General features: G+C 33.6%; 48 protein-coding genes, 2 tRNA genes and 1 pseudogene. 26 read left to right on the forward strand and 25 right to left on the reverse strand.

Going from position 1 to position 50,795, the window contains the following annotated elements; translation table 11 throughout:
- Positions 1-228: T9SS type B sorting domain-containing protein (locus QMA06_RS15405; RefSeq protein WP_290207806.1), on the forward strand; the 228-nt coding region annotated here is incomplete at its 5' end.
- 6 nt (positions 229-234) lie between these two features.
- Positions 235-1,251: a PorP/SprF family type IX secretion system membrane protein gene (locus tag QMA06_RS15410; RefSeq protein ID WP_290207807.1), complete on the forward strand. Its 1,017-nt coding sequence runs from the start codon at positions 235-237 to the stop codon at positions 1,249-1,251.
- 61 nt (positions 1,252-1,312) lie between these two features.
- Here the strand turns inward: QMA06_RS15410 and QMA06_RS15415 are convergent, their stop codons facing one another.
- Positions 1,313-2,482, reverse strand: a complete 1,170-nt coding sequence (locus QMA06_RS15415; protein ID WP_290207808.1) for a VWA domain-containing protein — start codon at positions 2,480-2,482, stop codon at positions 1,313-1,315.
- A 215-nt stretch (positions 2,483-2,697) separates the two neighbouring features.
- Here QMA06_RS15415 and QMA06_RS15420 point away from each other — a divergent pair, with 215 nt between their 5' ends.
- Complete coding sequence (locus QMA06_RS15420) at positions 2,698-4,866, forward strand: tetratricopeptide repeat-containing sensor histidine kinase (RefSeq protein ID WP_290207809.1); 2,169 nt, start codon at positions 2,698-2,700, stop codon at positions 4,864-4,866.
- 70 nt (positions 4,867-4,936) lie between these two features.
- A complete protein-coding gene (locus QMA06_RS15425) occupies positions 4,937-5,671 on the forward strand; it encodes a LytR/AlgR family response regulator transcription factor (RefSeq protein ID WP_290207810.1) in 735 nt (244 codons plus the stop codon).
- A gap of 73 nt (positions 5,672-5,744) precedes the next feature.
- Here QMA06_RS15425 and QMA06_RS15430 read toward each other — a convergent pair whose 3' ends face one another.
- Both QMA06_RS15430 and QMA06_RS15435 read right to left on the reverse strand, forming a co-directional pair.
- A complete protein-coding gene (locus tag QMA06_RS15430) occupies positions 5,745-5,978 on the reverse strand; it encodes a hypothetical protein (RefSeq protein WP_290207811.1) in 234 nt (77 codons plus the stop codon).
- A 107-nt stretch (positions 5,979-6,085) separates the two neighbouring features.
- Positions 6,086-6,880, reverse strand: coding sequence for a DUF2797 domain-containing protein (locus QMA06_RS15435; RefSeq protein ID WP_290207812.1), 795 nt, complete (start codon positions 6,878-6,880; stop codon positions 6,086-6,088).
- A gap of 108 nt (positions 6,881-6,988) precedes the next feature.
- Between QMA06_RS15435 and QMA06_RS15440 the strand changes: the two genes are divergently transcribed.
- Positions 6,989-8,506, forward strand: coding sequence for a GH3 auxin-responsive promoter family protein (locus tag QMA06_RS15440; RefSeq protein ID WP_290207813.1), 1,518 nt, complete (start codon positions 6,989-6,991; stop codon positions 8,504-8,506).
- Positions 8,507-8,773: 267 nt separating this feature from the next.
- On the opposite strand, the gene clpX is transcribed toward QMA06_RS15440, so the two are convergent.
- The 6 genes from clpX to QMA06_RS15470 form a co-directional block, all read right to left on the reverse strand.
- Entirely contained in the window at positions 8,774-10,003 is a 1,230-nt protein-coding gene (clpX, locus tag QMA06_RS15445; protein ID WP_290207814.1) for an ATP-dependent Clp protease ATP-binding subunit ClpX, read from the reverse strand.
- A gap of 73 nt (positions 10,004-10,076) precedes the next feature.
- Positions 10,077-10,751, reverse strand: a complete 675-nt coding sequence (locus tag QMA06_RS15450; protein WP_290207815.1) for a ClpP family protease — start codon at positions 10,749-10,751, stop codon at positions 10,077-10,079.
- A 223-nt stretch (positions 10,752-10,974) separates the two neighbouring features.
- Positions 10,975-12,297 (reverse strand): trigger factor, encoded by a 1,323-nt coding sequence (tig, locus tag QMA06_RS15455; RefSeq protein ID WP_290207816.1) that lies wholly within the window; start codon positions 12,295-12,297, stop codon positions 10,975-10,977.
- Between the two features lie 80 nt (positions 12,298-12,377).
- Positions 12,378-12,725, reverse strand: a complete 348-nt coding sequence (locus QMA06_RS15460) for a phage holin family protein (protein WP_290207817.1) — start codon at positions 12,723-12,725, stop codon at positions 12,378-12,380.
- Between the two features lie 23 nt (positions 12,726-12,748).
- Positions 12,749-13,519, reverse strand: a complete 771-nt coding sequence (locus QMA06_RS15465; RefSeq protein ID WP_290207818.1) for an alpha/beta fold hydrolase — start codon at positions 13,517-13,519, stop codon at positions 12,749-12,751.
- 69 nt (positions 13,520-13,588) lie between these two features.
- Entirely contained in the window at positions 13,589-14,302 is a 714-nt protein-coding gene (locus QMA06_RS15470; RefSeq protein WP_290207819.1) for a pyridoxine 5'-phosphate synthase, read from the reverse strand.
- Positions 14,303-14,393: 91 nt separating this feature from the next.
- Here QMA06_RS15470 and QMA06_RS15475 point away from each other — a divergent pair, with 91 nt between their 5' ends.
- From QMA06_RS15475 to murI, 8 genes are all read left to right on the forward strand, one after another.
- The gene (locus QMA06_RS15475; protein WP_290207820.1) at positions 14,394-15,050 is read left to right on the forward strand and encodes a CBS domain-containing protein; all 657 of its coding nucleotides are present in this window, start codon (positions 14,394-14,396) and stop codon (positions 15,048-15,050) included.
- Positions 15,051-15,052: 2 nt separating this feature from the next.
- Positions 15,053-15,931 (forward strand): NAD kinase, encoded by an 879-nt coding sequence (locus QMA06_RS15480; RefSeq protein WP_290207821.1) that lies wholly within the window; start codon positions 15,053-15,055, stop codon positions 15,929-15,931.
- Positions 15,932-16,110: 179 nt separating this feature from the next.
- Positions 16,111-16,800 (forward strand): type IX secretion system protein PorG, encoded by a 690-nt coding sequence (porG, locus tag QMA06_RS15485; RefSeq protein ID WP_290207822.1) that lies wholly within the window; start codon positions 16,111-16,113, stop codon positions 16,798-16,800.
- Positions 16,801-17,541, forward strand: coding sequence for an isoprenyl transferase (locus QMA06_RS15490; RefSeq protein WP_290207823.1), 741 nt, complete (start codon positions 16,801-16,803; stop codon positions 17,539-17,541).
- On the forward strand, positions 17,513-20,143 hold the full coding sequence (bamA, locus tag QMA06_RS15495) for an outer membrane protein assembly factor BamA (protein ID WP_290207824.1): 2,631 nt from the start codon (positions 17,513-17,515) through the stop codon (positions 20,141-20,143). The genes QMA06_RS15490 and bamA overlap by 29 nt, the downstream gene beginning before the upstream one ends.
- Positions 20,144-20,297: 154 nt before the next feature.
- A complete protein-coding gene (locus QMA06_RS15500; RefSeq protein WP_290207825.1) occupies positions 20,298-21,410 on the forward strand; it encodes an OmpH family outer membrane protein in 1,113 nt (370 codons plus the stop codon).
- 30 nt (positions 21,411-21,440) lie between these two features.
- The gene (locus tag QMA06_RS15505) at positions 21,441-21,941 is read left to right on the forward strand and encodes an OmpH family outer membrane protein (RefSeq protein ID WP_290207826.1); all 501 of its coding nucleotides are present in this window, start codon (positions 21,441-21,443) and stop codon (positions 21,939-21,941) included.
- A gap of 133 nt (positions 21,942-22,074) precedes the next feature.
- Positions 22,075-22,854, forward strand: a complete 780-nt coding sequence (gene murI / locus QMA06_RS15510) for a glutamate racemase (RefSeq protein ID WP_290207827.1) — start codon at positions 22,075-22,077, stop codon at positions 22,852-22,854.
- Here the strand turns inward: murI and QMA06_RS15515 are convergent.
- The 5 genes from QMA06_RS15515 to QMA06_RS15535 form a co-directional block, all read right to left on the reverse strand.
- Positions 22,851-23,366 carry a gamma carbonic anhydrase family protein gene (locus QMA06_RS15515; protein WP_290207828.1) on the reverse strand — a complete coding sequence of 172 codons (516 nt, stop codon included), beginning with the start codon at positions 23,364-23,366 and terminating at the stop codon, positions 22,851-22,853. The genes murI and QMA06_RS15515 overlap by 4 nt on opposite strands.
- Positions 23,367-23,519: 153 nt before the next feature.
- Positions 23,520-23,714: a 30S ribosomal protein S21 gene (gene rpsU, locus QMA06_RS15520; protein WP_008269492.1), complete on the reverse strand. Its 195-nt coding sequence runs from the start codon at positions 23,712-23,714 to the stop codon at positions 23,520-23,522.
- A gap of 321 nt (positions 23,715-24,035) precedes the next feature.
- Positions 24,036-24,899 (reverse strand): sigma-70 family RNA polymerase sigma factor, encoded by an 864-nt coding sequence (locus QMA06_RS15525; protein WP_290207829.1) that lies wholly within the window; start codon positions 24,897-24,899, stop codon positions 24,036-24,038.
- A 116-nt stretch (positions 24,900-25,015) separates the two neighbouring features.
- Complete coding sequence (locus tag QMA06_RS15530; RefSeq protein ID WP_290207830.1) at positions 25,016-27,688, reverse strand: AsmA family protein; 2,673 nt, start codon at positions 27,686-27,688, stop codon at positions 25,016-25,018.
- Positions 27,689-28,280: 592 nt separating this feature from the next.
- Positions 28,281-28,472, reverse strand: a complete 192-nt coding sequence (locus QMA06_RS15535; RefSeq protein WP_290207831.1) for a hypothetical protein — start codon at positions 28,470-28,472, stop codon at positions 28,281-28,283.
- Positions 28,473-28,684: 212 nt separating this feature from the next.
- Between QMA06_RS15535 and folK the strand changes: the two genes are divergently transcribed.
- On the forward strand, positions 28,685-29,833 hold the full coding sequence (folK, locus tag QMA06_RS15540; RefSeq protein ID WP_290207832.1) for a 2-amino-4-hydroxy-6-hydroxymethyldihydropteridine diphosphokinase: 1,149 nt from the start codon (positions 28,685-28,687) through the stop codon (positions 29,831-29,833).
- An 89-nt stretch (positions 29,834-29,922) separates the two neighbouring features.
- Here folK and QMA06_RS15545 read toward each other — a convergent pair whose 3' ends face one another.
- Together QMA06_RS15545 and QMA06_RS15550 are read right to left on the reverse strand one after the other, a co-directional pair.
- A complete protein-coding gene (locus tag QMA06_RS15545) occupies positions 29,923-30,582 on the reverse strand; it encodes a class I SAM-dependent methyltransferase (protein ID WP_290207833.1) in 660 nt (219 codons plus the stop codon).
- 155 nt (positions 30,583-30,737) lie between these two features.
- Complete coding sequence (locus QMA06_RS15550; RefSeq protein WP_290207835.1) at positions 30,738-31,274, reverse strand: RNA methyltransferase; 537 nt, start codon at positions 31,272-31,274, stop codon at positions 30,738-30,740.
- A 354-nt stretch (positions 31,275-31,628) separates the two neighbouring features.
- Here QMA06_RS15550 and mutS point away from each other — a divergent pair, with 354 nt between their 5' ends.
- From mutS to QMA06_RS15575, 5 genes are all read left to right on the forward strand, one after another.
- Entirely contained in the window at positions 31,629-34,244 is a 2,616-nt protein-coding gene (gene mutS, locus QMA06_RS15555; RefSeq protein WP_290207836.1) for a DNA mismatch repair protein MutS, read from the forward strand.
- Between the two features lie 95 nt (positions 34,245-34,339).
- A tRNA-Gly gene (locus tag QMA06_RS15560) sits at positions 34,340-34,411 on the forward strand.
- Positions 34,412-34,452: 41 nt separating this feature from the next.
- Positions 34,453-34,536, forward strand: a tRNA-Leu gene (locus QMA06_RS15565).
- A gap of 250 nt (positions 34,537-34,786) precedes the next feature.
- On the forward strand, positions 34,787-34,990 hold the full coding sequence (locus tag QMA06_RS15570; RefSeq protein WP_290207837.1) for a hypothetical protein: 204 nt from the start codon (positions 34,787-34,789) through the stop codon (positions 34,988-34,990).
- A 171-nt stretch (positions 34,991-35,161) separates the two neighbouring features.
- On the forward strand, positions 35,162-36,160 hold the full coding sequence (locus QMA06_RS15575) for a LacI family DNA-binding transcriptional regulator (protein WP_290207838.1): 999 nt from the start codon (positions 35,162-35,164) through the stop codon (positions 36,158-36,160).
- Between the two features lie 62 nt (positions 36,161-36,222).
- On the opposite strand, the gene QMA06_RS15580 is transcribed toward QMA06_RS15575, so the two are convergent.
- Entirely contained in the window at positions 36,223-36,525 is a 303-nt protein-coding gene (locus QMA06_RS15580; RefSeq protein ID WP_290207839.1) for a hypothetical protein, read from the reverse strand.
- Positions 36,526-36,577: 52 nt separating this feature from the next.
- Complete coding sequence (locus tag QMA06_RS15585) at positions 36,578-36,829, reverse strand: hypothetical protein (protein WP_290207840.1); 252 nt, start codon at positions 36,827-36,829, stop codon at positions 36,578-36,580.
- Positions 36,830-37,095: 266 nt separating this feature from the next.
- On the opposite strand from QMA06_RS15585, the gene QMA06_RS15590 reads away from it, so the two are divergent.
- Together QMA06_RS15590 and QMA06_RS15595 are read left to right on the forward strand one after the other, a co-directional pair.
- On the forward strand, positions 37,096-38,415 hold the full coding sequence (locus QMA06_RS15590; RefSeq protein ID WP_290207841.1) for a M20/M25/M40 family metallo-hydrolase: 1,320 nt from the start codon (positions 37,096-37,098) through the stop codon (positions 38,413-38,415).
- 88 nt (positions 38,416-38,503) lie between these two features.
- Positions 38,504-39,112 (forward strand): alpha-ketoglutarate-dependent dioxygenase AlkB family protein, encoded by a 609-nt coding sequence (locus QMA06_RS15595; protein ID WP_290207842.1) that lies wholly within the window; start codon positions 38,504-38,506, stop codon positions 39,110-39,112.
- A gap of 29 nt (positions 39,113-39,141) precedes the next feature.
- On the opposite strand, the gene QMA06_RS15600 is transcribed toward QMA06_RS15595, so the two are convergent.
- Positions 39,142-40,380 (reverse strand): 3-deoxy-D-manno-octulosonic acid transferase, encoded by a 1,239-nt coding sequence (locus QMA06_RS15600; RefSeq protein ID WP_290207843.1) that lies wholly within the window; start codon positions 40,378-40,380, stop codon positions 39,142-39,144.
- 140 nt (positions 40,381-40,520) lie between these two features.
- Here QMA06_RS15600 and QMA06_RS15605 point away from each other — a divergent pair, with 140 nt between their 5' ends.
- The 4 genes from QMA06_RS15605 to QMA06_RS15620 all read left to right on the forward strand — a co-directional run bounded on the left by QMA06_RS15605 (position 40,521) and on the right by QMA06_RS15620 (position 44,431).
- A complete protein-coding gene (locus tag QMA06_RS15605; RefSeq protein ID WP_290207844.1) occupies positions 40,521-41,654 on the forward strand; it encodes a DegT/DnrJ/EryC1/StrS family aminotransferase in 1,134 nt (377 codons plus the stop codon).
- A 91-nt stretch (positions 41,655-41,745) separates the two neighbouring features.
- Entirely contained in the window at positions 41,746-42,765 is a 1,020-nt protein-coding gene (gene galE, locus QMA06_RS15610; RefSeq protein ID WP_290207845.1) for a UDP-glucose 4-epimerase GalE, read from the forward strand.
- 7 nt (positions 42,766-42,772) lie between these two features.
- Positions 42,773-44,050: a metal-dependent hydrolase family protein gene (locus tag QMA06_RS15615; RefSeq protein WP_290207846.1), complete on the forward strand. Its 1,278-nt coding sequence runs from the start codon at positions 42,773-42,775 to the stop codon at positions 44,048-44,050.
- 189 nt (positions 44,051-44,239) lie between these two features.
- On the forward strand, positions 44,240-44,431 hold the full coding sequence (locus tag QMA06_RS15620; protein WP_290207847.1) for a hypothetical protein: 192 nt from the start codon (positions 44,240-44,242) through the stop codon (positions 44,429-44,431).
- On the opposite strand, the gene lspA is transcribed toward QMA06_RS15620, so the two are convergent.
- The 5 genes and pseudogenes from lspA to QMA06_RS16515 form a co-directional block, all read right to left on the reverse strand.
- Positions 44,428-44,937 (reverse strand): signal peptidase II, encoded by a 510-nt coding sequence (gene lspA, locus QMA06_RS15625; RefSeq protein WP_290207848.1) that lies wholly within the window; start codon positions 44,935-44,937, stop codon positions 44,428-44,430. The two genes, QMA06_RS15620 and lspA, sit on opposite strands and share 4 nt — an antisense overlap.
- 12 nt (positions 44,938-44,949) lie before the next feature.
- The gene (gene fabD / locus QMA06_RS15630) at positions 44,950-45,843 is read right to left on the reverse strand and encodes an ACP S-malonyltransferase (protein ID WP_290207849.1); all 894 of its coding nucleotides are present in this window, start codon (positions 45,841-45,843) and stop codon (positions 44,950-44,952) included.
- 33 nt (positions 45,844-45,876) lie between these two features.
- Positions 45,877-46,434 (reverse strand): sugar O-acetyltransferase, encoded by a 558-nt coding sequence (locus QMA06_RS15635; RefSeq protein ID WP_290207850.1) that lies wholly within the window; start codon positions 46,432-46,434, stop codon positions 45,877-45,879.
- Positions 46,435-46,467: 33 nt separating this feature from the next.
- Positions 46,468-48,021 (reverse strand): NAD(P)/FAD-dependent oxidoreductase, encoded by a 1,554-nt coding sequence (locus tag QMA06_RS15640; protein WP_290207851.1) that lies wholly within the window; start codon positions 48,019-48,021, stop codon positions 46,468-46,470.
- A gap of 95 nt (positions 48,022-48,116) precedes the next feature.
- Positions 48,117-48,227 (reverse strand): annotated as a pseudogene (locus QMA06_RS16515) (tyrosine-protein phosphatase); the annotation flags it as partial.
- A 317-nt stretch (positions 48,228-48,544) separates the two neighbouring features.
- Between QMA06_RS16515 and QMA06_RS15645 the strand changes: the two are divergent.
- The gene (locus tag QMA06_RS15645; protein WP_290207852.1) at positions 48,545-49,813 is read left to right on the forward strand and encodes an MgtC/SapB family protein; all 1,269 of its coding nucleotides are present in this window, start codon (positions 48,545-48,547) and stop codon (positions 49,811-49,813) included.
- Between the two features lie 82 nt (positions 49,814-49,895).
- Here the strand turns inward: QMA06_RS15645 and QMA06_RS15650 are convergent.
- A partial coding sequence (locus QMA06_RS15650; RefSeq protein ID WP_290207853.1) for a T9SS type A sorting domain-containing protein occupies positions 49,896-50,795 on the reverse strand: 900 nt, incomplete at its 5' end.

Consider the following 50,795-nt stretch of genomic DNA (forward strand, 5'->3'; position numbering starts at 1 on the left):
CAAAACGAAACTTGGAACATCGAAGGTATTGGAAATGATGCAAAAATTTATATATTTGACCGTTACGGAAAATTGTTAAAGCAAATAAGTCCAGGAGGAACAGGTTGGGACGGTACTTACAATGGTAGTGCTATGCCAACTAGTGGCTATTGGTTTACAGTAGAGTACAACGAACCTTTAACAGGTGAACGTAAAGAATTTAAAGCCCATTTTACCTTGAAACGATAAAGAATTATGAAATTTAAGAAGTATTGTTTAGTAGCATTCATAGCTTTTGCCGCAAATTTTAGTTTTGCCCAAGAAGGTATTCCAATTTATTCCGATTATTTAACAGACAATTATTATTTAATCCATCCGTCGATGGCAGGAGTTGCTAATTGTGCTAAAGTTAGATTAACAGCCAGACAACAATGGTTCGGAGTCGATGATGCACCCAGTGTACAAACATTAAGTATGAACGGAAGAATAGGTGATTCACCTGTTGGGATAGGTGGTATTCTTTTTAATGATGCCAATGGTTATCACTCAACTGTTGGTGGGTATGCTACTTTTGCTTATCATTTAATGTTCTCTAGAAATGAAATTGATTTGAACATGTTGTCTTTCGGATTAAGTGCTGGATTTTTACAGTATAAATTAGACGAAACTAGTTGGTTGGTTCCTGGGCAACCAATAGATGAAGCTGTATTAGGTATAGAGCAGAGTGCTACAAACTTTAATATAGATTTTGGATTCTCATATCATTTTATTGATTTTTATGCGCACTTTACTGCTAAGAATATTTTAGATAATGAAGGGATTAATTATAACGGTGTAGATGGATTTGAATTTAAGAATCTACGAACTTATTTACTGTCTTCAGGTTATACATTTCATAAATTCGGGAGTGATTGGAGCTATGAACCGTCTATAATGTACATGTATAGAGATGCGACAAAAGAATCTTCTATAGATATAAATGCTAAAGTTTATAGAGAAATGGATTTTGGTAAAGTTTGGGGTGGTTTATCTTATAGACGTAGTTTGGATGGTGCTGAATTTCAAGATGGTTCTGGTGTTAGTAGTCAAAAATTACAATACATAACTCCGTTTCTAGGAATTGACTATAAAAATTTTGTATTTGCTTATACGTATTCTTATCAAGCCAATACCGTTAATTTTAATACCGGTGGTTTTCATCAGTTAACGCTAGGTTTCAACTTTAATTGTAGAAGAGAAAAGTATGAATGTAATTGTCCTGCAGTAAATTAACATAGTTAAGTAATTATTAAAAAGAGGCACAATTTTCATTGTGCCTCTTTTATTTTCTATGTTATTCCCATTTGTAATTTTTCTTTTCAGCTTGTGCTTTTAAAGCTTTTAGCATAGCATTTTCTAAGCTGTTTATTGAATCATTATTTTTAGTAGCAATATAATTACGGCGTTTATGATTTAAATTTGCAATTTTTTCTTGAAGTATTTTACGTGATCTTCGTTTCGATTCAATGTAAGATTTAATTTCAGATTTAGACTTTCCTTTTAATTCTCCCGGCAGTTCGCTTTCTTTCAAATTGTCATAGGAAAAACCAGATTCTTTTTCAGCATCAACCATATCCCATGAACTGTTTTTATACAATCGCGAACTTTTACTGACCGTTCTACTTACGGCATTGGCTTTATTATAACTTCTAGCATTATCGTCTTGTTCCGCCTGCATCTCCATTTTTTTTCTTCCAGCACTTCCGTAGGCAACGTAAGTTTTATTCAATTTTTCATTGAGTTCTAAAATGCTATCATCATACGGCGAAGCGATATGAACAGTAGCTTTATTATGATTTATGGCCATATAGTTACCATGTGTTAAATCTGCCCCATCTTTCCATTTTATCGAAATGCCTTGATTGTAATCGCCACAAAAAATGGTATTTACTGTTACATCGTTTTGATGGGCTAATTTAGACGCATCCTTGTAACTTACTTTACCTTGGGAATAGGGTTCATTTCCGGCGATAAAAATAAGTTTCAAATCATTGTTATGAGTACCCCAATCGAGTTGGTTAAGTGCGGTTGTAATCACTTTTCCACAGAACTCATTGCCTCCATTTGTGGTTAAGGAGAATAATGATTTTGAAATCTCATCCAAATCTTCACTAAACGCAATCACTTGCCTTAAATAGCCTTCTTCAGCATTGAGATTATCATTACCATATTCATAAATTGCTATTTGAAGGTTAGGACTTCTGTCTTCGCATTTTGCATAGGATAATTCGTTAACAATTTTCCATAATTGCGCTTTAGCCTGATCTATTAAACCATCCATACTATTGCTAGTATCTAATAATAGTGCTACTTTAATATTGGGTTCATCAATTTTAGAAGTGGTTTCAATCATAGATTCACCAATAAGCGTATCTGTAATATTTTGTTTTTTATTGTTTGCGTTGCATGCCGTTAAAGTAATTATACTCAGGGCGATGATCGATGCTTTTATTTGCGTTTTCATAGTCAACATAGTTTTATTGATTCTTTTGTAAAGCTCTATCGAATAAAGCTCAATTAAAAGTCACAATGAGTCTAGGAGCTATTTCAATGCGTAAATCAGTCTATAAAATGAGTTCAGGATGTTTTTTTATAACTGAAATAGCTTCAATTCTATAACAGCTATTTTTTGAAACCAAATAAAGTATGTAAGTTTAGTCCAAGAAATTTTAATTGTTTGTGAGAACTATCATTAAAAATAAAATATTAATTCTGTGTTGTCTAATTGGATTTGTAGCATTTGGACAAAAAAATGAGTCCTATAGAAAAACCACTGAGAACGAGTATACCATTAGAGGTTCTGTCTATGAAAAAGAATCTGGCTCACCCTACAAAAATGTAGAGATATTGGTTAATGGTGGCAAATATACCAGAACCAGTTTCGATGGAACTTTTAGTGTTAAGGCTAAGATTGGTGATGAACTAATTATTAGTCATGACGATTTTGAAACCATTTACTATACCATAAAAACAAGTGAACGTATAACAATTGAAGTTGTAGAAGAAAAGCAAAGCAGCAGAAATAAAAGGGCAGTTGGCGATTATAAGCGATTTAACGAAATGATTGATTCTGCGGATGTCTATTTAAAAAAAGATGCTGAGAAAAGTATAAGATTTATTGGTGATGCTCTCAATGTTAATGTAAATATTAGACAGAGCGCTGTAGCGCATGAGTTATTGGGAGATATCTATATGCACTGGAAGCAATTTGATTTGGCGATTTCGGCCTTTAAAATAAGTCTTCAAAATACAGAAACGGCTTCAGCAAAACTTAAGTTAGCTAGAGCATATTATAACAATGACCAATACAAAATTAGTCTTTCAGCTTATAATCAAATAGTTGAAGAAACATTATCTAATTACGAAAAGACTATTTGGTTTGAAGGAAAAGGCGATGTACATGTAAAGTTGAAGGATTTTTCTAAAGCTATAAAATCTTATGAAGAAGGTTTAAAAGAAGCCAAAAAGCATTTAATTGCACCCAAAGTCACCGACTTAAATTCTAAAATAGCTCAAGTTTTTAGTGACCAAGGGCAAATAAGTAAAGCTAAGTTGTATTTTAATAATTCACTGAATTTAGCAGAAAAAGAAAATAGAAAACGCGCTGTAGAAGAGCAGGTTAAAGTTGCAGAATTTAATAATGCAAATGCGGATTACGAAAGTGAGATTGTTTTAAGGAAACAGGCCATTGAAGGTATTAAAAATATTGAGAGAGATTCAGTAATAACTAATGAGAGTGCTATTACATCCCAAAAGCAGAATTATAAAATTGGGAATGCCCTTATATTACAGAATAAAAATGAAGATGCTATTTTATATTTAGAAAAAAGTAGGAAAGAAGCAGGCGAAAAGGAAGATCTGGTGGTAGAAAAAGATGCGACTAGAAAATTATCCGAAGCACTTATTAAAAAAGGTGATACAGAAGAAGGGTTGGCAATGATAGAGAATTATGAGAGTATAGTAGATGAATTATACGCTAAGAAAGAGCAAGAAATATCACAAGCTGCACGATTTAGTAGAAATATAGCCGAACAGCAAAACCGCATAACGTCTCTCGAAAGCGATCGCGCATTAACTAAGAGTAAGTACGATTTAACGCAAGAAAAAAATAAAAGTCAACAACTTATAATTTATTCATTGATAGGAGGTTTAGTATTACTTTTAATCACAGGTTTCTTAATGTTTAAGTATATAAAACAACAACGTTTAGCTAATAATTTGTTGGCCTTAAAATCGTTGCGAAGTCAAATGAATCCGCACTTCATTTTTAACGCCTTAAATTCTGTAAATACATTTATCGCCACTAATGACGAACGCACGGCCAATAAATATCTTTCAGATTTTTCACAATTAATGCGTGCAGTTTTAGAAAATAGCGAAGAAGATTTTATTCCGTTGAAAAAAGAAATTGAATTATTAAATTTATATATACAACTTGAACATTTTAGATTTCAAGATAAGTTTGATTATGTCATTGATGTAGACAAAACTATAGATGTTGATGAATTTCAGATTCCACCAATGTTATTACAACCTTATATTGAAAATGCGGTTTGGCATGGCTTGCGTTACAAAACTGAAAAAGGACAACTTACTATAAGTATACAGCCACAAACTAAAGATGAAATATCTATTACCATTGCAGACAATGGTATTGGGAGAACACGATCTAAAGCTTTGAAAACTGAACATCAGAAGAAGCAAAATTCAAAAGGCATGGATAACATTAAAAAACGTGTTGCTATCTTAAATGAAATGTATAAAGACAAAGTGGATGTTACTATTGAGGATTTTCAGAACTTAGAAGATGTTGGGACAAAAGTTGTAGTAACACTTAAAAAAGATTAATTAGGTTAACAGTAAGAAACTGATAGAAAATAACAATACGTTTTTTACATCGAACATTAAATTTAAACAGATGCAATTAAATTCTATTATCGTAGAAGACGAAGAAAACAGTAGACTAATTTTAAGGAATTATCTAACCAAGTATTGCCCAAATATTTCTATTTTAGGTGAAGCTGCCAATGTTGATGAAGCCTTAGTTTTAATAAGGAATAATGATTTAGATGTCATATTTTTAGATGTAGAAATGCCTTATGGTAATGCGTTCGACTTATTAGATAAAGTTGGTGACATTCACTTCGAAACCATTTTTGTAACGGCTTACAATCATTATGCTATTGAGGCTTTAAACGCACATGCGTCTTATTATTTAATGAAACCAATTTCTATTGATGAACTGATTAAGGCCGTAGATTACGTTACCGAAATAATAACCAAGGAAGACGCACTTCAAGATCAAGTTTTAGAACCAAAAACCAATACTGTAAATGGAAAAATCACCATTCCACAGCTCGATGGTTTTGAAGTTATAGATACTGCCGACATAATGTTTTGTAAAGCGGATGATAATTACACAGAAATTTTTTTGAATAACAACACAAAAAAACTCGTCAGTAAAACTCTAAAATATATTGAAGAAAGTTTAAAGGATGCTAATTTTGCGAGAGTTCATAAAAGTTATTTGGTCAATGTGAATGAAATTGTAAAATATGTAAAAGGCAAGGGTGGAAGCGTAGTACTAAGTAACGGAAAAGAAATTATGGTTTCGGCTTCTAAAAAATCGAATTTGTTATCCTATTTTAAATGAGAACTGACTTTTAAAAAGGCTACATGTAAATTACAGAAAAGTTATACATAAGGGGGTATCGGCTATTCTATTCCTAAGGCTCTATAGGATGGTCTTCGTAAAAATCCTTAAATGTCTTATCTGTTGTATATTTTTCTTTCAGAATTTTAAAAACCATAAGCACAAGGCCTATTTCCCCAATAATTGCAACAACGAATACCCAATTTAGTGAAAAATTCATTGTCACCATGATGGCAGTAGTTATCAATAAAAAAGTGGTAATAATTATATAAGGAAATATAGACGATTGAAAAACAGAAGATGTCATAATTAATGCTTTTCGTTTAAGATAATTATTTATTAGTAATCTAAAAAGACATTTAACGGAACTCTAACTCCGAAATATGATACATTTCTAAGACGCGTAAAAATGTTTTAAACCACTAATAGTTCCACAACTAAACCTTCATTTGCTCTAACATTAAATACGGTGTTATCTCCAAAAATTAAATATTGGCCTTTTATGCCAACTAATTTTCCAGAATAATATGGCGTTTTAGTCAAATTAAGGCTTTTTGGTTTTTCAGGGTAATGTTCCACCGGAAATTCTAAATGTGTTTCCGAATTGTTTTCAATAAAATAAGGCAACGCTTCATCTGGTATGTAGGACTTTAATTTTTGTCGCCAATCCAATAAGTTTTCGTCCTTAATATCATTCTTTAACATGGTGCGCCAATTCGTTTTATCGGCTACGTGATCTTTTAAGGCTACTTCAGTAATACCGGCTAAATATCGATTGGGCACTTCAACAATTTCAATTGCTTCATGAGCCCCTTGGTCAATCCAACGGGTTGGAACTTGGCTTTTTCTTGTAACCCCGACTTTTACATTACTAGAGTTGGCTAAATACACAATATGTGGTTGTAACTGCACTTTCTTTTCGTAGTCTAAATCCCGATCTTCTTTATCTAAATGTGCTGTGCTTAACTCTGGTCGCATTATCCAATCTCCCGCAAAAGGCTTGTCAAAAAAACAAGTTTTACAGAAACCTTGTCGGTAAATCGGTCGGTCCAATCTACAACTTAAACATTGATGCCCAATAAGTTTTATTTCTATGCGCTTATTTAATAATTGATTGACATGGATAAAGTCATTTTCAAATACCAAATAGTATTGTATAGGTTCTAAAAATTCAGTTTGCATTTTTGTAAGGACTCCTGTATAAACCATAAAGAAATTTAGTAAATTTAGCTTTTCAAATTTAGGAAACTAAATCTGAATAATTTGTAAAACAAATAATTGCCAAATGCCGTTTTAACGGCTAAAGATAGCTAATCTATGCCAATTCCTATTGTAAATTCTATTGCTTCTTGGTTTTTAAAAAAACGATTTCATCAGATAGAATTATTTTTAAAATATCCCAATGAAGTACAAAATGAATTACTTTTTAACTTATTAAAAATTGCGAAAAACACAGAGATTGGTAAAACCTATAATTTTAGTTCTATAAAAAGTTATCAAGAATTTAATGAGCGAATTCCCATTGTTAATTACGAAGAATTTCAACCATTAATAGAACGATCAAGACGCGGTGAACATAATATATTTTGGCCAAGTCCAATTAAATGGTTTGCCAAATCTAGTGGAACCACTAATGCTAAAAGTAAGTTTATTCCAGTTAGTTATGAATCGTTAGAAGATTGCCATTACGCAGCAAGTAAAGATTTGCTTTGCATGTATTTAAACAACAATGAAGATGCACAATTATTCACAGGTAAAAGTTTGCGATTAGGCGGAAGTAAAGAATTATACAAAGAAAATGGCACTGCATTTGGGGATTTAAGCGCTATACTTATCGATAATATGCCTTTTTGGGCCGAATTTAGTAGTACTCCAAGTAATAGGGTTTCGCTGATGAGTGATTGGGAAACTAAAATGCAAGCCGTAGTCGAAGAAACCATTCAGGAAAATGTAACGAGTTTAGCAGGCGTGCCCTCATGGATGTTGGTTTTACTTAACAACGTTTTGGATAAAACAGGAAAAGATAGCATTTTTGATATTTGGCCAAATTTAGAAGTTTACTTTCACGGTGGCGTAAGTTTTAATCCCTATGTCGATCAATACAAAGCAATTCTACCCTCCAATAAGTTTAGATATTACGAAATCTATAATGCTTCAGAAGGTTTCTTTGCAATACAAGATCAAAATAATTCTAGCGACTTATTACTTATGTTAGATTATGGGATTTTTTATGAATTTCTTCCTATGGATAGTTACGGAACTCCTCAGCAGATGGCTATACCTTTAAGTGATGTAAAATTGAATACAAATTATGCAGTTTTGATTAGCACTAATGCAGGTTTATGGCGCTATAAGATTGGTGATACCATTCGTTTTGTAAGTCTTAATCCACATCGAATTAAAGTTACCGGACGAACGAAACATCATATTAATACCTTTGGTGAAGAATTGATTATTGAAAATGCAGAGAAGGCCCTAAAAAATGTATGCAAACGTACTTCTGCGGAAATTGTAGATTATACTGCCGCTCCAATTTTTATGGAAGGTAAGGAAAAAGGAGCACACGAGTGGATGATTGAATTTAAAACCCCTCCAGAAAACATGCCGTATTTTGAAGAGTTATTTGATAATGCCTTAAAATCTTTAAACTCTGATTATGAGGCAAAAAGGTTTAATAATATGACACTAAATAAACCAACAATACACAGTGCAAGGGCAAATCTATTTTACGATTGGTTTAAAGAAAACGATAAACTTGGTGGACAACACAAAGTTCCTCGTTTATCTAATTCTAGGGTTTATATGGAGCAATTATTGCGACTCAATCACTTATAAGCAATTTTAAAACTTTCGGAGAACGGTTAAACCTCTAAATTGGCATTTAGCGTTCTTAGAACGTTAATTATGAGTGTTTCGACCAATAAACAACTACAATACGGCATACTTTAATTGAAGCTGATACCTTAGCTAAAAATTAATGTGCTATTAACTTTTTACAATAAATATTTCTAACAATATTATACTAATTAATCCCTAACTAAAAAAACCACAATTTCTCATTTGAAATTGTGGTTTTTTTGATTTGTACTTATTTAAAAAAATCTAAGACACGGCCTTTAGTTTTTTTAAAGTCGACTTTGTTAAACGATCATCGGCATAAGCCTTTGTAATATTTAACTTTGTTTCGTCAGAACCAGGCAATTCAAACATGGCTTCGGTCAAAATCTCTTCACAAAGTGATCTTAGCCCTCTAGCGCCTAATTTATATTCAATTGCTTTTTCAACGATATAGTCTAAAGCTCCGTCAGTGATGGTTAAGTCAACATCATCCATTTTAAACAACTTCTTATATTGCTTAATAATAGCATTTTTAGGTTCAGTTAAAATTGCTCTTAATGTTTTGGCATCTAATGGGTCCATGTGCGTTAATACAGGTAAACGACCAATAATTTCTGGTATTAATCCAAAATCTTTCAAATCTTTAGGAATAATATATTGTAAAATATTGTTCTTATCTACCGTATCGGTTTTCATAGAGCTATAACCAATCGCTTGCATGTTTAAACGTTTGGTAATCACGCGTTCGATACCATCAAATGCTCCTCCGGCTATAAATAAAATATTCTCGGTATCTACCTCAATAAATTTTTGATCAGGATGCTTACGGCCTCCTTTAGGTGGTACGTTAACAACGGTACCTTCTAAAAGTTTCAACAAAGCTTGTTGTACGCCTTCTCCAGAAACATCTCTGGTAATAGAAGGGTTATCACTTTTTCGTGCAATCTTATCAATTTCATCAATAAAAACGATACCTCTTTGCGCTTTTTCAAGATTATAATCGGCGGCTTGTAATAAACGCGTAAGAATACTTTCTACATCCTCTCCAACGTAACCGGCTTCGGTTAAGACTGTAGCATCAACGATTGCTAACGGTACATTCAACATTTTAGCAATAGTTTTAGCCATTAATGTTTTACCTGTACCCGTTTGCCCAACCATAATGATATTACTTTTCTGAATTTCAATATCGTCATCAGATGGAGGTTGTAACAAACGTTTGTAATGATTGTATACTGCAACAGACATTACGCGTTTGGTGTATTCTTGTCCTATAATATATTCGTCTAAAAAACCTTTAATTTCTTTCGGTTTTCTGAGCATTAGTTCAGCGCTTAAATCTGAATTACCAGACTGTTTAGATTCTTCTATAACTATACCATGCGCTTGCTCAATACAGCGATCGCATATATGCGCATCTAAGCCTGCAATTAATAAACTTGTTTCTGGCTTTTTCCTTCCACAAAATGAACATTCTAATTCTTCCTTTGCCATCTTAAATATTTTTATTTCTGCGAAAGCAGAAATCTCATTTTACTTTTAAGTTATTAGTCGAAAGTGTTGTTAATTACTTGCGTTCTAAAATTTCGTCAATCATTCCATAATCCAAAGCTTCTTGAGAGCGCATCCAATAATCTCTATCAGAATCTTTCTCAACTTGCTCAATTGGGTTTCCGGAATGGTTTGCTATGATTTGATATAACTCTTCTTTTACTCGGATCGTTTCTTTTAATGCAATTTGCATATCACTTAACTGACCTTGAGTACCGCTACTTACTTGATGTATCATAACTCGCGAATGTTTTAAAGCTGAGCGTTTTCCTTTTTCTCCAGCACATAGTAGAACAGCTGCCATTGAAGCGGCAATACCCGTACAAATAGTAGCAACATCTGGCTTTACAAACTGCATTGTGTCATAAATTCCTAAGCCTGCATATACTGATCCTCCAGGAGAGTTAATATAAATTTGAATGTCTTTTGAGGCATCTGTACTCTGTAAAAATAAAAGTTGTGCTTGTATTATGTTAGCCACCTGATCATTAACTCCAGTACCTAAAAATATGATGCGATCCATCATTAAACGCGAAAATACATCCATAGCAACCGCATTCATTTGACGTTCTTCTATAATGTTAGGTGTTAGGTTTGTAGGATTCATACTCGTAATTATTTTTTGGTAATAATTACTGTTAATACCTTGATCTTTAGTAGCGAATTTTTCAAATTCTTTTCCGTAATCCATATGAATTTTTAATCTTTTAAATGTTGATAATTGTTTTTATCTATCCTGAAAACTCCATCGTTTCGGAACAGGATTTATATAATTTATTTGTAAGAAAACTATATAAAAAAAAAGCGTAAAATTGTCGAATTTTACGCCTTAAAGATACTAATTATTTTTAGCTTACCATTTTAGTGGTACCGACATTTTAAGGTTTTAAGGCATTGCCTTAATATTTATAAGATTAGCTATAAAATTCCTTTACAAAATCATCATAAGAGATATCTTTGGTCTTGATGTTTGCTTCAGTCTTATAAAGTTGTAATAATTTCTGACTCATTAATTGCTCAGACATACGCTTTACTTCATCTTGATTCCCTAAAATACGCGCTGCAATATCTTCTAATTCTTTTTCAGAAGGATCCATCTGTCCAAATTGAGCCATTTGCCCTTTAATCATATCCATTGCATAAGTTTTCAATTCTTCAAATTGAACTTGCAAATTATGCTCTTGGATCAATTTACCTTCAATTAATTGGTAACGCATACTTTTTTCAGACTTTTCGTACTCTTCTTTAGCCTGCTCTTCAGTCATTTCTTCTTCACCTGCTGTTTGCATCCATTTCTGTAAGAAGCTTGCTGGTAAATCGAACTTTGTATTTTCTATTAAATTCTCTGTTACATCATTCAGTAATTTCTGATCACCTTGCTGTGAAAATTGCTTTTCAGAATCTTCCTTAATTTTAGCTTTTAGTTCAGTTACAGATGTTACTGTGCCTTTACCGAATAATTTATCGAATAACTCTTGGTCTAAATCAGCCAATTCACGCTCATTGATTTCTGTAATTGTAAAATCTACTTCAATATCTAAACCGTGAGCATCATCGTGAGGCACTTTTAAAGCATTCATTAAATCGTGATCATCATTAAATAAACCTTTAGTTTTTAATGTAATTACATCACCGACTTTAGCTCCAATAAATTTCTTAGGATTTGTTTTTCCTTTTAATTTATCTAAAGTAATCATGGTAGAGTTATCAATGTCTTTCTCTGGGTTACTAAAAGTACCGGTGATTTCAGAAGATTCAGTCACTTCATTTTGAGAAACGATTTTGCCATATTGCTTTCGGATATTTACAATTTGGTCGTCAATCATTTTATCGTCAGCCACAATATTATAATGTGTAATGGCTTTCTTGTTCTTTAATTCTACATCGAATTCTGGTGCTAAACCTAATTCAAATTCAAAAGAAAAGGCTTCAGCATCCCAATCTAAATCATCTTGTGCTTTCGGTAACGGATTTCCTAAAACGTCTAACTTTTCTTCAACTAAATACTTTCCTAGAGCATCTTGTAATAATTTGTTTACTTCATCTACTAATACAGCTTTACCATATTGCTTCTTTACCATTCCCATTGGTACATGGCCTTTTCTAAAGCCAGGAATGTTAGCTGATTTACGGTAATCGACTAATATTTTTTCTACTTTATCGCTGTAATCTTCCTTAGCGATATCCACTTTTACAACTGCATTTAATGCATCTATGTTTTCTCTTGTGATATTCATTTTTATTGATACTAAAATTGGGCTGCAAAAGTACACTTTTTTTTGCAACCCAACAATAGTTTTAAGTGTTTGTATATCAGTTACTTTTTGTCGTCTTTTAAAAAGGATTGTAACAATGACTGTAGTATTGATAATAGAATGCTAAATAGTAAGGCTGTCCAAAATCCAGAGACACCAAATCCGTCGATTAACTTATCGGCCAATAAAATAATCAATGCATTAATAACTAGTAAAAATAGTCCTAACGTTACAACGGTTACGGGTAATGTTAAAATGACTAAAATTGGTTTTACGAGTACATTTAGGATTGCAAGCACTATGGCAACAATAATTGCACCAATATACCCATCTACCGTTACACCGCTTAAGAGGTGTGCTAATACAAAAACCGCTAAGGCGTTAATTAAAAGTCTAATGATAAGATTCATAAATAAATATTATTTTTTTTGAATTAAATTGAAGATGTAAAATTAACTACGGCATCATAAAAATCCTCAGGATTCTCTGCATGCAACCAATGACCAGCATTAGCAATAGTTACTATTTTAGAGTTGGGAAAATGACGATGAATAATTGCTTCATCTGCTTCACCAATATATTCTGAACGATCGCCTCGTAAAAATAAAGTGTCTCTTTTGAAAGTAGCATGACTAGGAAGCGCTTCACCAACTTCAGAAACATGCTCTTTTAGAACCTTTAAATTCAGTCTTAAACCTAACTGACCTTTTTTAACCCAATATAAATTTTTGAGTAGAAACATACGTATGCCTTTGTCGTTAATATAAGCACTTAAAGCTTTGTCAGCTGCGCCTCTGGATTTTAGTTCTGAAAAATTGAGACTGCTTAAACCTTCTAAAATAACGTCGTGATGCACAGGGTAGTAACGCGGAGAAATATCGGCTACTAGAAGTTGGCTGACTAGTTCTGGATATTTTGTAGCAAAGCGCATGGCTGTTTTACCACCCATGGAATGGCCTAACAATATTATGTCTACTAAATTATTAGTTTCGCAATAATCTTTTAAATCTTCAGACATAATATCATAATCAAAATCGTCGGAATGAAAACTACGACCGTGATTGCGTTGGTCGACGAGATGTACCTCATAATTGAGTTCTGAGAATTGTTTAGATAGCGTTTTCCAATTGTCTCCCATACCTAGAAAACCATGTAAAATAATAAAAGGTTTTCCTTCGCCTATAATATTCGAATGTAGTGTCATATCTTATGATTTTAAAGTTTGAGGCGTAACGTCCTATGCTTTATTGACTTCAAGTTGGATGCTTTTAATTTATTTAAGCTTATCTAAGTACATTTTAATTACATTTTCTACCCCTAAATATAAACTTTCAGCAATTAATGCATGACCAATCGAGACCTCTAACAAATTAGCAATATTATCCTTGAAAAATTTAATATTTTCTAAAGATAAATCGTGGCCAGCGTTGATGCCAAGCTGCAGGTTGTTGGCCAAATCTGCACATTTAACGTAAGGATCTATTGCTATTTTATTGCCTAAGCTATATTGATGCGCAAATGCTTCAGTATAAAGTTCAATTCTGTCTGTGCCGGTAGCTTTTGCACCTTCAATTTGATGTAAATCTGGATCAACAAATATGGATGTTCTGATGTCATTGGCTTTGAATTCTTTAATCACATCAATTAAAAAATCTTTATGTTTAATGGTGTTCCACCCGGCATTAGAGGTAATAGCATCTACGGCATCTGGTACTAACGTTACTTGAGTGGGCTTAATTTTTAAAACCATATCGATGAATTTCGGAATAGGATTGCCCTCAATGTTATATTCTGTATAAACTTCGGGTTCTAAGTCGTAGGCATCCTGATACCGAATATGTCTTTCGTCTGGTCTTGGATGAATAGTAATGCCTTCTGCACCAAAGCGCTGTACGTCTTTAGCAAATTGAACAACATTGGGCACATCACCGCCACGACTGTTTCTTAGCGTTGCAATTTTATTTATATTAACACTTAATTTAGTCATTTTTATGAGTTTTGAATTACAAAAATACAAAGTAGGAGATGCTTTTAATGGTTATTTTTTGATTAATTTGCAACTTAATTAATTGAATAAAATGGAGCTACAGGATTTTGTGATTAATGATATAAAGCCGCTAAGTATAACGGATAAAGTGAGTGATTTGCAGTTGTTGTTTAATCAGTTGACCTACTCTCATATCCCTATATTAAAAGATGGTGTTTATATGGGTTGTATCTCAGAAACCGATGCGCATTGTTTTGAAGGTGCAGATACTATTGGCGATTGTAATTATGCCATAGAAGGTTTTTTTGTAAGACCAACTACAGTTTGGTTAGACGTCCTTGAGGCATTCGCTCAAAATGATTCTAATATTATGCCTGTTTTGAGCCATCAAAATAAGTATTTGGGTTATTATGAGCTCAACGATATTATTCATTTATTTAACGAAACTCCCTTTTTTGCCGAACCTGGTGGTATTCTTATAGTTGAAAAAGGTATTAATGATTATTCTTTTAGTGAGATCAGTCAGATAGTAGAATCTAATGACGCTAAATTATTAGGTGGTTTCATTTCAAAGATGGATGGTGATTTGGTAAAAATTACGTTAAAAATCGGTAACGGAAGTCTTAATGAAATTATTCAAACGTTTAGGCGTTACAGTTACAATATTGTTTCGGGTCACGAAGACGATTCTTATATTGAAAGTTTAAAAGATCGTTCACAATATCTCGATAAATATTTAAATACGTAATGATGAAAGTAGCAATATACGGTCAGAATTACACTAATGAAACTACGCAAAGAGCGGTTAATCAGCTTTTAGATTATTTGACATTAAAGGATGCCAATGTTTTTTTTGAAAGTGATTTTTTTGAAACTCAAAGGGCCACCATACAACCTAAAACTACCGTCCAAACTTTTGAAGTTTTAGATAATAGTTATGATTTATTAATTAGTCTTGGTGGTGATGGTACAATTTTAAGAGCTGTAACTTATGTGCGCGATTTAGGGATTCCAATAGTGGGTATTAATACAGGTCGTTTAGGTTTTTTAGCAACAATACAAATTGACGATATTCAAACGGCGCTATCTGAAATATTTAATGGGAATTATAAAATCTCAGAACGCTCTTTATTATGCGTCACTACGAATCCCGAACATCACGACGTAATTACGACCAATTTTGCGCTCAACGAAATTGCTCTAAGCAGAAAAAACACAACGTCCATGATTACGGTCGAAACGCATCTAAATGATGAGTATTTAACGTCGTATTGGGCAGATGGACTCATCTTATCTACACCAACAGGCTCCACAGGTTATTCCTTAAGTTGTGGTGGTCCCGTAATTGCTCCCGATGCCAATAGTTTTGTGTTGACACCCATAGCGCCACATAATTTGAGTGCACGTCCTTTGGTTATACCCGATAATACAGCAGTAACGTTAAAAGTGAGTGGTAGAGAAGATCAATTTTTAATGTCGCTCGACTCTAGAATTGTAACTTTAGCCAATACAACCGCTGTCACGGTTAAGAAAGCAGATTTTGTAATTAAAATGGTAGAACTTTTAGATGAAACTTTTCTTGCAACACTTCGAAAAAAATTACTTTGGGGTGAAGATCGACGCAATTAAATAAGACAGGATTCGTTAAAATCCTTGAGGGATTTTCATGCCAAGTGATGTAATGCAATAAATACTTCCAAAAACGGTTAACAGTAATACCAATGCGGACCTAAATACTTTTTATACATTTTACGTCAAATTGTTACACACAAATCTTAATTGTTATATTTGCAAACTCTGAAAAATTTATGAGGTATTTTTTTCTTATTTTAATGAGCACTTTTGTAATTTATAGTGCTGAAGCTCAAATCTATGAAGTTGGGGTTTTTGTTGGTGGAAGTAATTTTATCGGAGATGTTGGAGCCACCGATTATATTTCTCCAAATCAGACCGCATATGGTATTTTAGCAAAATGGAATAGAAGTCCGAGACATTCGTTTAGGGCATCATTAATTTTTTCAGATTTAGAAGATATTGACGCTAAATCAGATGATCCGCGTAGAAAAGAACGTGGTTATGAGTTTAATACGAGTATTTTAGAGCTTTCAGCGGGAATGGAATTTACGTTTGTGGATTTTGACCTTCATTCAATTGGTTTTAAGGGAACACCTTATTTATATTCTGGAATTTCGTTAACTAATCACGATAATAATTATTTTTCACCTTCAGGTGAATTTATGTCAGAAAGTGGTTTTAGTTGGGTAGTAGGTATACCTATGGCATTGGGTTACAAGGCGCGTATTGCTCATCATCTAGTATTAGGAGCAGAAATTGGCGCACGTTATACGTTTTCAGATCAGTTAGATGGAAGCGTGCCTAGCTCAAATAATGATGAACAATTAACGTTTGGAAATACCAATAATAATGATTGGTATATGTTTACAGGATTTACGCTAACTTACACCTTTGGTAGAAGGCCTTGTTATTGCAATTTTTAAATGAGTTTAAAAGAAAAAATAGACAAAAAGAAACTTCCCAACCATGTGGCAATTATCATGGATGGTAATGGTCGTTGGGCAAAACAGCAAGGTTTGTTGCGTGCTATAGGCCATGAAAACGGTACAAAATCTGTGAGGCAAACAGTAGAAGCTAGCGCGGAACTTGGGATAAAAAACTTAACCCTCTATGCTTTTTCTACAGAAAACTGGAACAGACCAAAGTTAGAAGTGCAAACGCTAATGAAACTATTAGTGAAATCGTTGAAAAAGGAGATTAAGACTTTACAAGATAATGGTATAAGACTTTGTGCTATTGGATGCCTAAATGATTTGCCTAATAAAGCTCACCAAGAGCTATTGGATGTAATTGATAAAACAAAAAATAATACTAATATGACATTAACTTTAGCGTTAAGCTATGGTTCCCGTGAGGAAATTGTGAATGTCATTAAAGAATTATCAGTTAAAGTTAAAAATAATATAATTTCTGCTGAAAGTATTGACGAATCAATTATAAATAAGCATCTTTACACGCAAAATTTACCAGACGTTGACCTACTTATTCGCACGAGTGGTGAGCAACGTATTAGTAACTTTTTGCTATGGCAAATTGCCTATGCAGAATTATATTTTACAGATATTTTATGGCCAGATTTTAAAAAGGAAAACCTATATGAGGCCCTCATAAATTATCAAAATAGAGAACGAAGATTTGGAAAAACAAGCGAACAACTTACCTAACAGCACCGTATTGAAACTACTTATTAAAATTATCTGTGTTGTATTACTCTTTACAATATCATTTACCAGTTATGCGCAGGTTAAAGGTGGAGAGACCTATTTAATTAAAGAAATTAAAGTAACAGGAAATACTAATTTTAGTGAGCAAACTATAATTGCTTATTCTAAACTTAGAAAAGATGAAGAAATTCAGGTAGGTGGTGAGAAAATTGCCAATGCTGTAAAAACGTTATGGAAATCTAATCTATTTAGTAGTATAGATATTTATGTTACTGATATTGATGGCGGTACGGCAAACTTAGAAATAAACCTTAGTGATTTACCAGAACTTAAAGATCTTACTATTGAGGGCATAAGAAAAGGTAAAAAAGATGAGGTTATTGAAGAGAATAAGTTAAAACCTGGTCAGAAAGTCACAGAGAATCTACTTGCAACCACGAAAAATTACTTGACAAATAAGTATAAAAAGAAAGGTTTTTTAAATACAGAAGTAAATATTCTAACCTCTCAAGTTATTGATTCTATAGAGAAAGAGCGTGTAAACATGCGTATTGATATAGATAAAGGTCAGAAGGTTAAAATTAAAGAAATTAATTTTGAAGGTAACGAAAAGATAACGGATAAAAAGCTTCGTAAAGCTATGAAAAATACGAAGCAAAAAAGTTTAAGCCCTTTGCGAATATTAAAGCGTTCAAAATACATTGAAGAAGATTTTAGAACCGATTTAGTAAGTGTTGTAGATTATTATAAAGAAAATGGTTATAGAGATGCAAGAATAATTTCAGATTCCATTAGCTATCTAGATCAGAAAAATATAAATCTGAATATAAGAGTTGAAGAAGGCGAGAAATACAGTTTTGGTAAAATTACCTTTGTAGGTAATACTGTATATTCAGACCAACAATTATCTAATCTTTTAGGTATTAAAGAAGGGGATACTTACAATGGAGTAGAATTACGAGAGCGTATTGCTGATGAGACTAATCCAGATGCCAATGATATAACCAACGCTTATCAGAATTTTGGTTATATGTTTTCTACTATAAATCCGGTTGAAGTTAGTGCAGAAGGTAATGTTATTGATATGGAAATTCGTATTTCCGAAGGAAAGCCAGCCTATTTCAACAATGTTACTGTAGTTGGTAATGATGTAACCAACGATCATGTAGTTTATAGAGAAATAAGAACTAGACCTGGTATGCTATATAGAAAGGCAGACATTATAAGAACGATTAGAGAACTTGGTCAGTTAGGATTTTTTGATGCACAACAAATTGTACCAGATATTAAAAACCCAAATCCTGTAGATGGGACTTTAGATGTTGAATATTCTGTTGTAGAACAAGGATCTAGCCAAATTCAACTACAAGGTGGTTATGGTGGCGGTGGCTTTATCGGTACACTAGGATTATCGTTTAATAATTTTGCTATAAAAGATATTTTTAAAGCCGACGCATATAAACCAGTACCAAGAGGTGATGGACAAAGTTTAGCGTTAAGACTTCAGGCAAGTCAGTTTTTTCAAACTTATAGTTTTTCATTTAGTGAGCCATGGTTTGGTGGTAAAAAACCATTTCAGATGTCAACATCATTGTCTCACTCTCGACAGTTCTTATACGATTCCTCTACAGGGCGAGCTGATAAGGACAAACGTTTTAATATTACAGGTTTAACTTTTGGATTATCTACAAGACTTTCGGTTCCAGATGATTACTTTTTACTGTCACAAGCCATCAGTTACCAACATTACGATCTTCAAAATTACAATACTGGTTTGTTTACCTTTGGAGACGGAACTTCAAATAACTTATCTTATACCATTGGTTTAAGTAGAAATGACCTAAGAGTCGATCCTATTTATCCAACCGGAGGTTCTAGTTTTTCAGTTTCAGCCAAATTTTCTTTTCCTTATTCTTTAGTGAATGGAGTGGATTATGAAGCTTTAGAAACAGAAAGATCAGAACAAACCGATATAATTAACGAATATCAGTCTAACCCTAGTACAAATCCGGCACTGACGAATGCGTACAATAATGCTATTGAAAGACGGTCCGAAATTGATCAAGAACGTTTTAAATGGTTAGAATTTTATAAAATTAAATTTAAAGCCGATTGGTACCAAGCTTTAACTAAAAAATTAGTCTTACGTCCTAGTGTAGAGTTTGGATTCTTGGGTGCTTACAATAATGCACGAGGTGTGATTCCTTTTGAACGTTTCTTTGTTGGAGGTGATGGTTTAGGAAACTTCTCGCTAGATGGAAGAGAAGTGGTGCAATTACGTGGTTATCCTAATCAATCGTTATCATCACAAGATGGAGGTTCTATATACAATAAATTCTCGTTGGAATTGCGTTATCCTATAACTTTGGGTGCACAAGCTAAAATATTTGCGTTATCATTTTTAGAAGCAGGTTCCTCAGTAAATAATTTTAGAGATTTCGATCCTTTTAAACTTCAAAGATCAGCAGGATTTGGATTAAGAATATTTATGCCGGCCTTTGGTTTACTAGGTATTGACTTTGGTCATGCTTTCGACGAATCACCTTATGGAACGGCAGTTAAGAAATGGGAAACACACTTTATAATTGGTCAACAATTTTAAGTTTGGCACGATATTTTCTAATCTCTAAATAAGATTTCATCTCTGTGTTAAAATTTTTAAGAATATATTTCGTTAAATTTGATGATTAGTAACACTAAAATTACAAATTGCTTAGTATTGCTAGAAAATGTCTCAAAATACAAAAACAGAAATAATGAAATTTAAAGTTCTTTTTTTAGTAATTACAATAGGTCTATTGAGCTTTTATGCACATGCACAGCGTGGTGTAAGAATAGGTTACATTGATACCGAATATATTTTGCAAAATGTTCCAGAATATCAACAAGCCTCAACGCAGCTAGATCAAAAGGTTCAAGATTGGAAGACCGATATTGAAACGAAATTAAAAGGTATTGAGCAAAAAAAGAAAGAACTCGATAATGAAAGTGTGCTTTTAACTAAAGAGCTATACGACGAGCGTTTTGAGGATATCACTTTTGAAGAAGCTGAAATTTTAGACTATCAACAAAAACGATTTGGACCAGATGGGGATTTAATGATTCAGAAACGTCAATTGATAGAGCCTATACAAGATCAAATATTTTCTGCAGTTCAAGATATTGCAGAAACTGGTAAATACGATTTTGTATTCGATAAATCTGCAGATGTTGTAATGTTGTACTCAGCGGAGCGCTATGATTTAAGTGAGCGTGTATTAAAGACAATTACGAGAACTTCTAAAAGATCGCAAGCAAAAAATAAAAAAGAACGTAAGGCACTTGAAGAAGAAGAGGTAGTACCTGTAGTGAGTGCGGATAAAGATGCGCGTCAACAAGCATTAGAAGATCGTAAAGCAAAAAGGGAAGAACAGTTAGCAGCTAAACGTGCGGAACGTGAAAAGGCGACAGAAGACCGAAGAAGAGCACAAGAAGAATTAAGAGAGGCTAAGCGAAAAGAAGCAGAGGAACGACGTCAACGAGCTATTGATGCCAGAAATGATAGATCTGGATCTATCAATGAAACTACAACAACTGTAATTGATAGTATGCCTAAAGTGAAGCCGTCGGTTATTAAAGATAGCACCCAAATTAAAGATGGTTTAAAAAAGGATTCAATAGATTCGAAGAAACCTAAGACGGCTGCTGAGATTGCAGAAGCCGAACGTTTAAAGAAATTAAAAGATAGAGAAGCAAGACAGAAGGCATTAGAAGAAAGAAAACAGAAAATTATAGAACAAAGAAAAAAGGCGCGTGAGGAACGTTTAGAACAAGTAAGAAGAAATGATTCTATAGCCAAAGCCAAGAAAAACGAAGACAACAACAATTAAATATTTATAACACAAATACAATTAAGAAAAATGAAACATTTTAAATCGTTATTATTTGCAGCAGTACTTTTTTTAGGAGCAACTAGTTTTACTACTGCTCAAAGTAAAATTGCTCATATTAATAAGCAAGAATTGATTAAAGCAATGCCTGCATATACACAAGCACAAGGCGAGATTGAGAAGATGGGTAAAACCTATGAGGCTGAAATACAAAATTCATTTAAGGAATTAGAGACTAAATTAAAGCAATATACAGCGGAAGAACCAACGCAAACAAATGAAGAAAACCAAAAGCGTATGCAGGAGGTTGAAGGTATAAAGCAAAGTTTAGGAGAGTATCAACAACAAGCTCAGAAACAATTGCAAGAGAAAGAATTTAATCTTTTGAAGCCAATTGTAGAGAAAGCAGACAATGCTATTAAAGCGGTAGCAAAGGCACAAGGTTTTCAGTATGTTGTAGACTCTGCAATGCTAATTGTAGCAGAAGGAAAGGATCTTATGGCAGATGTGAAGAAGCAGTTAGGAATGTAATCCTAATATAAAAAGTATGTTTAAAAAGTCGCTTATTATTAAGCGACTTTTTATTTTTGTAATGGTGGTTATAATTAATATAAACCAAAAATGCGCACCCTATTATTTTTAGTTTAAGTGAAACACTGTCGTTATGAGTAATTCTTCTATAGGCATCTTCGATTCTGGAATTGGTGGAACATCGATTTTTAAAGAAATTCACGCGCTTCTTCCAAATGAAAACTGTATTTATTTGGCCGATAGCATAAATGCTCCGTATGGTAATAAGTCTGAAATAGAAATTCTTCAACTGAGCATAAAAAATACTGAATTATTAATTAATAAAGGTTGTAAAATTATTGTCGTTGCATGTAATACGGCAACCACTAATGCTATAGATTATTTAAGACGAAACTATTCTGTACCCTTTGTAGGTATCGAACCTGCAATAAAACCAGCCGCAATTAGCACAAAAACAAAGACGGTTGGGATATTAGCTACTCAAGGAACACTTAGCAGTCAACTTTTTCATAAAACGACGGATTTGTATACAAATGGTATTACAGTAATAGAACAAGTAGGAGATGGCATTGTGCCGTTAATTGAATCTGGAAATTTGTATTCGGATGACATGAGTGCGCTTTTAGAATTGTATCTAATACCGATGTTACAATATAATATAGACTATTTAGTGTTAGGCTGTACGCATTATCCTTATCTCATACCAATGCTTACTAAAATGCTGCCAAAAGAAGTGAAAATTATCGATTCAGGATTAGCAGTTGCTAAACAAACAAAATCAGTTTTATCAACACACAATTTGCTTAATATCTCCAATGGAAAACCAACTATTAAATTGTTTTCAAATGGTAATGTGGACGTTTTAAACTCTATTTTAAATGGCGAATTTGATGTGGCTTATTTGGACTTTTAAGATTTAAACCAACTAGAGTATTCTACATAATTATTAGCTATCCTATCAATCTCTCCAAAGATTAATTCCTTACTAATATCTTTAACCTTTTTGGCAGGTACACCAGCATAAATACTTCCAGATTCAACAGTAGTGTTTTTGGTTAAAACGGCACCAGCTGCAATGATACTGTTACTTTCTATAATACAATCATCCATAATAATGCTACCCATACCAATTAAAACATTATCTTTTATTGTGCAGCCGTGAACAATAGCATTATGGCCTATAGAAACGTTATTTCCAATAGTTGTCGGTGATTTTTGATACGTTGCATGGATAACAGCGCCATCTTGAATATTCACTTTATTACCAATTTTAATAAAATGTACATCACCTCTAATTACTGCATTAAACCAAACACTGCAGGCTTTACCTATAGACACTTCTCCAACTATAGTAGCGTTTTCTGCAATGTAGCAATCTTCTGGAATTTGTGGTTGATTTCCTCTTACTGGTTTTATTATTGGCATATTCTTATTTCTTTTTAAAAACTATTATCAAATGAGGTATTGTAAAGTACGAAATCTTAATATCACAGAACAATAAATAGCAATTTAATGGCACAAAAAAAAAGAGCAGCACTGCTGTGCTACTCTTTAATATTATGGTATAAATAAGAAACCTTATACGTTTTCAGCGTCTCTTAACCCCTGAATGTATTCAGCTTTCTGAATTTCTCTTCTTCTTTTAACAGAAGGCTTAGTGAAATAACGAGATTCTCTCAAGTTCTGCATAATTTGCACATTTCTGTGTTTACGCTTGTAACGCTTAAGTGCACGTTCTATATTTTCTCCTTCTTTGATTTCGATTTTAATCATTATATCGATATATTTTTGTTATCTAATTCTTTCAAATGGTCGGCAAATATATGCTAACTATTTGAAAATAAAAAATTAATTCAAGATTTTAGGATAAAATTTCTATCCCGTGCTTTAAAAATACATAAGACCGCTTTGCTTTTAGAACCAAGAAGATAGATTTGATTGGAACTGACTGACCAATAGCTAAAGATTAAGATAAAATATCTTAAAGTTGCGAGGGGTCAATTCTAAACAGAACTACGTGCAGTTTTTTTTTTTTTTTTAGAACTACTGCCTATTCTTATTTCTAACAGCAAAGCCGTCTAGTTTTTTTGTTTGCTATCCTAAATATGTTTTTAAGATTTTACTCTTACTAGCATGTCTTAATCTACGAATTCCTTTTTCTCTTATTTGTCTTACACGTTCGCGAGTTAAATCGTAAATACTTCCAATTTCTTCCAATGTCATTGGGGGTTGATCTCCAATCCCGAAGTTTAAACGAATTACATCACTTTCCTTTTGAGTTAATGTTTCTAGCGCACGCTCTACTTCAGTATTCAAAGATTCTTTCATTAAATCTTTGTCTGGCCTTGGTGACTCTCCAGAACTAACTACATCATACAAACTAAAGGTCTCTCCATCTTTCAACGGAGCATCCATTGATAAGTGACGACCAGAATTTTTCATAGATTGTTTGACCTCACGAACACTAATATCTAATTCGCGTGCAATTTCATCCGCATTCGGCGGTCTTTGGTTTATTTGCTCTAAATGAGAAAAGGCCTTATTAATCTTATTTATAGTACCGATTTTATTTAGAGGCAAACGCACAATACGCGATTGTTCTGCTAAAGCTTGTAAAATGGCTTGTCTAATCCACCATACGGCATAAGAAATAAACTTAAATCCTCTAGTTTCATCAAATCGCTTTGCTGCTTTAACTAAACCAGCATTCCCTTCATTAATTAAATCTGGTAATTTTAAGCCTTGATTTTGATATTGCTTTGCAACCGAAACAACAAACCTTAAATTGGCCGTTGTTAATTTATCTAATGCTGCTTGATCACCTTTTCTAATTAGCTGCGCTAATTCTACTTCTTCATCTGCTGTAATCAACGGGATTTTGCTTATGTCTTGAAGATACTTGTCTAATGATTTATCTTCTCTGTTGGTTACCTGCTTGGTGATTTTTAACTGCCTCATATATCCTTTTTAAAATTTAGTGAACCTACATTATAACCTAATTATTAAGAATTCCAAACAATTAAGCAATTATTAACAAAAATCCATAAATATTTGTTATTTTAGACGATTAAAGGTTAGTTTTTAGTTGAATCTGTAGCTTTCTGATTGTCTTTTTTCTTCTTCCCTCCTAAGAGTCCACCTAAAATATTACCCACACCTTCTTTAAGCTTGTCCTTATTTGCTTGTTTAAGACTGTCTGCCTTGGTCAATGGTGTAGATGTTGAAGTAGAATCGGTTCTAGTGGTAGATGCTGCACTTGTTAGACCACTTAAAAGATCTTTAACTTTATCTTTTCCTTTACCAATTAACTTTTGCTTTTCAATTTCAATTAATTGTTTGGTCAAATTGGTAACACCCGAAGTTAAATCGGTCCGTATATTAGGACTAGAAAAAGTGCCACCAATATTCGCCGTAACAGGAATAGTTAAGCTGTTGACTTCATTATCATTTATCTTTCCTATTAAACGGTTGACTTCACTTCCTAAATATTTTGCAGGTACCTTAAAAACCACATTATAATTCATGGTGTTCGAAAAACTATGAGTTCCACCAACTTCAATCGGAATGTCTTTATAGTTAAGCGTGAAAGGCTTCACGGAAACGTTACCGTTTTCAAAACTTAAATTTGTAGTTATGTCGTTTAAATCTATACTATTAAAGTCTAAAAAATCTAATTTGCTATCCAATCCAGCAAGCAAAGGACTATTGCTAGTATCGACTTTGTCAGTTAAAATCTCAGCTAAAGCATTACCAGAAATTGAATTTAAATCTGGTGAAAAGCTCGTGTCCAATAAACCATTTACATTAATTGTTGTATTTAATTTTCCTTTTAAGACCTTAGCAATTGGTGCTATGGCATTTAACATTTCTAAATCATTAAACGATTGTGCAATATCGAAGTTTTTGATATCTAAATTAACATCGAACGATGGATTTTCGTTTTTCGTGGATACATTTCCAGAAATGCCCAATTGACCTTTAAAAATATCTGTGGTCATATTTTTAAGGTTGGCGTTTTGATCCTTAATAATAAGTTGTCCTTTTACATTGTTTAAATTCAGATTGTCATAAACCACCGTTTTGGCATCTACCGCAATGGTACAATCGAGAAAATCTGGAATTTTTAGCGATTCAGCATCAGACGTTGTTTTATTTGAAGTTTCAGTTGCCGTTTCATTTTCAATCATAAAATCTGAAAGGACAAATTTATTTGAATTCAATTTAAAATTACCTTCAAGTTTTTTGTCGCTCAATAAAAAGCCTAACAAATTATTAATGGTGCCATTTGCTGAAAAATCACTTGTTCCTGTTAAGGCCTCAAAATTATTTAAGCTTACGTTTCCGGCATTAAAAGTTAAATCGGCTTTATTAATTTGAATCGGATTCACAATGTCTTCCGACGAAAAAATAAAATCAGTCAAAGAAACACTACCATCATTTTTAATACGTTGGTAAGCATTGGTTTCAATAGCATTCATGTCGAAGGATGTTTTAATTCTTCCTTTTAAAATACCACTTAATTCATTGTTTAATTCAATAGGATAAGCTTTGGAAATATTCGCTAAATTTAGAACACCATCTACATCGGCATCGATTAGCATATTTTTAGTGATATTTTTAAGGTGAATTTCGGATTTAAAAACATCTTCATCAATTTGAAAATTAAGTGTATTGATATCTACGGTGGTGTCATCCACATTGCCTGTAGTGTTATTTACGGCAACATCAATTGAAATATTCCTAATACTTTTCGGAAGGTCTGGAAATTTGAAAGATGCATTTTTAGAATTTAAATTGATATCTAAAGTCGGAATGGTTTCCTCTGAAACCAAGCCTTTAACAATACCGTTGACATTAAAATTACCTGTAGTACTAACGTTTTCAATGTTCTTAGCGTACGCTTTTGGGATAACGGCTAAGAAATCCTTGAATGATGCTTCAGGATTTTTAAAGCTAATATCTATTTGTTGCCCTGCTTCAACTAATTGCACAAAACCATCAAACTCTAGGCCTAAAGCATTGATGTACGCTTTGTTTTCTTTAAAGGTATATTTCTGTTGCTCTAAATCCAAGTCGATAAGCGCATCTAGTTTAATGCTGTTGTTGCTTAAATATTCAGTACTGTCCATGGCAAACGTGATGTTTGCTTCTGTGTTGGTGTCTAATTCCGACTTTCCACCTGAGAAAATCCCTTTTCCGTTATGGTTGATTTCGGTTAAATAAAAATTGATTTTAGAGATGTCATCAATATAAGTGAACGCACTATTATTGAGTTCATAATTATCGATATCAAAACTAAAACCCGTTGAACTTTCAGTGTCAGGTGTGGTTGCAACAGTTTCACTTTCCTTTACAATATCATAGTTTACGGCACCAGTTTTGTTGGTTTTTAAAACCAAAAGAAGTTCGTTGGCAATGATTTCGTTAACTTCAATTGGTTCGTCAGTCCCATTTAATAGTTGCATCATACCCATTTCAAACGATAAAGATTTAGCCGTTGCTAAGGTTTCGCCTTCAAAAGGGGCGCGATTGATTATTTTTAAATTATCGACGTTAACTTCCGCTTTCGGAAAGCTGCTTATAAGACTTAAGCTGATATCATCAAATGTTAAATCGGCGTCTAAATTATTATCTGCATAATTTTGAACAATCGTATCTACTTTAGATTCTAAAATAAAGGGGATAGCTATAAGAATTGCTATAAATAAAAGTAGTACGACGCCTATTATTTTTAAAAACTTCTTCATGTGGTGGGTTTGTGGTTTTATAAAATATCTTCTAAAGGTTATATACGCAAAATTCAGTATAAAAGTTGCGAATATCGCTAAGTTTAAGAAGATTTTAATGTTTCGGTCTAAACGTCAGTTTAATTATTGCGTTTAGGAGAAATCTATCTATAGAAGTTATAAAATATTTATTTTCTTATTCAGCTTAAGATTAAAACGTTTTAAGAATAGATATACTCCAAAGTATAACATTGGTGTATCTAAGATGGAAACAAAGACCTTAAACAGCAGGTCAGTCCATAATATTCCCAGAAATAATATTATAATTGTCAAGGTCTATAAGTTGAGAAAATCAAGTTGAAAAAATATAGCGCAGCTTAGATTTCACAAGTGATATATTTAAATATCTACAATTTGCGCAAATAGATAGGTAACCATATTTGCAAAAGCGGCAAGCGTGGTGTTCCATACTGTCATTAACATAAGACCAGTTTGTAGCCAGAACATGAGAAGCCAAATAGATATTTAACAGTGAAAATTTTGAGGATAAAATTCCAACAACAACAATATCATTTGCTCGTTTTACCATAAATCTCGCTACTTAAATTCGTAATTAGAGACGTGATTGAATAGTGTAAAGTTTCAATTGAAATTTCAAAAAATAGAAATCCAAATCTTCTTTGTCAATTAGGGCTAATTGAGCAACTTTTGAAATATTAAAATCGGAAACGATCAGTGAGGTTATAAAAAGTTCACCACGTAAAATATAGATGCGTTGGGCTAAAAGTGTGTCTCTTAATGACATGTAATGGTATTGGGAGATTGTTATTGTAACTATTAAAGATTCTGGTAGAAGGTTTAATATCCTAAATAAAATAAGCTGAAGAAATAATGGCAGTGGCTATGTGTGCGTCAAGATTTTGTATGTGTGATTGGGGGATTTCATTTATTAGTTATTAACAAGAATAATATATCATTAGTATAATAGATTTTGTTTTAGTTATTTTGAAGATTCAAATGAAACCAACCAAAACCGTACATATTGCATTAGGAAGCAACAAAGGCAATAAATTGCAATATTTGCAATCTGCTGTCGATGCTATTTTTAACCGTATTGGAGTAGTCCAAAAGATTTCTAAGGTCTATAAAACTCCTGCGGTAGGTTTTGAGGGTGATGATTTTTTTAATGCTTGTATTGCTGTTGAGACGGAGTTAAAACCTAAAAAAATTTTAAAAGAACTTCAGGCCATTGAAAAAGAGTTAGGACGAAAAACCAAAATGACCAAAAGTTATGAATCTCGAGAAATAGATCTAGATATTTTATTTTTTGAAGACGAAATAATTGAGGAAAAGTTTTTAGTTATTCCACATCCAAAACTTCACAACCGCAAATTTGTTTTACAGCCATTGGTTGATATTGCTAAAGATTTTAAACACCCAATTTTAAATAAATCTATTGAAACATTATTATCGGAATGTAGAGATGAATCTGTTATAGAGCACGTTAATATTTGGCTAAAAAATCCACGGAAAAATTTCACCTTTAACAATTACAGTTATATAGCAATAGAGGGAAACATTGGAGCCGGAAAAACGAGTTTAACAAATAAGATTGCTAGAGATTTTAATGCGAAACTAATCTTAGAACGGTTTGCCGATAATGCCTTTTTGCCAAAATTCTATAAGGAACCAGAACGTTATGCTTTTACTTTAGAAATGTCGTTTTTAGCAGACCGTTACCAGCAAATTTCTGACGATTTATCGCAATTAGATTTGTTTAAAGATTTTGTGGTGAGTGATTATGATGTGTATAAATCCTTAATTTTCTCTAAAATAACTTTGCCAGAAGATGAGTTTAGGTTGTACAGGAAATTATTTTACCAAGTATATAAAGACATAGCTAAACCAGACTTATATATCTATCTTTATCAAAATACAGAACGCTTACAGGCCAATATAAAAAAGCGAGGTCGCAATTATGAAAAAGATATTAAAGACGATTATCTTGAAAAAATAAACACTGGTTATCTTGAATTTTTAAAGAATCAACAAGATATGAATGTTAAGATTATTGATATTTCAGAAAAAGATTTTGTAAAGTCTCGTGAGGATTATTTGTGGTTGTTGGGTGAGATAAATCAATCCGCAGTAGGTGATCTTCAGTAAACAGTCTGAGTAGTCGGAAAATTCTAGATTAAATTGATATCTGATTTTAAAGTTTAGGAATAGTCTGTGAATGTGACTTCTTTTCTTTATTAAATAATGTTATAAAGCACAGTTACAACTCGTCCTTTTTCATTATCTAAAATAAACTCATTTAACACTTGCTTTTCTTTTATCTCTAAATTAAAAGGAATTTCCAATAAATCAACACCACTATTTTTTTTAAGTCTAATCCCTTGACCTGATATAATATCCTTATTTGGTGTGAATTTTCTAGTAGGTAAATGTTCAGTAAGAATAATGTATTTATACTTTGAGAATTTTTTAATGATTTTCAGAATCTCAACATTCGATAAATGTTGTAATACTTGTCTTAAAATTACACAATCGGCTTCGGGTAATATATCATCAACAATATTTAGGCAATGAAACTCTAAGTTTTTAGCTTCAAATAACCTCTTGTTGCGTTGAATGAGATTTTCAACGATATCAATTCCAATATATTTTTTAGTGTATGGGGTGAGCTGTTTTCCAATATTAAAATCACCACAACCCAAATCGCAAACCGTCAGTGAATTATTATGAGATTTTAAAAAAGTAATAACACTATTTAAATAAGGTTCAACAATCATGGCATCGTGAGATCCAGAGCCAGAGTAGAAGTCAAACTCTTTTCCTCCCCAAAGATGCATGTCGTACACTTGTTGCATGGCGTCTTTAGTAGGCCAAGGTTGTTTTGTGTGTTTTGTCATTATTAGTCAAGCATTGATAAGAACCTATTCGTTATGTCATTATTAAATGTGGCAAGATTGATGAATCTCGTTAAAATAAGGGAAATAAGAATTATTCGATTTCTTACTTTCTTCAGAACTGAAAAAAACTTTCGCTGTTTTATTCGGTCTAAATTCTATTTTTTAGCATTTAGTTTAGAAAAGATATCCCAAACCACAACACCACAACTCACCGAAATGTTCAGTGAATGTTTAGTCCCGTATTGTGGAATTTCAATCACAACATCACTGGCATCAACGACATCTTGAGCCACACCTTTAACTTCGTTGCCAAACACAAAAGCATATTTTTCGTTAGGTTGAGGAGCAAAGTCGTTCAACATCGTTGCGCTTTCAGCTTGTTCAATAGAACAGATGTGTATGTTTTTAGATTTTAATTTTTCGACAATATCTAAGGTGTTTTCTGCATATTCCCAATCAACGGTTTCGGTACTTCCCAAAGCGGTTTTTCGAATATCGTTGTGAGGAGGAGTTGCTGTTATTCCACAGAGATATATTTTTTCGATTAAAAAGGCATCACTTGTTCTAAATACAGAGCCAATATTGTTGAGACTTCTAATATTATCCAAAATAATAATGATTGGCGATTTTTCAGCTTTTTTAAATTCTGAAATTTCTAATCTATCTAATTCTTCATTCTTTAATTTACGCATCGCATGTTTGTCGTTTTGGAGACCTGCAAGGTTTTAAAAACCTGACAGGTCTGGTCTGAAATGTTTTGAATTCGTGGCAATTTTATGTCGAATTCGAGCTCAAATGCTATAAGAACTGTTATAAATGTTTACGTCATTGCGAGGACGAAGGACGTGGCAATCCGTTGAATCTATACTACATAATCCACAGATTACCACGCTTCATTTCATTCCGCTCGTAATGACGGTTCAATTTAAAATTATCAACACCTGTAAATAACTTCTAGTTCTACGGCTTCAATAAACCTCAAAATATAAGTAAATTTGAAATCCCGATTATATCAGGACAAAAATAAACATTAAACCAGATTCCCATTGGCAAAGAAAACAAAAAAAGTAACACCATTAATGAAGCAGTACAATGCCATCAAGGTTAAATATCCTGATGCCTTATTATTGTTCCGTGTTGGCGATTTTTACGAAACCTTTGGTAGTGATGCTGTAAAAGCCTCAAAAATTTTGGATATCATTCTTACCAAACGTGGTGCAGGAAGTGATAGTGAAACGGAATTGGCTGGTTTTCCACATCATTCTTTAAATACGTATTTACCAAAACTGGTAAGAGCAGGAGAGCGTGTTGCCATTTGTGACCAGTTGGAAGACCCAAAACAAACCAAAACCATTGTAAAACGTGGTGTCACGGAATTGGTTACGCCAGGAGTGGCTTTTAATGATGATATTCTTCATTCAAAATCCAACAATTTTTTAGCTTCTGTTTATTTCGAGAAACATCAACGCATAGGAGTGTCGTTTTTAGATATTTCAACAGGTGAATTTTTAACGTCACAAGGTAATGCAGAATATATTGATAAACTACTTCAAAATTTCAATCCGAGTGAAGTTTTAATTTCAAAACAAAGTCGAAAAGTCTTTTCGGAAACCTTCGGGACTGATTTCCATACGTTTTATTTAGAGAACTGGGTGTTTCAAGCCGATTATGCGCACGAAACATTAACCAAACATTTCAACACCAAAACATTAAAAGGTTTCGGAATAGAGGATTTGTATGAAGGCATTATCGCTTCGGGCGTGGTGCTTCATTATTTAGGTGAAACACGTCATAATAAGTTAGAGCATATTGCTACTATTTCTAGAATAGCTACCGACGATTATGTGTGGATGGATAAATTTACCATTCGGAATTTAGAACTTTATAATTCTACCAATGCCAATGCGGTAACGTTGATTAATGTCATTGATAAGACAATATCAGCAATGGGAGGGAGAACTTTAAAGCGTTGGTTGGCATTGCCCCTTAAACATGCCGAAAAAATAAAACAACGTCATGAAGTTGTAAAATATTTGTTGGATAATGAAACTGTACTTCAAAAGATACAAGGACAAATAAAACATATTGGAGATATAGAACGACTCATTTCAAAAATTGCCACCACTAAAGTGTGCCCTCGTGAGGTCATTCAACTTAAAAATTCATTAGAGGCCATTGTGCCCATAAAATCGGTTGCGGAAACTTGTGAGAATGATGCTTTAAAAGTAATGGGAGATAATTTGCACCGTTGCGACTTATTGCGTGAAAAAATAAAAGAAACCATAAATGAAGATGCACCCGTTAATGTTTTAAAAGGCAACACCATTGCAGAAGGCTTTTCGCAAGAATTAGATGAACTGAGAGGTTTGTCGCAATCAGGAAAAACTTATTTAGACAATATGCTGAAGCGTGAAAGTGAGCGTACAGGTATAACTTCTTTAAAGATTGCGTCAAATAATGTATTTGGCTATTATATTGAGGTTAGAAATTCTCATAAAGATAAAGTTCCCGAAGAATGGATTCGTAAGCAAACACTTGTTAATGCAGAACGTTACATTACTGAAGAGCTTAAAGAATACGAAGCAAAAATTTTAGGAGCTGAAGATCGGATTTCTATAATAGAGCAGCAATTATTTGCTGAACTCGTGCAATGGATGCATCAGTTTATAATTTCGGTGCAGCAGAATGCACAGCTTATTGGGCAACTAGATTGTTTGTGTGGTTTTGCAAGTTTAGCAAAAGCAAATAAATATACGTATCCAAATATTGATGATAGCTACGATTTAGAAATAAAAGAAGGTCGTCATCCTGTCATAGAAAAACAATTGCCAATAGGTGAACCTTATATTGCTAACGATTTATTTTTAGATAGAGAATCCCAACAAATTATAATGATCACTGGGCCAAACATGTCTGGTAAATCCGCAATTTTAAGACAAACGGCTTTAATCGTATTGTTAGCACAAATCGGAAGTTTTGTGCCAGCAGGTAAAGCTCGGATTGGTTTGGTAGATAAAATTTTTACTAGAGTAGGGGCGAGTGATAATATATCGATGGGTGAATCTACTTTTATGGTAGAAATGAACGAAACGGCTTCTATTCTTAACAATATTTCAGACCGAAGTTTAGTGTTGTTAGATGAAATAGGAAGAGGAACCAGTACGTATGATGGTATTTCTATAGCTTGGGCTATTAGTGAATATTTACATGAGCATCCTTCAAAACCCAAAACACTATTTGCAACCCATTACCATGAGTTAAATGAAATGACGGAAACGTTTGGTCGTATCAAGAATTTTAATGTCGCGGTGAAAGAATTAAAAGATAATGTGCTTTTTGTGAGAAAACTGGTTGAAGGAGGAAGTGAGCACAGTTTTGGAATTCATGTGGCAAAAATGGCAGGAATGCCACAGCAAGTTATAAGGCGCGCAAATAAAATATTATCTAAATTAGAGAAGTCACATTCAAGCGAAGAGCTAACGGATAAAGTGAAAAATTTAAAAGACGATTTACAGATGAGTTTTTTTAATTTAGATGATCCTTTATTGATAGAAATAAAAGATGAAATTTTACATACTGATATTGATACACTTACGCCAGTGGAAGCCTTGATGAAACTGAATGAAATTAAACGAATGTTGCTAAAGAAAAAACAAGCTTAAAAAAAAATGAATTTATTTTTAAAAAAGGCTTTGCTTTTAAGATTTAAATTTTAAATTTGCATCCGCTTTTGAAGCGAAAAGTTCATTTAAATCATGCGAAAGTAGCTCAGGGGTAGAGCATCACCTTGCCAAGGTGGAGGTCGTGGGTTCAAATCCCATCTTTCGCTCAGTATAATACCAATTGTTAGTTACAGTCTGTAACTAAGATGCTGAAGTGGTGGAATTGGTAGACACGTTGGACTTAAAATCCAATGTCCATTAGGACGTACGGGTTCAAGTCCCGTCTTCAGTACAAATGAAAAGCCGAAAACGAAAGTTTTCGGCTTTTTTGGTTTAAAAATATACGGAAAGCTCGCTCTCAAGTACATTTTTCTGAATCGGTTTTTCTCAATATGTCGAAGCAAGATCCTGGTATACCTAAATATTTGGTTCTATAGTTTAGAAGTCATAATGAATTTTAATAATCCGATACTATCGTTTTGCACATAATTATCACAACGCTATACTGCAACAGATACATTAGAGGTAGGTAGCGAAAAAAAGTGATTATCACAGCAACAGGCTGGCTCAATAAAGGTACAAATCTCAAAGGTGCTTTTCCCTCAGAAGTAAATGCCTTAAAATATTTTATCAATGTTCAACAATGGTCCAAAGAAGAGAAAATTGACATGCGCTTCTTCTTAATGTTTGACGAATTTTGGAAAGTTGGTGCCGACGGAGATGACGGTATTTATTGGTCAATTTAAGATTAGAATGAAAAACTGAAGTTTTAATTATAATTATTCTAATAAAAATTTCATCAAATTTAGATGAAAAGTATTCGAAGCCACTAAAAACTAATTCACATATTTTTTTATAGCAACATTAAAGAGCCAATATTATGCACTCTTTTTATATTTTAGCATAAATAATATAACATGACAACACTCAAAGAATTAGCTGCCCTATTAAATATTTCCGTATCTACAGTGTCTAAAGCACTAAACGACAGCCATGAGATCAGTGAAAAGACAAGAGTGCGCGTAAAAGAATTGGCAACAAAGCTGAATTATAAGCCCAATAGAATAGCGCAACAACTGAAATCTAGTAAAACTAAAGTTATAGGTGTAATAGTGCCAAGCTTAATGAACCCATTTATAGCAGAAGTTGTACATGCTATAGAAATGACATTAGATAAGAATAATTATGATATGTCTTTATGTATTTCAAATGAAAATCTTAAAAAAGAACAACGAAGTGTGGAGTTACTCTCTAATGGCAGTGTTGATGGGTTTATTGTGGCTGTTGCTAGAGAAACACAAATAAAAAATAAAATTGAGCATTTTGAAAACGTTAATAAATCGACACCCGTAGTTATGTTTGATAGAGTTATTAACGAAATTGAATGCGATAAAGTTGTGGTTGATGATTTTCAATCAGTTTATGAAACTTCACGTTATCTTATAGATAAAGAAAAAAGAGAACATATTTTACTTATTAGTAATATAGAAGAATTAAGTGTCGGTAAATATCGAATAGATGGATATACTAAAGCTGTCAAAGAATCTAATCTAAAAGTTAGCGTTCTAAAGTTGGGTGGAATTGTTAATCCGGATGTGAAGATTTATGATTATCTAAAATTAAATCCAAAAATTGATGCTATAATTTCTATAGATCATATAACAGGTATTATGGCTTTAAATATGTTGAAAAAGTTAGGAAAAGAGATACCAACTGAAATTTCGGTTATTGGTTTTGGATATTCTGATGCTCAATTTGTTTCTAATCCTAAAATTTCTGTGATTAATCAAAAAGCTAGAGAAATAGGTGAAATTACAACGAAAATTATGCTTGAGAAAATCAAAGGATTTAAGGATAGAGATTTAAAAACAATAGTTATTCCTAGTGAAATTATATTGAGAGAATCTACAAAATAAAATTTCAATAAAAAAGCCTGATTTAAAAACAGGCCTTATTCTATAGTCAATAATACTAGATATTAATTGTCATTAGCGGCATCAACTGCATTCTCTGCATTGTCTTCAGCATTATCAATAGAATCGTTAGCAATTTCTTGTGCTTTCTCTACCGCATCTTCTGAAGCTTCCATAGCATTATCAACCGCATCTTCTAAATTCTCGGCAGCATCTTCCACAGCATCACCTGCTTCTTCTAAAGCATCTTCAGCAGCATTTGCTGCATTGTCAACAGCCTCACCCGTTTTATCTGTAGTTTCTCTACAAGATGTAAATGATAATCCCAATACGGCGATAAGTGCCATACTTAATACAACTTTTTTCATTTTAATAGTTTTAGTGTTAATTGTGAAGTTAATAGTATAGAATCTTAACTATTTAATTGTCGTCATTATCTATATCGTTAGCGGCGTCTTCAACAGCTTCTCCCGCTTCTTTAGTTTCTTGTACGGCATTATCAACAGATTTACCTATTTTCTCTAAAGCTCCTTCGTTTTCATTTTCTAAAGTTTCTTCAGTAGTTTGCTCGATAGTTTCTACTGATTCTTCAGTATTGTTCGTTTCTCTGCAAGATGTAGATGCAAATCCTAAAAAAGCAACGAGAACTAAACTAATTACAGTTTTTTTCATTTTGATAGTGTTAGTTATTGTTAATGCGCGAAAATAATCAATTTAATGAAATTTTAACATAATTTGTATATTTATACTTAGCGCGGTTTTATATACGCTTATGTAGATGGATTTGGACTATTTTAACCAAGATTTTGTAAAACTTTTATTAAATTACAAAGTCTAAACAGTTTGGTGCTATGGCCTATGAGCTAAACTATATATATTATAATTTGTTATTAGAAATAGAAGAAACTGTGAATAAACACAAACAAAATAGATTAACAATGATTTCAAATTTAACTATTAAAAACGCACTGTCCATCGCGATTTTTTGCTTTTCAATTTTAGGGTTTTCACAACACAATCGACTAGAAAAAAGAATAACAAAAGCTGTTGATAAACATACCGAAAGTGCAATTCAATTGATTAAAAAAACTGTTAATATAAACAGTGGAACCATGAATTTTGATGGTGTACGAGCTGTCGGAAAATTATATCAAAAAGAGTTAGATCAATTAGGATTTAAAACGGAACTAACCAATGGTGATACTTATGGTAGAGCAGGCCATTTAATAGCTACAAGAGAAGGGAAAAAAGGACCAAAATTTTTAATGATTGGACATTTAGATACCGTTTTTGAATTGGATAGCCCATTTCAAGAGTATACCATGCTCAACGATTCAATAATGAAAGGGCCCGGTGTTGCAGATATGAAAGGAGGAGATGTTATTATTATTTTAGCTATGCGAGCGTTGCACGATGCTGGACTTTTAGATGATATATCCATAGAAATTGTAATGACAGGTGATGAAGAAAAAAGTGGGACTCCTTTAGAATTATCCAAAAAGGATTTAATCGATGCTGCGAAAAGAGCGGATATTGCCTTAGGTTTTGAAAATGGAGATAACAATCCAAAAACTATTGTTGTTTCTAGAAGGGGTTCGACGGATTGGAAACTTAAAGTAACCGGAAATCCGGCGCATTCTTCACAGATTTTTACGGAAGCAATTGGAGCCGGAGCTATATATGAAACCTCACGGATTTTGAATGAATTTTACATACAACTCGCTAAAGAAAAGGATTTAACATTTAATCCAGGGTTTATTATTGGAGGTACAAATTTAAACCCAGACGCAGACGGAACAGGCGGGCACGTTTCAGGAAAAACTAATGTTGTATCTCAAGAAACAATTGTTCGTGGCGATTTAAGAGCAGTTTCCTTAGAACAATTGAAAAACGCTAAAGAAACAATGAAAATGATTGTTTCACAAAATTATCCAAAAACAAATGCAGAACTAACGTTTTCTGCTGGTGGATATCCACCTCTGAGCTTAACCGAAGGCAATACAAAATTGTTAGGTTATTTTAATACCGTAAGTGAAGACTTAGGTTTCGGATCAGTAGTAGCGGTAAATCCTAGAAATGCAGGCGCAGCCGATATTTCTTTTACTTCAGAACATGTTGAAATGGCTATCGATGGTTTAGGGCTCACAGGTGGTGGAGATGACCATACAATAAATGAAACAGGCAATTTGAATACTGTGGCCACTCAAGCAAAAATCACAGCAGTTTTGATGTATCGACTGGTGAATTCAAAGTTTTAAATCATTTCATAATTTAAATATTTAGTTAAACGTAATCTCAACGAATTTTCACGGATGACAGTTCAGAAATAAAAATGCTTTTTAAAAAATGGATTTATTTAATTCAGAAATAGATGCTAATATTTTACCATTTGATGGCGAGGTGAATTATCACGGCCCCATAATGTCTATTGAAAAAGCACAAGATTATTACGAAGAATTAATTCAAAATATAAAATGGGAAAACGATAAAGCCATCATCTTCGGAAAACTGATTATCACTAAGCGAAAAGTAGCGTGGTATGGTGATAAACCTTTCGATTACACCTATTCTAAAACCACAAAATCAGCTTTGCCTTGGAATAAAGAATTATTAGAACTTAAGAATTTGGTAGAACAAAAAACTGGGGAAACTTTTAATTCTTGTTTGCTCAACTTATATCATAATGGTGAGGAAGGCATGGCTTGGCATAGTGATGCAGAAAAGGATTTAAAAAAGAATGGTGCTATTGGGTCTTTAAGCTTTGGTGCGGAACGCAAATTTTCTTTTAAACATAAAACCTCAAAACAAACGGTATCGGTTCAGTTAGAAAAAGGTAGTTTACTGGTTATGAAAGGAGCAACGCAGACCCATTGGTTACATCGTTTACCTCCAACTAAAAAAGTGAAAATACCAAGAATAAATTTGACATTTCGGACAATAGAATCAAATTCATAATGTATAAGTTTATCGATTTGAGTTGATACCTACATATTCAAATAATCCATAACTTTTACTACAGCCCCTCTGTTTTTCGCTATATATGATTTAGTAATATCACCTTGACTTGTTCTCAAAACATTATCAGTAATTAAAGCATCTAAAGTAGAATTAAAAGCTGAAGAACTCTCTAGGCTGGTCACTCCACCTAATTTTATCAATGCTTTTGCTTCAGGAAATTGATTATAGTTTTTTCCAATGAGAATCGGAATTCCAAAAACAGCTGGCTCCAGAATATTATGCAATCCTGTTCTTCCAGCTCCTCCACCAACATAAGCAATATCGGCATAACTGTAAACTTTGCTTAAATAACCAATGGTGTCTAAAATAAAGACCTTGTATTCCGCTAAATTTTCATTTCCCGTTAATTCAGAATAACAAATGGTTTTTAATTGTAATTGGGATTTGAGTGACGTAATATAACTTGATTTTATATTATGTGGTGCAATCACAAATTTTAAATTTGAATTTTCATTGTTATTAATAAAATTGAGATACAATTTATCATCATCTGGCCAAGTGCTACCAAAAATCACGCATAATTGTTCTTGTTTAAACGCTTCAATAAAAGAAACCGCATTATTCCTCTTTAGTTGGTTCGATACTCTATCAAATCGAGTGTCCCCAGACATAGAAACGGAATTATAACCAATGCCTTCGAGTAATCGTTTAGAATTTTCATCTTGTGTAAAAATATGATTGAAACTAAATAGAGCAGATCTCATATAACCTCCATACCATTTAAAAAAGGTCTGATCTTTTCTGAAAACAGCCGAGATTAATATCGCCTTTAAATTACGCTTCTTCATTTCGTGCAAAAAGTTGGGCCAGATTTCATATTTTACAAATAACGTGTAATCTGGATTTACAATATCTAAAAATTGCTTTGCATTAGCCTTGGTGTCCCATGGAAGGTATACTACAATATCAGCAATTTTAGCATTTTTTCTTACTTCAAAACCAGAAGGGGAAAAGAAGGTTAAAATCACTTTAAAATCGGGGTGTTTGGCTTTTAGTGCTTCAAAAACGGGCAACCCTTGTTCATATTCACCCAAAGAGGCACAATGAAACCAAAATGTGTGATCTTGCGGTTTAATACTATTTTCAAGTTTGTGAAATGTGTCTTTTCTACCACGAACACCCTGGTTCAATTTTGAATTGAATAAAGCTAAAATTTCAATCACAAACTTGGCGATGTAAATTCCTATGAAATAGAGTACTTTCAAAAACAAAGATTTGTGCTAAAATACAGTTCTTTCATTTAATTGCGTTGTCATAGCCATTACAATTTTGTATTTTCGCTAAAGGTAAAAGTTTAATTAAACAGTTACCCACTATGGTGGGCATTAAGATGAAAAAAATCCAAATGGTTGACCTACAGGGTCAATACTCAAAAATAAAAGATGTTGTTGATTCGTCGATAGCAGAAGTGATGGAAAGTGCCGCATTTATCAATGGTCCTAAAGTGCATCAGTTTCAAAAAAATCTTGAAGATTACTTAGGAGTTAAACATGTAATACCATGTGCCAACGGTACCGATGCTTTACAGATTGCCATGATGGGTTTAGGTCTTAAGCCTGGTGATGAGGTGATTACTGCAGATTTTACATTTGCGGCAACGGTAGAAGTGATTGCGCTTTTGCAATTAACGCCAGTATTGGTAGATGTAGATCCAGTAACTTTTAATATTGATGTTGAGGCAATTAAAAAGGCAATTACACCAAAAACTAAAGCGATTGTACCTGTTCATTTGTTTGGTTTGCCGGCAGAAATGGACGCAATTATGGCTTTAGCAAAAGAACACGATTTGTACGTTATAGAAGATAATGCACAAGCCATAGGTGCCAGTTATACTCATAACGATGGTAGTAAAACGAAAGCTGGAGTTATTGGCCATGTCGCATCAACTTCATTTTTTCCATCAAAAAATTTGGGTTGTTATGGTGATGGTGGTGCTATTTTTACTAATGATGATGACTTAGCACATAAAATTAGAGGGATTGTAAATCATGGTATGTACGAGCGTTATCATCACGATGTGGTTGGCGTAAATTCGAGATTAGATTCCATGCAAGCGGCAGTTTTAGATGCCAAATTGCCAAATCTTGATACTTATAATACGGCGCGACGTCGTGCAGCCAGACAATATAATGAAGCGTTTAAAGATCATCCAAATATTACAACTCCTACAGGATTAGAAAACGGTGATAGTAGTGACGATCATGTGTTTCATCAATATACTTTAAATTTAGAAGGTGTTGATCGTGACGCCTTAGTATCCCATTTGCAAGAAAAAAATATACCATGTGGAGTCTATTACCCAATTCCGTTACACAGGCAAAAAGCTTATAAAGATGAGCGCTACAATGAAGCTGATTTTAAAGTAACCAATGAGTTGGTGACATCTGTTATTTCACTACCGATGCACACCGAATTAGATGATGAGCAAATCAATTATATCACAGATACAGTGCTTAACTTTATAAACGGTAACAATTAAATTATAAAACAATCACTATTAGATTTGATTAATAAAGATGTAATTTTAAAAATACGCTTTGTTACCATTACAAAACAATAGATAAAAATATATGAAAATATTAGTAACAGGAGGTCTAGGTTTTATTGGCTCTCACACCGTTGTGGAATTGCAAAATGAAGGCTTTGAAGTCGTGATTATTGATAATTTATCGAATTCGTCAATGGAAGTTTTAGATGGTATCACAGCCATTACCAATAAAAAACCACACTTTGAAAAATTAGATTTAAGGATGAAGTCAGACGTTCAAGATTTTTTTAAACGCCACGATGACATTGTTGGTGTTATCCACTTTGCTGCCAGTAAAGCGGTTGGAGAAAGTGTTGCTGAGCCTTTAATGTATTATGAAAATAATATCTCAACCTTAGTTTATCTGCTTCAAGAATTACGGGGTTTAAACAAAAAGAATTTTATTTTTAGTTCATCTTGCACTGTTTATGGCCAAGCGGACGAGTTGCCAATTACTGAAAATGCTCCGGTTAAACCTGCTGAATCTCCTTATGGTAATACCAAACAAATAGGGGAAGAAATTATTAGAGATGCTTGTAGAGTTAATGGAGATATTAAAGCGATTGCCTTACGCTATTTCAATCCCATTGGCGCGCATTCTTCGACAGAAATTGGCGAGTTACCTATTGGCGTGCCACAAAATTTAGTGCCGTTTATTACCCAGACTGGGATCGGTATGCGAGAGCAACTATCCGTATTTGGAGGAGATTACCAAACTTTTGATGGTACTTGTGTTAGGGATTACATCCATGTTGTTGATTTAGCTAAAGCTCATGTTGTAGCTTTACAGCGATTGTTAGATGGTAAAAATGATTCGAATTATGAGTTTTTTAATCTCGGAACAGGTACAGGAAGTACAGTATTAGAAGCCGTTCAGTCTTTTGAACGCGTTTCGGGTAAATCATTAAATTATAAAATTGTGGACAGGCGAGAAGGAGATATTACTGCGGCATATGCAGATACCTCGAAAGCGAACTCTGTATTAGGTTGGCAAACAACCTTAACTTTAGATGATGCGATGGATTCTGCTTGGAAATGGGAACAGAAAATTAGAACGAAATAGAACAATTATGAAAACTTTGCTAAAACTAGTATTCTTTCTCAGTGCCGTTACACTTACAGCTCAAAATACTTATTTGCATTGTGGACAATTAATTGATACAAAGTCGGGAAAAATAGTAAAAGAAAAAACTATTGTCGTTTCAGGCAATAAAATAATTTCGGTCAAAAACGGCTATATTAACTCATCTAATCCTAACGATAAGACGGTAAATCTAAAATCTAAAACCGTAATGCCAGGTTTAATAGATATGCATGTGCATATTGAAGGAGAAACCAGTCCGAAATCATATCTCAATAAATACACTTTGAATGATGCTGATGTAGCGTTTAATTCGGTAAAATACGCTAAAGTGACTTTAATGAGTGGTTTTACCACGGTTAGAGATTTAGGGGGTTCTGGAGTAAATATTTCTTTAAGAAATGCTATAAACGAAGAAAAAATAGAAGGCCCAAGAATTTTTACATCCGGCAAATCTTTAGCGACAACAGGTGGTCACGCAGATCCCACTAATGGCTCTAAGAATAGTATGATGGGTAATCCGGGACCAAAGGAAGGAGTGGTCAATGGAGTAGGAGATGCTAAAAAAGCAGTAAGACAACGTTATAAAAACGGCGCGGACTTAATTAAAATTACGGCTACAGGTGGAGTGTTGAGTATGGCCAAAAGCGGACAGAATCCGCAGTTTACGATCGAAGAAATAAGAGCGATTTGTGAAACGGCCGGCGATTATGATTTCCATGTTGCCGCACATGCCCATGGAGATGAAGGTATGCAAAGAGCCATTTTAGGAGGTGTAAAAACCATTGAACACGGTACATTAATGAGTAAGGAGACCATGGATTTGATGAAAAAACATGATGTGTATTTGGTGCCAACTATTACGGCCGGAAAGTTTGTGTCCGATAAAGCTAAAATTCCTGGTTATTATCCTGAGATTGTTGCACCGAAAGCCTTGGACATTGGATCAAAAATTCAGGATATGTTTGGTAGAGCGTATAAGGCAGGTGTTGGAATTGCATTTGGCACTGATGCCGCCGTGTTTTACCATGGAGACAATGGTAAGGAATTCGGTTATATGGTTGAAGCTGGAATGCCAGCAATGGAAACCATTCAAAGCGCCACAATTACCAATGCGATGTTATTAAAAATGGAAAATGAGATTGGTCAGATTCAACCCAATTTTATCGCTGATATTATTGCGGTAAATAACGACCCTACCAAAACCATCTCTACTATGGAAAACGTCATATTTGTTATGAAAGAGGGTGTTATTTACAAAAATTAGTTAAATTCTAAAGAATATTCACTTGATGAATCTATGAATCGTTACTAAATTCATTACGAATATGTTAAGTGTTCAAGGTTCTAATTTTCAATATCATAATATCACCTAGGTTTAACCAGGTTTTAACGTGTATTATTTGGGATTGGTTATCATTCTTCGTTGTTTTGCAATGAATGATAATTGAATAACATGAAACTGATAAGTATTAAAAGAGAGACCAAAACTGAAGGTCGCTTCACAAAAAAAATGGGTGTGTTGCAAACGAACGTTACCTATATCAAAAAGCAATTTTTAAGTATCCCATACAAAACTCTGCATAAATATAGAGAAACATATTATGGAGAAATAAAAGATTGTGAAGACTGCCGATTGGCACGTTAAACTTCTTTAGAAACGTCTTTACTTTTTTTGTTGTTAAAAATTCCACTGAATAATAATAGTATCATTCCTGTGGTAACTGAAAGGTCGGCAACATTAAAGATGCCTGTTCTAAATACACCACCTAAGTCAATAAAGAAGAAATCCGTGACTTGACCGAAAACAATACGATCAAACACATTGGATATACCTCCGCCTACAATACAACAAAAAGCTATAAGACTTAATCGATCGAGTTCTTTAGTTTTAACGATATAATAAATTACGTATCCTAAAACGATAGTAGGTAAAATTAATAAGAATATTAATCTTAGAGTTGGATTCATATCACTTCCCATACCCAGAAATGCCCCTTTGTTCTCCACCCAAATGAGTTGAAAATAGTCTTTAAGGACATTCATCTGTCCTTTGCCACCTTTTACCATTGTAGATCTAACGATTATCTTAGAGATTTGATCTATAGCAATGTTGAAAATTATGAGTAACGTGATAAATAAGTTCCTGTTCAAAGCAGATAAGATTTAGAGGTTTGATTCTAATGTGGCGGAAGCTGTTTCTGCTCCACGATTTATTTTCTTTACTAAACCTTGTAATACTTTTCCAGGTCCAACTTCTGTAAAACTTGTCGCACCATCTGCCATCATTTGTTGTACTGATTGTGTCCAACGAACAGGAGCCGTCAATTGTGAAATTAAATTGGCTTTAATCTCATTTTCATCTGTAATGGCAGAAGCCGTTACATTTTGGTAAATGGGGCAATTAGGTTTACTAAATGTCGTATTTTCAATGGCAGCTGCTAATTCTTCGCGAGCTGGTTCCATTAGTGGTGAGTGAAATGCTCCTCCAACAGGTAAGACCAACGCTCGTCTTGCGCCTGCATCTTTTAACGATTCACAAGCTTTATTAATTGCATCAACATCACCAGAAATTACTAATTGTCCTGGGCAGTTGTAATTTGCTGCAACGACAGTACCTTCAGTGGTATCACATATTTTTTCAACAATTTCATCATCTAACCCTAGTACGGCAGCCATAGTACTTGGTTGTAGTTCGCAAGCTTTTTGCATTGCCTGTGCACGTTGCGACACTAACTTAAGACCATCTTCGAAAGTTAAAGCTCCCGCAGCTACTAACGCAGAGAATTCTCCGAGTGAATGACCAGCAACCATATCTGGCTTAAAGGCATCTCCAAGTGTTTTTGCTAGAATTACTGAATGTAAAAAAATAGCAGGTTGCGTAACTTTAGTTTCTTTTAAATCTTCAGCAGAGCCTTCAAACATAATATCTGTGATATGAAAGCCTAAGATGTCATTGGCTTTCTCAAATAATTCTTGTGCTAAAGGTGAATTTTCGTAAAGGTCTAATCCCATTCCTGAGAATTGAGCTCCTTGTCCTGGAAATATATATGCGTTCATTTATAGTCGTAATTTAAGATGCAAAAATAAGAATTAATTATTTATCGTTTTTATGATTTTAGCAGGATTTCCAGCAATCAAAACATCATCAGGGAAACCTTTAGTAACTACTGATCCTGCACCAACAACTACATTGTTTCCAAGCGTTATTCCTGGACAAATAGTGGCATTTCCACCTATCCAAACATTATGACCAATTGTAATGGGCTTAGAAAATTCCTTCCCGCTATTTCTAGCTTTATATTCTAATGGATGTGTAGCTGTATAAATTTGAACATTTGGACCAAACATACAATTGTCCCCAATAATTACCTTAGTGCCATCTAAGATGCAGCATCCATAATTAATGTACACATTTTTTCCGATAGTAATATTGTATCCGTAATCACAGAAAAAAGGAGGTTCAATCGTAAAGTTTGTTCCAAGGTTGCCAATAAGTGATTTCAGAATAACATTACGTGACGTTTTGTTTATTTCCGTTAAGGCATTAAATTCCTGGAATAAGAGTTGTGCTTCTTGTCGTTCCTTTAATAATTGAGAATCTGAAGCTAAATATAATTCTCCAGCAATCATTTTTTCTTTTTCTGTCATACAATTTTCTTTTAATTGCTGAAAAACTGATAGTTATGTGCAAGCCGCCTCAGCACAGCGCTCGCCATCCATTGCCGCGGAAATTATGCCGCCAGCATAACCACCACCTTCTCCACAAGGAAATAAATTAGAGATTTCAGGATGTTCTAATGTTTCGGTTCTTGGAATATTTACAGGAGATGAGGTTCTAGATTCTACACCTATAATATTTGCCTCTTCGGTGTAATAGCCTTTCATTTTTTCGCCAAAAGCTTTAAAGCCTTTACGTAATGAACCACCAATTATTTTTGGTAATAAGGAATGTAGGGGTGCAGATTTTAATCCTGGTTGATAGGATGTCTCATTTAAAGTTGAAGATAATTTACCTTCAACAAAATCCGTCAATCGCTGTGCTGGTGCTGATTGTCGTCGGCCGCCAGATGTAAATGCTAAACGTTCTAAGTCTTTTTGGTATTCGAGAGCTTTCAATGCTCCAAAGTGTTCGTATTTATATAAATCTTTGTCGGCATTGATTTCTGTGACAATACCTGAATTCGCAAACTTATTATTTCGTTTTGAAGGCGACATGCCGTTAACCACCACTTCGCCGTTGGCTGTAGCTGCAGGTACAATAAATCCGCCAGGACACATACAAAAGGAATACACACCTCTGTGGTTCACTTGCTCTACTAAACTATAAGATGCTGCAGGTAATAATTCGTCTCGTGGTTCACCTTTGCAATGGTATTGAATGCCATCTATAATATCTTGCGGATGCTCAACCCTAACTCCCATGGCAAAGGATTTGGCTTCCAACTTAATCTTTTTATCATTCAATAAATAAAAAATATCTCTTGCCGAATGGCCTGTGGCTAAAATCACTTTTTCAACATCGAGTTCTTTTCCATCAAAAAGTTGAATGGCTACAATTTTACCATTCTTAATAGTGAAGTCGGTAACACGGGTTTCAAAATGAACTTCACCACCAAACTTGATGATGTTTTCTCTAATATTCTGAACAACCTTAGGTAGCTTATTAGTACCAATATGTGGATGCGCATCTACTAAAATCTGATCTGTGGCTCCATGATAAACCAAGTTTTCAAAGATTCGTCTAACGTCACCTCGCTTTAAACTTCTGGTGTATAATTTTCCGTCAGAATACGTGCCTGCACCACCTTCACCAAAACAGTAATTAGAATCTTCATTTACAAAATGATCTTGGTTTATGGCTTTTAAATCTCTACGACGGTCTTGCACGTTTTTACCGCGTTCTAAAACAATAGGTTTAAAACCTAACTCAATACAACGCAAGGCGGCATACATGCCTGCAGGTCCGAAACCAATAATATGAATCGGTTTGGCGTTGGAAACATCTTTATAGTCAAAATGATAGTCTGAGGTTTCAGGCATGGGTTCATTGATAAACACTTCAACTTTATAATTGAACATAATGTTCCGCTTCCGAGCATCAATTGACTTTCTTAGGATTTTAATTCCTGAAATTTCAGACGGTTTCATGCCCAAGTCAAAAGCTGCTTTTTTTAACAATCCATCTGCTTGTCTTTCTTGCTCAAGGTTAATCCGTATCTGAAAAGTTTTTATCATGATGCGAAATTACTGAAAATTGAATTGAGCTATTAAAAAAAAGTCTTAACATTTTACGCTAAGACTTTTTCATTTTTTATGATTGTTACCTATTTTTACTTCTCTAGTAAGTTCCTTTGAATCTCAGAAATATCGGATTCAGAGAGTACTAATACTGTTTTTTTATAATTATCAAATGATCCATATTCCTTATTGATTGCAGCAAAACTTGCTCTTAATTTTTACGCATTTTCATAATTGGAAAGTTTTAAAGATCCAACACGTATTTTGAACATGCCAGAAATATTTTCGTAAGTATAGAGATTAATAGTTACGTGATCTATTAATAATCATCGCTAAAACTGAATATTTTTAAAACTGAAGCAATACCTGCTCTGTCATTACCGCATTGACAATATGAGAAGTTAAAAGCGTATATACGTATAAAATATATAACGTTATTAAAGAATAAGAACAAAAATTTGTTAGCTTTTTGCGCATTTATGATATGGTGTTTTTTAACTTTTTATTATATTTATTTCCTATGAATTATGAAGATTTAACAACTCTAGGCATCGCATTCGGGTTGGGACTATTGGTTGGTTTACAACGCGAAACGCCTAAAAATGATATGGCTGGTGTAAGAACATTTACACTTATTACAATTCTTGGTGTAATGGCCGGATTTTTATCCAGAGTCTATGATAACCCTTTTATTCTTCCTGTATTAGGACTTTCGATTGCTGCGTTTTTAATGATAGCAAATATGATTAAGAATAAAAACTCTCAAGATGTAGATGTCGGACAAACCACAGAAGTGGCTGCACTATTAATGTTTGCCGTTGGTGCCTATTTGGTAGAAGGCAACCAAATTATCGGGGTTATAATAGGGGCTTCTATTGCGATTTTACTGCATGTAAAAGAACATCTTCATGATTTTATAGAAAAATTGAAACCTAAAGATCTGGCCGCGATAATGACTTTAGTAGGTATTGCGTTGGTTGTTTTACCAGTTTTACCTGACGAAAATTTTGGCCCCTACGATGTTATCAATCCAAAAAATATTTGGTTGATGGTTACTTTGATTGTCGGAATTAGTGTTTTTGGTTACTTTATATATAAATTATTTGGCAAGAAAGTCGGCATTATATCTAATGGAATTTTAGGTGGTTTAATAAGTAGTACGGCAACCACTGTCAGTTATGCACGGAAAACCGCAGATGCAGCGAGTATTAGTAGATTAGCTGTTTTTGTGATTACTACGGCTTCTGCCGTATCTTTCATTAGGGTTTTATTCGAAGTTGGTATTGTAATTCCACAGCACCTAAATGTAATAGCTGTACCCATTGGCGCAGTGATTGTAATAATGGCGTTAACATGCGTTGGACTGTTCTATCTGATTAACAAAGATGATTCCGTAGAAGAAGAAATGCCTGAGCCCGAAAATCCTGCACAATTCAAAAGTGCTTTGATTTTTGGATTATTATATGGTATTATCTTATTGGCTGTAGCATTCACTAAAGAGAAATTTGGAAATGATGCCCTATACATTGTAGCAATTATTAGCGGATTAACAGACGTTGATGCTATTACGTTATCTTTATCTCAATTAATAAAGGAAGGTTCGTTAAAAGCTACTTTTGGTTGGAAATTAATTTTATTAGCTGGTTTATCCAATATGCTGTTTAAGGGTATTATGGCTATTGTATTAGGCGCAAAGCAGCTTGTAAAATGGGTTGTTATTTCTTTTGGAATCACCATTGTTTCTGGTTTATTGGTGATATGGTTATGGCCAGAAACCTGGTATTTTTAATGTATAGCAGAGTTAGATGAGGTCATAAAAAAAGAGGCAATCTGATTAGAAAGCCTCTTTTGTATTTATTATTTAAATCTACTTATTTTACACTAATTTTTGTTGAGATTTTACCTTTCTTATTCGAAAGTTCTAGCACATAAATTCCACTTTTTAACTGTGAAACATTAATAGTGTTATTTGTGTTTTCTAACGCCGTTGTAATAACCAATCTGCCAGATAGATCATACAAATTAGCTTTTGTATCTATAGCTTCCATCGATGAAATATTAATAATATTTTCAGCCGGATTTGGATATATTCTAAAATCCTCAGTTTTCAAGCCATTTACACTTAGAGAAGTCGTTGGTAATTCAACCAAAGCTCCGCCTGTAGGTAATGCTACCCATAGTCCGAATGCAGGACCGTTGCTGTTCATAGAAGGATCTAAGAATCCACTTGCTAAAACTGTGATCGCTAAATCATCTAATCCTAATGTGCTCAATGGAGCCGAATATTCTTCAACAACCGTTGCTCCATCAGCAGTAGACACGTTGATCGTATAATCTGCAGTTGGCAGTTCTAGATAATCGCTAAATTCAGGAAATGAAATATCATTTACCAAAACAGCTGGGCCAGTGGCTTCGTTGACATCTACCATTGGTGCATCAGAAGCACCATGATGCACTAAAATATCTGTGTTCCCTGTGGTGTTTGCTGTTTCACGCGCTGTAGCAAAAACTTCAATACTAAAGCTTGAAGGATTCGTATAACCTGATGCACTTACAATACCGTCCGCCACTAATATGTAGGTTTCGTCTGCCACAAGTGTTGGTGTGATCTCATAAATAGCATCTGCCGAAGAAGTACTATTTCCTGGTGCTATTTCAATACTAAGTTGTGTTCCTGCAGGAGCATCAATAAACGGAGAGGCTGTTCTAAAGGAAAAATCGTCAATTAACAAATTGTTGTTAAGGTAAACATCTACAGTTTCTGCAGCTAA

It is taken from the genome of Winogradskyella bathintestinalis, from assembly GCF_030407435.1.
Classification (GTDB): domain Bacteria; phylum Bacteroidota; class Bacteroidia; order Flavobacteriales; family Flavobacteriaceae; genus Winogradskyella; species Winogradskyella bathintestinalis.

Excerpts from the sequence above, each read along its gene's own strand:
- QMA06_RS15440 (WP_290207813.1), top strand. The coding sequence starts at position 6,989 with ATGCCAATTCCTATTGTAAATTCTATTGCTTCTTGGTTTTTAAAAAAA.
- QMA06_RS15605 (WP_290207844.1), top strand. The coding sequence starts at position 40,521 with ATGGTTGACCTACAGGGTCAATACTCAAAAATAAAAGATGTTGTTGAT.
- QMA06_RS15620 (WP_290207847.1), top strand. The coding sequence starts at position 44,240 with ATGAAACTGATAAGTATTAAAAGAGAGACCAAAACTGAAGGTCGCTTC.
- QMA06_RS15645 (WP_290207852.1), top strand. The coding sequence starts at position 48,545 with ATGAATTATGAAGATTTAACAACTCTAGGCATCGCATTCGGGTTGGGA.
- QMA06_RS15590 (WP_290207841.1), top strand. The coding sequence starts at position 37,096 with ATGATTTCAAATTTAACTATTAAAAACGCACTGTCCATCGCGATTTTT.
- QMA06_RS15465 (WP_290207818.1), bottom strand. The coding sequence starts at position 13,519 with ATGACACTACATTCGAATATTATAGGCGAAGGAAAACCTTTTATTATT.
- QMA06_RS15550 (WP_290207835.1), bottom strand. The coding sequence starts at position 31,274 with ATGCGTAAATTAAAGAATGAAGAATTAGATAGATTAGAAATTTCAGAA.
- QMA06_RS15470 (WP_290207819.1), bottom strand. The coding sequence starts at position 14,302 with ATGACTAAATTAAGTGTTAATATAAATAAAATTGCAACGCTAAGAAAC.
- galE (WP_290207845.1), top strand. The coding sequence starts at position 41,746 with ATGAAAATATTAGTAACAGGAGGTCTAGGTTTTATTGGCTCTCACACC.
- QMA06_RS15615 (WP_290207846.1), top strand. The coding sequence starts at position 42,773 with ATGAAAACTTTGCTAAAACTAGTATTCTTTCTCAGTGCCGTTACACTT.
- QMA06_RS15460 (WP_290207817.1), bottom strand. The coding sequence starts at position 12,725 with ATGAATCTTATCATTAGACTTTTAATTAACGCCTTAGCGGTTTTTGTA.
- murI (WP_290207827.1), top strand. The coding sequence starts at position 22,075 with ATGAGTAATTCTTCTATAGGCATCTTCGATTCTGGAATTGGTGGAACA.
- QMA06_RS15475 (WP_290207820.1), top strand. The coding sequence starts at position 14,394 with ATGGAGCTACAGGATTTTGTGATTAATGATATAAAGCCGCTAAGTATA.
- QMA06_RS15415 (WP_290207808.1), bottom strand. The coding sequence starts at position 2,482 with ATGAAAACGCAAATAAAAGCATCGATCATCGCCCTGAGTATAATTACT.
- tig (WP_290207816.1), bottom strand. The coding sequence starts at position 12,297 with ATGAATATCACAAGAGAAAACATAGATGCATTAAATGCAGTTGTAAAA.
- QMA06_RS15575 (WP_290207838.1), top strand. The coding sequence starts at position 35,162 with ATGACAACACTCAAAGAATTAGCTGCCCTATTAAATATTTCCGTATCT.
- QMA06_RS15535 (WP_290207831.1), bottom strand. The coding sequence starts at position 28,472 with ATGTCATTAAGAGACACACTTTTAGCCCAACGCATCTATATTTTACGT.
- rpsU (WP_008269492.1), bottom strand. The coding sequence starts at position 23,714 with ATGATTAAAATCGAAATCAAAGAAGGAGAAAATATAGAACGTGCACTT.
- QMA06_RS15490 (WP_290207823.1), top strand. The coding sequence starts at position 16,801 with ATGAGTTTAAAAGAAAAAATAGACAAAAAGAAACTTCCCAACCATGTG.
- QMA06_RS15585 (WP_290207840.1), bottom strand. The coding sequence starts at position 36,829 with ATGAAAAAAACTGTAATTAGTTTAGTTCTCGTTGCTTTTTTAGGATTT.
- QMA06_RS15435 (WP_290207812.1), bottom strand. The coding sequence starts at position 6,880 with ATGGTTTATACAGGAGTCCTTACAAAAATGCAAACTGAATTTTTAGAA.
- QMA06_RS15595 (WP_290207842.1), top strand. The coding sequence starts at position 38,504 with ATGGATTTATTTAATTCAGAAATAGATGCTAATATTTTACCATTTGAT.
- QMA06_RS15450 (WP_290207815.1), bottom strand. The coding sequence starts at position 10,751 with ATGGATTACGGAAAAGAATTTGAAAAATTCGCTACTAAAGATCAAGGT.
- QMA06_RS15480 (WP_290207821.1), top strand. The coding sequence starts at position 15,053 with ATGAAAGTAGCAATATACGGTCAGAATTACACTAATGAAACTACGCAA.
- QMA06_RS15500 (WP_290207825.1), top strand. The coding sequence starts at position 20,298 with ATGAAATTTAAAGTTCTTTTTTTAGTAATTACAATAGGTCTATTGAGC.
- clpX (WP_290207814.1), bottom strand. The coding sequence starts at position 10,003 with ATGGCAAAGGAAGAATTAGAATGTTCATTTTGTGGAAGGAAAAAGCCA.
- QMA06_RS15525 (WP_290207829.1), bottom strand. The coding sequence starts at position 24,899 with ATGAGGCAGTTAAAAATCACCAAGCAGGTAACCAACAGAGAAGATAAA.
- QMA06_RS15410 (WP_290207807.1), top strand. The coding sequence starts at position 235 with ATGAAATTTAAGAAGTATTGTTTAGTAGCATTCATAGCTTTTGCCGCA.
- QMA06_RS15640 (WP_290207851.1), bottom strand. The coding sequence starts at position 48,021 with ATGATAAAAACTTTTCAGATACGGATTAACCTTGAGCAAGAAAGACAA.
- QMA06_RS15545 (WP_290207833.1), bottom strand. The coding sequence starts at position 30,582 with ATGACAAAACACACAAAACAACCTTGGCCTACTAAAGACGCCATGCAA.
- QMA06_RS15530 (WP_290207830.1), bottom strand. The coding sequence starts at position 27,688 with ATGAAGAAGTTTTTAAAAATAATAGGCGTCGTACTACTTTTATTTATA.
- folK (WP_290207832.1), top strand. The coding sequence starts at position 28,685 with ATGAAACCAACCAAAACCGTACATATTGCATTAGGAAGCAACAAAGGC.
- QMA06_RS15515 (WP_290207828.1), bottom strand. The coding sequence starts at position 23,366 with ATGCCAATAATAAAACCAGTAAGAGGAAATCAACCACAAATTCCAGAA.
- fabD (WP_290207849.1), bottom strand. The coding sequence starts at position 45,843 with ATGAACGCATATATATTTCCAGGACAAGGAGCTCAATTCTCAGGAATG.
- QMA06_RS15505 (WP_290207826.1), top strand. The coding sequence starts at position 21,441 with ATGAAACATTTTAAATCGTTATTATTTGCAGCAGTACTTTTTTTAGGA.
- QMA06_RS15635 (WP_290207850.1), bottom strand. The coding sequence starts at position 46,434 with ATGACAGAAAAAGAAAAAATGATTGCTGGAGAATTATATTTAGCTTCA.
- QMA06_RS15430 (WP_290207811.1), bottom strand. The coding sequence starts at position 5,978 with ATGACATCTTCTGTTTTTCAATCGTCTATATTTCCTTATATAATTATT.
- QMA06_RS15425 (WP_290207810.1), top strand. The coding sequence starts at position 4,937 with ATGCAATTAAATTCTATTATCGTAGAAGACGAAGAAAACAGTAGACTA.
- QMA06_RS15580 (WP_290207839.1), bottom strand. The coding sequence starts at position 36,525 with ATGAAAAAAGTTGTATTAAGTATGGCACTTATCGCCGTATTGGGATTA.
- porG (WP_290207822.1), top strand. The coding sequence starts at position 16,111 with ATGAGGTATTTTTTTCTTATTTTAATGAGCACTTTTGTAATTTATAGT.